44 protein-coding genes are annotated in these 54806 nt (G+C 70.0%); 19 read left to right on the top strand and 25 right to left on the bottom strand.

The genetic code is table 11. The features are described from left to right. Nucleotides 1-146 precede the first annotated feature (146 nt). Genes F3T56_RS37670 through F3T56_RS37650 form a run of 5 tightly spaced genes read right to left on the bottom strand, consistent with a single transcriptional unit; the run spans nt 147 to nt 5766 of the window. Nucleotides 147-1457, bottom strand: a complete 1311-nt coding sequence (locus F3T56_RS37670; RefSeq protein ID WP_149829980.1) for a DUF58 domain-containing protein — start codon at nt 1455-1457, stop codon at nt 147-149. Continuing rightward, the gene (locus tag F3T56_RS37665; RefSeq protein ID WP_149829979.1) at nt 1457-2446 is read right to left on the bottom strand and encodes an AAA family ATPase; all 990 of its coding nucleotides are present in this window, start codon (nt 2444-2446) and stop codon (nt 1457-1459) included. The genes F3T56_RS37670 and F3T56_RS37665 overlap by 1 nt, the downstream gene beginning before the upstream one ends. Continuing rightward, nucleotides 2446-3639, bottom strand: coding sequence for a DUF4350 domain-containing protein (locus F3T56_RS37660; protein WP_149829978.1), 1194 nt, complete (start codon nt 3637-3639; stop codon nt 2446-2448). The genes F3T56_RS37665 and F3T56_RS37660 overlap by 1 nt, the downstream gene beginning before the upstream one ends. After that, on the bottom strand, nt 3636-4367 hold the full coding sequence (locus F3T56_RS37655; RefSeq protein WP_149829977.1) for a DUF4129 domain-containing protein: 732 nt from the start codon (nt 4365-4367) through the stop codon (nt 3636-3638). Before F3T56_RS37655 ends, F3T56_RS37660 begins: the two co-directional genes overlap by 4 nt. A gap of 4 nt (nt 4368-4371) precedes the next feature. Beyond that, on the bottom strand, nt 4372-5766 hold the full coding sequence (locus tag F3T56_RS37650) for a DUF7847 domain-containing protein (RefSeq protein ID WP_149829976.1): 1395 nt from the start codon (nt 5764-5766) through the stop codon (nt 4372-4374). Nucleotides 5767-5906: 140 nt separating this feature from the next. Here F3T56_RS37650 and mtnA point away from each other — a divergent pair, with 140 nt between their 5' ends. From mtnA to F3T56_RS37610, 7 genes are all read left to right on the top strand, one after another. Further along, a complete protein-coding gene (gene mtnA, locus F3T56_RS37645; protein ID WP_149829975.1) occupies nt 5907-7052 on the top strand; it encodes an S-methyl-5-thioribose-1-phosphate isomerase in 1146 nt (381 codons plus the stop codon). An 8-nt stretch (nt 7053-7060) separates the two neighbouring features. Continuing rightward, complete coding sequence (gene mtrA, locus F3T56_RS37640) at nt 7061-7750, top strand: two-component system response regulator MtrA (protein ID WP_189786864.1); 690 nt, start codon at nt 7061-7063, stop codon at nt 7748-7750. Between the two features lies 1 nt (nt 7751). Continuing rightward, a complete protein-coding gene (mtrB, locus tag F3T56_RS37635) occupies nt 7752-9827 on the top strand; it encodes an MtrAB system histidine kinase MtrB (protein WP_149829974.1) in 2076 nt (691 codons plus the stop codon). Beyond that, a complete protein-coding gene (locus F3T56_RS37630) occupies nt 9817-11664 on the top strand; it encodes an LpqB family beta-propeller domain-containing protein (protein WP_425473716.1) in 1848 nt (615 codons plus the stop codon). Before mtrB ends, F3T56_RS37630 begins: the two co-directional genes overlap by 11 nt. A 262-nt stretch (nt 11665-11926) precedes the next feature. Then, nucleotides 11927-12913 carry a ComF family protein gene (locus tag F3T56_RS37625; RefSeq protein ID WP_149829972.1) on the top strand — a complete coding sequence of 329 codons (987 nt, stop codon included), beginning with the start codon at nt 11927-11929 and terminating at the stop codon, nt 12911-12913. Between the two features lie 315 nt (nt 12914-13228). Continuing rightward, on the top strand, nt 13229-13921 hold the full coding sequence (gene hpf, locus F3T56_RS37615; protein ID WP_373313560.1) for a ribosome hibernation-promoting factor, HPF/YfiA family: 693 nt from the start codon (nt 13229-13231) through the stop codon (nt 13919-13921). Between the two features lie 205 nt (nt 13922-14126). Beyond that, nucleotides 14127-14873, top strand: a complete 747-nt coding sequence (locus F3T56_RS37610; protein WP_149829969.1) for a response regulator — start codon at nt 14127-14129, stop codon at nt 14871-14873. 26 nt (nt 14874-14899) lie between these two features. Here the strand turns inward: F3T56_RS37610 and F3T56_RS37605 are convergent, their stop codons facing one another. Continuing rightward, on the bottom strand, nt 14900-16087 hold the full coding sequence (locus tag F3T56_RS37605; RefSeq protein ID WP_149829968.1) for a winged helix-turn-helix domain-containing protein: 1188 nt from the start codon (nt 16085-16087) through the stop codon (nt 14900-14902). A 351-nt stretch (nt 16088-16438) separates the two neighbouring features. Then, entirely contained in the window at nt 16439-17008 is a 570-nt protein-coding gene (locus F3T56_RS37600; RefSeq protein ID WP_149829967.1) for a GNAT family N-acetyltransferase, read from the bottom strand. Nucleotides 17009-17306: 298 nt separating this feature from the next. On the opposite strand from F3T56_RS37600, the gene secA reads away from it, so the two are divergent. Continuing rightward, nucleotides 17307-20156 carry a preprotein translocase subunit SecA gene (gene secA / locus F3T56_RS37595; RefSeq protein WP_149829966.1) on the top strand — a complete coding sequence of 950 codons (2850 nt, stop codon included), beginning with the start codon at nt 17307-17309 and terminating at the stop codon, nt 20154-20156. Nucleotides 20157-20262: 106 nt separating this feature from the next. Here secA and F3T56_RS37590 read toward each other — a convergent pair whose 3' ends face one another. Continuing rightward, nucleotides 20263-20844 carry an Rv3235 family protein gene (locus F3T56_RS37590; RefSeq protein WP_149829964.1) on the bottom strand — a complete coding sequence of 194 codons (582 nt, stop codon included), beginning with the start codon at nt 20842-20844 and terminating at the stop codon, nt 20263-20265. A 376-nt stretch (nt 20845-21220) separates the two neighbouring features. On the opposite strand from F3T56_RS37590, the gene F3T56_RS37585 reads away from it, so the two are divergent. Beyond that, nucleotides 21221-21739: a DUF6912 family protein gene (locus F3T56_RS37585; protein ID WP_149829962.1), complete on the top strand. Its 519-nt coding sequence runs from the start codon at nt 21221-21223 to the stop codon at nt 21737-21739. Nucleotides 21740-21868: 129 nt separating this feature from the next. Further along, nucleotides 21869-22537 (top strand): HAD family hydrolase, encoded by a 669-nt coding sequence (locus F3T56_RS37580; RefSeq protein WP_149829960.1) that lies wholly within the window; start codon nt 21869-21871, stop codon nt 22535-22537. Nucleotides 22538-22557: 20 nt separating this feature from the next. On the opposite strand, the gene F3T56_RS37575 is transcribed toward F3T56_RS37580, so the two are convergent. Continuing rightward, complete coding sequence (locus tag F3T56_RS37575) at nt 22558-23124, bottom strand: DJ-1/PfpI family protein (protein WP_149829958.1); 567 nt, start codon at nt 23122-23124, stop codon at nt 22558-22560. 774 nt (nt 23125-23898) lie between these two features. Here F3T56_RS37575 and F3T56_RS37570 point away from each other — a divergent pair. Next, the gene (locus F3T56_RS37570) at nt 23899-28869 is read left to right on the top strand and encodes an NAD-glutamate dehydrogenase (RefSeq protein ID WP_149829956.1); all 4971 of its coding nucleotides are present in this window, start codon (nt 23899-23901) and stop codon (nt 28867-28869) included. 68 nt (nt 28870-28937) lie between these two features. Here F3T56_RS37570 and F3T56_RS49520 read toward each other — a convergent pair whose 3' ends face one another. Together F3T56_RS49520 and F3T56_RS37560 are read right to left on the bottom strand one after the other, a co-directional pair. Then, nucleotides 28938-30692 carry a serine/threonine protein kinase gene (locus F3T56_RS49520; protein ID WP_281291952.1) on the bottom strand — a complete coding sequence of 585 codons (1755 nt, stop codon included), beginning with the start codon at nt 30690-30692 and terminating at the stop codon, nt 28938-28940. A 277-nt stretch (nt 30693-30969) separates the two neighbouring features. Then, a complete protein-coding gene (locus tag F3T56_RS37560; protein ID WP_149829954.1) occupies nt 30970-32010 on the bottom strand; it encodes a serine/threonine-protein kinase in 1041 nt (346 codons plus the stop codon). Nucleotides 32011-32206: 196 nt separating this feature from the next. Here F3T56_RS37560 and F3T56_RS37555 point away from each other — a divergent pair, with 196 nt between their 5' ends. Beyond that, nucleotides 32207-35083 (top strand): bifunctional glycosyltransferase/CDP-glycerol:glycerophosphate glycerophosphotransferase, encoded by a 2877-nt coding sequence (locus tag F3T56_RS37555; RefSeq protein WP_149829953.1) that lies wholly within the window; start codon nt 32207-32209, stop codon nt 35081-35083. A 59-nt stretch (nt 35084-35142) separates the two neighbouring features. Continuing rightward, entirely contained in the window at nt 35143-36189 is a 1047-nt protein-coding gene (locus tag F3T56_RS37550; protein WP_149829981.1) for a glycosyltransferase, read from the top strand. A gap of 97 nt (nt 36190-36286) precedes the next feature. On the opposite strand, the gene F3T56_RS37545 is transcribed toward F3T56_RS37550, so the two are convergent. Both F3T56_RS37545 and F3T56_RS37540 read right to left on the bottom strand, forming a co-directional pair. After that, entirely contained in the window at nt 36287-37114 is an 828-nt protein-coding gene (locus F3T56_RS37545) for an ABC transporter ATP-binding protein (RefSeq protein WP_149829951.1), read from the bottom strand. Continuing rightward, entirely contained in the window at nt 37107-38036 is a 930-nt protein-coding gene (locus F3T56_RS37540) for an ABC transporter permease (RefSeq protein WP_149829949.1), read from the bottom strand. Before F3T56_RS37540 ends, F3T56_RS37545 begins: the two co-directional genes overlap by 8 nt. Nucleotides 38037-38169: 133 nt before the next feature. Here F3T56_RS37540 and F3T56_RS37535 point away from each other — a divergent pair, with 133 nt between their 5' ends. Continuing rightward, nucleotides 38170-38853: a TetR/AcrR family transcriptional regulator gene (locus F3T56_RS37535; RefSeq protein WP_149829947.1), complete on the top strand. Its 684-nt coding sequence runs from the start codon at nt 38170-38172 to the stop codon at nt 38851-38853. Nucleotides 38854-38878: 25 nt separating this feature from the next. On the opposite strand, the gene F3T56_RS37530 is transcribed toward F3T56_RS37535, so the two are convergent. After that, nucleotides 38879-39838, bottom strand: a complete 960-nt coding sequence (locus F3T56_RS37530) for an alpha/beta hydrolase family protein (protein ID WP_149829945.1) — start codon at nt 39836-39838, stop codon at nt 38879-38881. A 105-nt stretch (nt 39839-39943) separates the two neighbouring features. On the opposite strand from F3T56_RS37530, the gene F3T56_RS37525 reads away from it, so the two are divergent. Next, complete coding sequence (locus tag F3T56_RS37525; protein WP_149829943.1) at nt 39944-40546, top strand: TetR/AcrR family transcriptional regulator; 603 nt, start codon at nt 39944-39946, stop codon at nt 40544-40546. Nucleotides 40547-40660: 114 nt separating this feature from the next. Here the strand turns inward: F3T56_RS37525 and F3T56_RS37520 are convergent, their stop codons facing one another. Genes F3T56_RS37520 through F3T56_RS37510 form a run of 3 tightly spaced genes read right to left on the bottom strand, consistent with a single transcriptional unit; the run spans nt 40661 to nt 42643 of the window. Further along, the gene (locus F3T56_RS37520) at nt 40661-41596 is read right to left on the bottom strand and encodes an ADP-ribosylglycohydrolase family protein (protein WP_149829941.1); all 936 of its coding nucleotides are present in this window, start codon (nt 41594-41596) and stop codon (nt 40661-40663) included. Beyond that, entirely contained in the window at nt 41583-41780 is a 198-nt protein-coding gene (locus F3T56_RS37515) for a DUF397 domain-containing protein (RefSeq protein WP_149829940.1), read from the bottom strand. The genes F3T56_RS37520 and F3T56_RS37515 overlap by 14 nt, the downstream gene beginning before the upstream one ends. A gap of 11 nt (nt 41781-41791) precedes the next feature. Next, nucleotides 41792-42643 (bottom strand): helix-turn-helix domain-containing protein, encoded by an 852-nt coding sequence (locus F3T56_RS37510; protein WP_149829938.1) that lies wholly within the window; start codon nt 42641-42643, stop codon nt 41792-41794. 207 nt (nt 42644-42850) lie between these two features. Here F3T56_RS37510 and F3T56_RS37505 point away from each other — a divergent pair, with 207 nt between their 5' ends. From F3T56_RS37505 to F3T56_RS37495, 3 genes are all read left to right on the top strand, one after another. Further along, nucleotides 42851-43339, top strand: a complete 489-nt coding sequence (locus F3T56_RS37505; RefSeq protein ID WP_149829936.1) for an ATP-binding protein — start codon at nt 42851-42853, stop codon at nt 43337-43339. Nucleotides 43340-43467: 128 nt separating this feature from the next. Continuing rightward, nucleotides 43468-43824, top strand: coding sequence for a DUF6247 family protein (locus tag F3T56_RS37500; protein WP_149829934.1), 357 nt, complete (start codon nt 43468-43470; stop codon nt 43822-43824). Between the two features lie 59 nt (nt 43825-43883). Then, on the top strand, nt 43884-44102 hold the full coding sequence (locus F3T56_RS37495) for a hypothetical protein (RefSeq protein WP_149829932.1): 219 nt from the start codon (nt 43884-43886) through the stop codon (nt 44100-44102). Nucleotides 44103-44218: 116 nt separating this feature from the next. On the opposite strand, the gene F3T56_RS37490 is transcribed toward F3T56_RS37495, so the two are convergent. From F3T56_RS37490 to F3T56_RS37460, 7 genes are all read right to left on the bottom strand, one after another. Continuing rightward, the gene (locus F3T56_RS37490; RefSeq protein WP_425473715.1) at nt 44219-44485 is read right to left on the bottom strand and encodes a hypothetical protein; all 267 of its coding nucleotides are present in this window, start codon (nt 44483-44485) and stop codon (nt 44219-44221) included. 272 nt (nt 44486-44757) lie between these two features. Beyond that, complete coding sequence (locus tag F3T56_RS37485; RefSeq protein ID WP_149829930.1) at nt 44758-45138, bottom strand: toxin-antitoxin system YwqK family antitoxin; 381 nt, start codon at nt 45136-45138, stop codon at nt 44758-44760. Next, entirely contained in the window at nt 45138-47648 is a 2511-nt protein-coding gene (locus tag F3T56_RS37480; protein WP_149829928.1) for a hypothetical protein, read from the bottom strand. Before F3T56_RS37480 ends, F3T56_RS37485 begins: the two co-directional genes overlap by 1 nt. Continuing rightward, entirely contained in the window at nt 47645-48088 is a 444-nt protein-coding gene (locus tag F3T56_RS37475) for a DUF6507 family protein (protein ID WP_149829926.1), read from the bottom strand. Before F3T56_RS37475 ends, F3T56_RS37480 begins: the two co-directional genes overlap by 4 nt. Before the next feature lie 188 nt (nt 48089-48276). After that, entirely contained in the window at nt 48277-49260 is a 984-nt protein-coding gene (gene galE / locus F3T56_RS37470; protein WP_149829924.1) for a UDP-glucose 4-epimerase GalE, read from the bottom strand. A 41-nt stretch (nt 49261-49301) separates the two neighbouring features. Next, entirely contained in the window at nt 49302-50924 is a 1623-nt protein-coding gene (locus F3T56_RS37465) for a glycosyltransferase family 2 protein (RefSeq protein ID WP_149829923.1), read from the bottom strand. 249 nt (nt 50925-51173) lie between these two features. Beyond that, nucleotides 51174-51689: a MarR family winged helix-turn-helix transcriptional regulator gene (locus F3T56_RS37460; RefSeq protein ID WP_149829921.1), complete on the bottom strand. Its 516-nt coding sequence runs from the start codon at nt 51687-51689 to the stop codon at nt 51174-51176. Nucleotides 51690-51826: 137 nt separating this feature from the next. Here F3T56_RS37460 and F3T56_RS37455 point away from each other — a divergent pair, with 137 nt between their 5' ends. Beyond that, on the top strand, nt 51827-52240 hold the full coding sequence (locus F3T56_RS37455; RefSeq protein ID WP_149829920.1) for an organic hydroperoxide resistance protein: 414 nt from the start codon (nt 51827-51829) through the stop codon (nt 52238-52240). Here the strand turns inward: F3T56_RS37455 and F3T56_RS37450 are convergent. Next, on the bottom strand, nt 52230-54509 hold the full coding sequence (locus tag F3T56_RS37450; RefSeq protein ID WP_149829918.1) for a bifunctional glycosyltransferase/CDP-glycerol:glycerophosphate glycerophosphotransferase: 2280 nt from the start codon (nt 54507-54509) through the stop codon (nt 52230-52232). The genes F3T56_RS37455 and F3T56_RS37450 overlap by 11 nt on opposite strands. Nucleotides 54510-54806 lie beyond the last annotated feature (297 nt).

Raw genomic sequence — 54806 nt, 5'->3', positions numbered from 1 at the left:
GTACTGCAGGGGGGACCCTGTGGGAGAGTAGGACACCGCCGAACAAATAGTGCGAAAGGCCCACACCATAAATGGTGTGGGCCTTTTTGCGTTTGGCTTTAGAGGTCTCCCTTTTAAAGGGTTACACCCCCGCCGAACCAGAGGGACTAGAGGCGTCCTGCTGCCTTCAGAGCCAGATAGGCGTCAGCCAAGGCCGGTGCCAAGTCGTCCGGAGTCGCGTCGACGACCGTGACGCCGTGGCGGCGGAGTTGTTCGGCGGTCCGGTGGCGGTCTGTCTGGGCTTGGGCCGCTGCTGCGGCGTCGTAGACGGCCTCTGTGCTGCCTCGGGAGGTTGCCATGCGGGCGATGTGCGGGTCGGCGACGGAGGCCACCAGGACCGTATGGCGTTGTGTGAGGCGGGACAGGACGGGGAGGAGGCCCTGTTCGACGGGGGCTGCGTCGAGGCTGGTGAGGAGGACGATCAGGGTGCGGCGGGAGGCCGTACGAAGTGCGGTGGCTGTGAGGCCTCGGGCGTCCGTTTCGATGAGTTCCGGTTCGAGGGTGGCCATCGCGTTGACCAGGGACGGGAGAACGTCGCCGGCGGAGCGGCCCTGGACGAGGGCTCGGACGCGGCGGTCGTAGGCCAGGAGGTCCACGCGGTCGCCGGCGCGGGAGGCGAGGGCGGCCAGGAGGAGGGCCGCGTCCATGGAGGCGTCGAGGCGGGGGGCGTCGCCGACGCGGCCGGCGGAGGTTCGGCCCGTGTCCAGAACCAGGAGGATGTGGCGGTCGCGTTCGGGGCGCCAGGTGCGTACAGCGACCGATGACTGGCGGGCTGTGGCGCGCCAGTCGATGGAGCGGGTGTCGTCGCCGGGAATGTACTCGCGGAGACTGTCGAACTCCGTGCCCTCGCCCCGGGTCAGGACGCTGGTGCGGCCGTCGAGTTCGCGCAGGCGGGCCAGTTTGGATGGCAGGTGCTTGCGGCTGGTGAACGGGGGGAGGACCCGTACGGTCCAGGGGACTTTGTGGCTGCCCTGACGGGCGAAGAGGCCGAGGGGGCCGTACGAGCGGATCGTGACCTTGTCGGCCTGGCGGTCTCCTCGGCGGGTGGGGCGCAGGCGGGTGGTGACGCGTCGGCGTTCGCCCGGGGGGACCGTGAGGTGGTGGCGGGAGGCGGTGACCTCGCCGCCGGGCAGCCAACTGCTGGGGGGCCAGGCGTCGCGGAGGCGGGCGCGCAGGGGGCGGTTGGAGGGGTTGATGACGGTGAGGGTGACGTCCGCGGTTTCGCCCAGGCGTGTGGAGGTGTCGCCGGAGCGCGTGAGGCGCAGACGGCGCACGGGGGCGGCCAGGGCGTAGTCGCAGGCGCACGCCAGTGCCAGGGGGGCGTTCACGGCGAGGACGCCCGTCCAGCTGGGTTCCCAGATGCCGACGGGGAGGGAGCCGAGGGCCGCGAGTAGTGCGGCGCGTCCGGTGGGAGCCATCAGCGGGGAACGGGGACGTGGGTGAGGATCGCGTTGATGACCGCGTCGGCCGTCACGCCTTCCATCTCGGCTTCCGGGCGGAGCTGGACGCGGTGGCGGAGGGTCGGGAGCGCGAGTGCCTTGACGTCGTCCGGGATGACATAGTCGCGGCCCGTCAGCCAGGCCCAGGCGCGGGAGGCCGCGAGGAGGGCGGTGGCGCCTCGAGGGGAGACACCGAGGGTGAGGGACGGGGATTCGCGGGTGGCGCGGCAGATGTCCACCACGTAGGCGGTGATCTCGGGGGAGATCGTGGTCTTGGCGACGGCGGCGCGGGCGGCTTCGAGGTCGGCGGCGTTCGCGACGGGGCGTACGCCGGCAGCGCGTAGGTCGCGTGGGTTGAAGCCCTCGGCGTGCCGGGTGAGGACGTCGATCTCGTCCTGGCGGGAGGGGAGGGGGACCGTCAGTTTGAGGAGGAAACGGTCCAGCTGGGCCTCGGGAAGCGGGTAGGTGCCCTCGTACTCGACCGGGTTCTGGGTCGCGGCGACCAGGAACGGGTCGGGGAGGGAGCGGGGGGTGCCGTCGACCGTGACCTGGCGTTCCTCCATCGCTTCGAGGAGAGACGACTGGGTCTTCGGGGGCGTGCGGTTGATCTCGTCGGCGAGGAGGAGGTTCGTGAAGACCGGGCCGGGCTGGAAGGAGAACTCTGCGGTGCGGGTGTCGTAGACGAGGGAGCCCGTGACGTCGCTCGGCATGAGGTCCGGGGTGAACTGGACGCGCTTGGTGTCGAGTTCGAGTGCGGCTGCGAGGGCGCGGACGAGCAGCGTCTTGGCGACCCCGGGGACTCCTTCGAGCAGGACGTGCCCGCGGCAGAGGAGGGCGACTACGAGGCCGGTCACGGCGGGGTCCTGGCCGACCACGGCTTTGGCGATCTCGGCGCGCAGGGCTTCCAGGGAGGCTCGGGCGGCGCCCGGATCTCCTGTGGTCCCGGCGTTGTCAGTGGTCGGGTCCATCATGAACGGCGTACCTCTCTTTCGAGGGCGTCGAGTTGGTCGGTGAGGGTGATGAGGGCCGTGTCGTCGCCGGGCGGCGGGCCGAAGAGGAGGGCGTGCAGGGACTGTCCGTTGCCGTGGAGGTGGCTGGACAGGGCGGGGAGCAGGGCCTCGGGCGAGTGCGCCCGGGAGACGGGGACACCTACGAGGGGGGCGAGGCGCGTGCGGGTGGTGGAGCGAAGAGCGGTGGCCGCGCGGTCGCGGGCGTTCGCCTTGCGGTAGAGGCGGGCGCGGCCTTCGACGGTCTCGGAGGCGCGGATCGCGACGGGGAGTTTCTCGGCAACCAGGGGGCCGAGTCGGCGTGCCCGCCAGAGGGCGGCCAGGGCTGCTGCGATGAAGAGCTGCAGGGTGCCCCAGAGCCAGCCGGAGGGGAGCAGGTCGAAGAAGCTGCGGGGCTCTGTGTCAGTTGTCGAGTCGTCGGCGAGTGAGGGGAGGTACCAGACCAGATGGGGGCGCGAGCCGAGGAGTTGGAGGGCGAGGGAGGCGTTGCCCTCGTCGTCGAGGCGGTCGTTGTGGAGGATGTCGGGGGCGCCGAGTACGACGGTGTCGCCGCCTCCTTCGGCGGCCGGGACGCGGACCAGGGTGGGCAGTCCTTCGCTGGGGTAGCAGGTGTCGGCGGTGCGGGCGGTGACCTGGTAGCGGAAGCCGCCGGTGTCGGCGGTGCCCGCGCGGCGGGCGGCGGGCAGGTCGCAGCGGGGCGCGAGCGTGGAGTCGAAGCTCGGGGCGGGGTCGGAGCTTATGCCGGGGGCGAGGGTGCTTACCGACGGGGAGCCGGGGGCGACGAGGACAGTGCGGCCGCCGGAGGTCTCGGTCGTCGCGCGGAGGCGGCTCTGCTGGGAGTCGGTCAGCAGGTCCGGGACGGCGACCAGGACCGTGGTGTCGGGGCCGGCCGCGGCGCTCGCCTCGTCGAGGGTGGTGACCAGGCGGGTGGACACGCCCTGGTCGTCGAGGAGTTCGGCGACGGCACGGCTGCCGTTGGGGTCGGCGGAGCGCGGGTCGAGGCGGCCGTGCTCGGCGCCGGAGCGGATCACGGCGATCACGACGGCGGCCGCCAGGAGGATGACCGCCCCGATGACGACACCGCGCGCGCGGGTCCACACCTGACGGGCGGTGGGCGAGGCCGAGGTGGACGGGAGCGTGGCCTCGGTGGTCATTCGGCGGCCCCCTGGCGGGTGCTGTGGGGTGTGCTCGTCGCGATCTGGGAGCGGCTGCTGCCGACAAGGGCGGGTTTGGCGCGCTCCAGGTCGTCGTCGAGGGCGGCGAGGCGGCGGTACGTTCCTTCGGCTGCGGATCGGCCGCCGTATGTGACGTCGTCGAAGTCCCGGGCGGCGGCACGCAGTCGGTCCGCGTGGGCGGGGAGCACGCCGCCTGCCTCGGAGGCCGCCTCGTCGGCGGTGCGGCCTGGGCGTACGTCGAGCAGGGCGCGCTCCTCCAGAGATCGGACGATGGCACGCATGCGTTCCTGGACGGCCTGGTTCCAGTGGCCCTGGGCGGCCTGTGCCTCGGCGGCGGCGCGGTGTTCGGCGGCGCTGCGGGGGCGGTCGTCGAAGAGTGTGGCGGACGAGGTGGGCGTGCGGCGCGGGGTGCCGAGGCGCCACCACAGGGCACCGATGAGTGCCAGGACGAACAGGACGATGACGGCGAGGCCGAGCGCACCGCCCGGGGTGGCGGCGGAGGCGGCGCCGAACAGCTTGTCGAGCCACTCCCAGAAGGCGTCCATGGCGCGCTCGTACCAACTGGGGTCGTTCTCGTGGTACATCCCCTTGGACAGCTCACGCTCTGCCGCCTCCCGCGCGGGGTCGCGCGGGAGAGTGACCGGCGGCTCGTCCGCCGAGCGCCACGAGGCGGGTACGGCGGTCGGCACTCCCCCCGAGAGTCTCACCGCATCAGCTCCCCAGGGTCGTGCCGCGGGCGTCGGAGCCGTAGTCCTGGATGCCGGCGGCGCGGGCCAGTTCGAGGTCGAGGGCCTCGCGACGGATGCGCTGGTCGACGTAGAGGAGCACCGTGACACCGGCGCTGATCGGGAAGGTGAGCGTGGCTCCGATCACCGCGCCGATGCCGCTGATGACGAGGTACGTCCAGCCCAGGGTCGTGCTGCCGGCGAGGAAGGTGGAGACGCCGTCTCCGTCCACGAGGGCGCCGGCGACGGAGAAGGGGATCACGACGATCGACGCCACGACATTGGCGATGATCATGGCGAGCAGCTGGATGCCGAACACCCGCCACCAGGAGCCCCGCACCAGCTTGACGGAGCGGTTCATCGACTTGAAGACGCCCTGCTTCTCCAGCATCAGTGCGGGCGAGGCGAGCGAGAAGCGGGTCAGCAGCCACAGGGCCACGACGAACGTGCCGAGTCCGCCGATGACGGCGAGCAGCGCGCCCGCGCCGCCACCGCCCCCGGCGACGACCAGGACGCCGGGCAGGATGCCCACGGCGATGAGCATGCTGCCGATCAGGGGCAGCAGCAGGGTCAGGCCGAACAGCCTCAACAGCTGCGGATGGGCATCACGCCAGGCCTCGGCGGTGGTGACCGACTTGCCGAGGACGGCACGGCTGGTCACGGTCGTCAGCAGGGCTGTCGCGACGATCGTGCCCAGCAGGGAGATCAGCACGACCGCGATGGTGCTCAGCAGTGTCTCGCCCAGAGCTTCGGTCAGCTCGCCGGGCGTGGCGGTCGGGTCGTTGAGGACGTCCGAGTTCGCCATGTCGTTGAGGACGAGGCCCTGGAGCAGGATGACGGCGATCTGGGTGACGACCGCGACGGTCAGGGAGATGCCGAGGACGGTGCGCCAGTGCGTGCGCATGGTGGAGACCGCGCCGTCGAGGATCTCGCCGACGCCGAGCGGGCGCAGCGGGATCACACCGGGCTTGGCCGCGGGCGGGGGACCGCCCCAACCGCCGCCGCCCCAGCCGGGGGCGCCGTAGCCGGGAGGGCCGCCGGGAGCTCCGTAGCCGCCAGGGGCGCCGTAACCGCCGGGGCCCGGGTACGGGCCGCCACCGGGGTGTGGTGGTTGGCCTGGGTGGCCGCCCCAGCCCGGGCCGGGTGGGGGTGGCGGGGCCTGACCGGGGCCCTGAGGGCTCGGATTGCCCCACTGGGCGGGCGGGGGCTGCTCCTTGGACCACTGGGACGACGGCTGCGACTGGTCGGCGCCGCTGTGGTCCGACGGCTGCGGCTGGTCCGTGCCACCCTGGTCAGCAGGCTGCGCGGCACCCCGCTGGTCCGGCTTCTCGCCGTCCGAGGGGGCCGATCCGGGCGAGGCCCAGCCCGGAGTGTCCTTCATCGTCGCTCCTTCACGGTGCTCGTCCGCGGTCGCGGCGGCAGGTTGGCGCCCATCGTGCCACGCGGTGTCCGAGAAGTGACCGGGGGCCGTAGGAGCTGCGCACCTTCAATTGTCCGCCGGATAGGGGGCAGACTGACCGCATGGCTGATCAGTACGCGCAAACCGGCGACGACATCCGGCCGACCGAGATACCCGCGATCCGCTGGGACGAGCCACCCGAAGGCCCCGTCCTGGTCCTCATCGACCAGACGAGGCTGCCGGCCGAGGAGGTCGAGCGGGTGTGCACGGACGCGCCCGCGCTCGTGGAGGCGATCCGTTCGCTCGCCGTGCGCGGGGCACCCCTGCTGGGCATCGCGGGGGCGTACGGGATCGCGCTCGCCGCCGCACGAGGCTTCGACGTGGAGGAGGCCGCCGACGCACTCGCGGGCGCCCGCCCCACCGCGGTGAACCTCGCCGTGGGCGTGCGCCGGGCACACGCCGCCTACCGGGCCGAACTCGGCCGCGAAGGCGACCAGAAACAGGCCGCCGAGGCCGCCCTCGCCGCCGCGCGGGCACTGCACCGGGAGGACGCCCAAGCCAGCGAACGCATGGCCGCGCACGGGCTGGCGCTGCTCGACGAGCTGCTCCCGGCCGGTGGGCACCGGGTGCTCACCCACTGCAACACCGGGTCGCTGGTCTCGGGCGGTGAGGGCACGGCGTTCGCGGTGGCCCTCGCGGCGCACCGCGCGGGCCGGCTGCGCAGGCTGTGGGTGGACGAGACGCGGCCACTGCTGCAGGGCGCCCGGCTCACCGCCTATGAGGCGGCGCGCAGCGGAATGGCGTACACCTTGCTCACGGACAACGCCGCGGGCTCACTGTTCGCGGCCGGAGAAGTGGACGCGGTAGTGGTGGGGGCCGACCGGATCGCCGCCGACGGTTCGGTGGCGAACAAGGTGGGCACGTACCCGCTCGCCGTCCTGGCCCGGTACCACCACGTGCCGTTCATCGTGGTGGCGCCGGTGACGACGGTGGATCCGGACACCCCCGACGGGGCGTCCATCGAAGTGGAGCAACGAGCAGGTCATGAGGTGACCGAGATCACCGCACCCCAGGTGCCGGTGGCGGGAGCAGAGGCGGGAGGCGGTATACCGGTGGCGCCCCTGGGGACACAGGCGTACAACCCGGCGTTCGACGTGACGCCGTCCGAGTTGGTGACGGCGATCGTCACCGAGGAAGGGGCCGTGTCGCCCGTGACGGCCGATGCGCTTGCGGAGCTGTGTGACAGGTCACGCCAGGTAACGATTTAGTTAATGGGATGATGGCATTCATGAAGGGACGAGTCCTTGTCGTCGACGACGACACCGCACTGGCCGAGATGCTCGGCATTGTGCTGCGTGGTGAAGGTTTTGAGCCGTCTTTCGTAGCCGACGGCGACAAGGCGCTGGCCGCGTTCCGTGAGGCCAAACCCGATCTTGTGCTGCTCGATCTGATGCTGCCGGGCCGGGACGGTATCGAGGTGTGCCGCCTGATCAGGGCGGAGTCCGGGGTACCGATCGTGATGCTCACGGCGAAGAGCGACACCGTGGATGTGGTGGTCGGCCTCGAGTCGGGCGCGGACGACTACATCGTCAAGCCGTTCAAGCCGAAGGAGCTCGTGGCCCGGATCCGGGCGCGTCTGCGGAGGTCGGAGGAGCCGGCTCCCGAGCAGCTCGCCATAGGCGACCTGGTCATCGACGTGGCCGGGCACTCCGTGAAGCGGGACGGGCAGTCGATCGCTTTGACGCCGCTGGAGTTCGACCTGCTGGTCGCGCTGGCGCGCAAGCCATGGCAGGTGTTCACCCGTGAGGTCCTGCTGGAGCAGGTCTGGGGGTACCGCCACGCGGCGGACACCCGTCTGGTGAACGTTCATGTGCAGCGGCTGCGCTCCAAGGTCGAGAAAGACCCCGAGCGGCCGGAGATCGTGGTGACCGTACGTGGCGTCGGATACAAGGCAGGACCCAGCTGACATGTCCGGGGACAGTGCCGCTTCGGCGCCCGGCCAGCCGGGGACCCGCGCGGAGCGGCCTGTCGGCCGGAAGACGCCGGGTTCCCGCTGGGGGCGTTTCCTCGAGGGCGGGCTGCTGCAGGGCGGAGTCCAGGGCAGCCCGGTCCTGAGGCTGTTCATGCGCTGGGTGCGCCGTCCGCTGCTGCCCGTGATGCGGCTGTGGCGGCGCAACATCCAGCTCAGGATCGTCGTCACCACCCTGCTGATGTCGCTCAGCGTCGTCCTGCTGCTGGGCTTCGTCGTCATCGGCCAGGTCCGCAACGGACTGCTCGACGCCAAGGTCAAAGCCTCCCAGAGCCAGGCCACCGGCGGATTCACTGTCGCCGAACAGCGGGCCGACAGCGCGGCGAGCGCGGGCGGCAACGAGGGCGGCGAACTCAACGGCGACCCCGTGCAGAACGTCGTCGAGTGGATGACCAACCTCGTGGCATCCCTCTCCAGCGGCGGCCAGGGCGCCTTCGACGTCGTCACGCTCAGCCCCGCCTCCGCGGACGGCGACACCGGCGGCCTCGGACCACGCGTCTCCGGAGGCGTGAAATGGGACCTCAGCGTGCCCGTGGAACTGCGCGAACGCATCGACGACGGCACCGGCCCCGTCCAGAGCTACACCCGGATCCACTACGACAACGGCCAGGAATCCCAGCCGGGCCTGATCATCGGCAAACAGGTCAGCGACCCCAACAGCAACCCCTACCAGCTCTACTACCTCTTCCCGCTCACCCAGGAGGAGAAGTCCCTCAGCCTCGTGAAGGGCACCCTCGCGACGGCCGGGCTGTTCGTGGTCGTACTCCTCGGCGCCATCGCCTGGCTCGTCGTACGGCAGGTCGTCACACCCGTACGGATGGCGGCCGGGATCGCCGAGCGGCTGTCCGCCGGGCGCCTGCAGGAACGTATGAAGGTCAGCGGCGAGGACGACATCGCACGGCTCGGCGAGGCCTTCAACAAGATGGCCCAGAACCTGCAGCTGAAGATCCAGCAGCTGGAGGACCTGTCGCGGATGCAGCGCCGGTTCGTCTCCGATGTGTCGCACGAGCTGCGTACGCCGTTGACAACCGTGCGCATGGCGGCGGACGTCATCCATGACGCGCGCGTGGACTTCGATCCGGTGACCGCACGCTCGGCGGAACTGCTCGCCGATCAGCTGGACCGGTTCGAGTCGTTGCTCGCGGACCTGCTGGAGATCAGCCGGTTCGACGCGGGTGCGGCGGCCCTGGAGGCCGAGCCGATAGACCTGCGCGACGTCGTACGGAAGGTCGTCACCGGGGCCGAGCCGCTCGCCGAGCGCAAGGGAACGCAGATACGGGTCCTGGGGGACCAGCAGCCCGTCGTCGCCGAGGCGGACGCCCGGCGTGTCGAGCGGGTGCTGCGGAACCTCGTGGTGAACGCGGTGGAGCACGGCGAGGGCAACGACGTCGTGGTCAAGCTGGCGGCGGCGGGGGGCGCGGTCGCGGTCGCGGTGCGCGACTACGGCGTAGGCCTCAAACCGGGCGAGGCGACGCGCGTGTTCAGCCGCTTCTGGCGGGCCGACCCGGCACGCGCGCGTACCACCGGCGGCACCGGACTCGGGCTGTCGATCGCCCTGGAGGACGCGAGGCTGCACGGTGGCTGGCTGCAGGCCTGGGGTGAGCCGGGCGGGGGTTCGCAGTTCCGGCTCACACTGCCGCGCACCGCGGACGAGCCGCTGCGCGGATCCCCGATACCCCTGGAACCGAAGGACTCCCGGCGTAATCGCGGAGACGGCGCCGGCCTGCCCTCCGGCGGCAGCGGCAAGCTCGCTACGGTCCCCGTTCAGGCCGGTGAGCACGGCGCCGCACGGACGGCCATAGGGCCCAGGCCGGGCGCCGGACACGTCCCCACGGCCGACCCGACGGCACTGCCCGGCAACGGCGCACGCGTCGTGCCCCGGCCCACGGCACCGCCACCTGCACAGCGGGCTGACGACGCGGGGGACACCGAGGAACGGCCGTCCGAGAATGAGAACGGCTCGGCACACTCGGAGCAACAGCACGAGCAGGGGGAGGCATTCCGTGGGCGCTGACCGTGAAAAGCGCGGCCGCGGACGTTCGGTCCGCGGCCGCGCGCGTCCGGTACGGACAACGGCGTACATCGGCCTGGGTGCCGTGCTCCTGGCCGGGTGCGCCTCGATGCCGGACAGCGGGGACATGCGGGACGTCCAGTCGACCCCGCGGCAGGACACACAGGTGCGGGTCTTCGCACTGCCACCCGGGGAGGACGCCCGGCCGCAGGAGATCGTGCAGGGCTTCCTGGAGGCCCTGACCAGCGACGACCGCAACTACGAGACAGCACGCAAGTACCTCACGGGCAACGCGCTGAAAACATGGGACCCGCAGGCGTCCACCATGGTCCTCGACGAGGCGCCCACCCCCTACACCCAGGTCACGGGGAGCCAGCCGGACGGCACCGAGTACCGATACGAGCTGACCGGCGACAAGGTCGCCCGGGTCGACGAGCAGCACGCGTACACACCCGTCGGCGGGGAGTACCGCAAGACCGTGCACCTCACGAAGGTGAAGGACACCCAGCAGTGGCGCATCGACGAGCTGCCGCAGGGCGTGGTCCTCGGCCGGTCGGACTTCGAGCGCAACTACAAGTCCATCAACAAGTACTACTTCACCTCTGCCGCACAGTCCGGTGAGCCCGGCACGGTCGCCGACCCGGTCTACGTGCGCAGCCAGGTCGACCCGGTGACCCAGGTCGTCCGTGACCTGCTGAAGGGCCCCACCCGCTGGCTGAACTGGGTCGCGAGGACGAGCTTCCCCTCGGGTACGGCGCTGAAGAAGGGCACCACGACCCTGACGCCCGACGACCAGAACAAGCTCGTCGTGCCGCTCAACGAGAAGGCCGACCGCGTCTCGGAGAGCAGGTGCGAGGAGATGGCCGCACAGCTCCTCTTCACCCTCCAGGACTACATGCCCACGGGCGTGGACGAGGTCGAACTGCAGGGGTCGACCGGAGCACAGCTGTGCGAACTCAGCGAGGGCCAGGCCGGCATCATCGCCTCGCACGGGTACGGCAAGAGCGCCGAGTACCAGTACTTCATCGACGGCGAGCACAAACTCGTACGCCTGCCCGAGAGGGATGCCGTGTCCACGCCGACGCCGGTGCCCGGCGGGCTCGGCGAGGGCGAGAAGCAGCTGAGGTCGGCCGCCGTGTCACGCGGCGAGGAGCGGGCCGCCGGGGTGTCGGCCGACGGCAGCGAACTGTACGTGGCGCCGCTGACGACGGGCGGGACGATCGGCGACCCGGTGCTGCGCAGCGCGGGCGCCACCGTGAAGGATCGGCTGACGACGCCGAGTTGGGACGGGCGGGGCGACCTGTGGGTGGCCGACCGTGACCCCAAGAACCCCCGGCTGCTGGTGCTGGCGGACGGCATGGGCGAACCGCTGGAGGTCAGGACACCCGGGCTCGACGGGCGCATCGAGGCGGTGCGCGTGGCCGCCGACGGGGTACGGGCCGCGCTGATCGTGGAGAAGGACGGCGAGCGGTCGCTGTTCATCGGCCGGATCGAGCGGGACGCCGACGCGGACGGCACCACCGTCTCCATCGTCGAACTCCGATCCGTGACACAGGATCTGGAGGACGTCTCCGCCATGTCCTGGGCCGGCGACAGCCGACTCGTGGTGGTCGGCCGCGAGCACGGTGGTGTGCAGCAGACCCGGTACGTCCAGGTCGACGGCTCCACCCTGTCCGGCCCGGCACCCTCCCCCCTCACCGGCGTGGAGGAGATCGCCGCCTCCGAGGACGAGAGCCAGCCCCTGGTCGCCCACTCGGCGGACGGGATCGTCCGCCTGTCTCCGGGCTCGCAGTGGCAGACGGTGGTCAAGGAGGGGACGGCGCCGGTTTATCCGGGGTGACGGTCTGGGGTTGTCCGGGGTGGCGGCCTTGGGTTGTCCGGGGTGGCGGCCTCGGGCGTTGGCGATTGGCAGTTCTGTCTCAGCGGGATGCCTCGCTTGTGGGGTGTTGGTGGGACTGAGCTGCCAATTGATGACGTGCGTGGCCTCGTTCGCTCGCGTGTCGCTCGTGCGGGTGACCGCCGAGTGCGGTTGCGATGAGTTGTCCACAGGTGGTTTTCCACAGGGGTGGCACGGCCCCGTCCGCATTGGCACAGTGGTCGGCATGCGGGGGTGGTGGCAGGACCTCACGGATCTGGTGCTGCCGGCCGAGTGCGGAGGCTGCGGCAGACCTCGCGCGGTGCTCTGCCCGGAGTGCCGCGCCGAGCTGACCGGGGCCCCGCCGGGCCGGGTGCGACCGGTGCCGGAGCCTTCGGGGCTGCCCGTGGTGTACGCGGCGGCTCCGTACGAGGACGCGGTACGGGCCACGCTGCTCGCGCACAAGGAACGGGGTGCGCTGGCGCTCGCCGAACCACTGGGTATGGCCTTGGCGGGGGCGGTGCGGGCGGGGCTGGACGAGACGTGGGGTGAGATGCGGTGGGGGAGGGGTGGGGGAGGGGGCGGGGCCCCCGAGGAAGAGCACGTACTGGAGGAAGAGCCCGTACTGCTCGTCCCCGTCCCCTCCGCCCGCCGCGCCATCCGAGCCCGTGGGCACGACCCTGCCCGGCGGATCGCGCTCGCGGCCGCCGGGGTGCTGAGGCGTGCCGGGGTGTCGGCCCGGGTAGCCGGGGTGCTGCGGCAGCGGCGTGCGGTGGCCGATCAGTCGGGGCTGGACTCCCGGCAGCGAGTGGACAATCTCGCGGGTGCTCTGGAGGTGGTGGCCGGGGGCGCTCGGCTGCTGGGCGGTGGTCGGGTCGTGCTCGTGGACGACCTGATGACGACGGGCGCCTCGCTCTCGGAGGCGGCGCGTGCGGTGCGGGCGGCACGGGCCGGGTGCGCGATTTCAGGGGCGTCGGCTGCGGGGCGAGCAGCAAGGGGGCCGGGCGCGCGGCCGGTCGCAGGGGATTCGGCCGTGAGGTCGGCCGTAACGCGGCCGGAGGCGAGGTCGTCGCCGAGGCCGGCGGTAAGGGCGTCGGGCGTGGGGCGAACAGCGGAAGAGGTGGTCCGGACGTTCGGGGTGAGGGGAATGGCCGGTGTGGAGGGTGCCCGGGACGGGATCTGTGCGGCCGTGGTGGCGGCGCCGCCGGATTCTTTCCGGATAAACCGGAACTGACAGTGAACTTGCATCGTTGCAGGTAATGAGAGGGCCTATTCACCTGAACGGAGGTACGTCTCGGTAGAGGGTGACGACATCCGTCCGGGCGAGATATGTTCGGTTGTACGGGAATGGCCCCAGCCGTTCACCACATATCCGAATGCCGTACTGCGGGTTTTCTGCAATCACCCGCTTCGGTGGGGTGGAGATCTTGTCCTCGGGGGAGGAGGAGGTGGAAGTCACCGAGTCCGCGGTTCCGGACCGAACCGGAACCTGGTGCACAAGGGAGATGCTCCGCCAGTGGAGCGGAGCGATCCGGGAACGGAGTTCTGCGTGGACATCGTCGTCAAGGGCCGCAAGACCGAGGTGCCCGAGCGGTTCCGCAAGCACGTGGCCGAGAAGCTGAAGCTGGAGAAGATCCAGAAGCTCGATGGCAAGGTGATCAGCCTCGACGTCGAGGTGTCCAAGGAGCCCAACCCCCGACAGGCCGACCGCAGTGACCGGGTGGAGATCACGCTCCACTCCCGCGGACCGGTGATCCGGGCGGAGGCAGCGGCGAGCGATCCCTATGCGGCGCTCGACCTGGCGGCGGACAAGCTCGAAGCCCGGCTGCGCAAGCAGCACGACAAGCGTTACACGCGCCGAGGCGCGCGCAGGCTCACGGCCGCGGAGGTCGCCGACCACGTTCCGGGCGTGGCGACCCTCAACGGCAACGGATACGTCGCCGACGAGGAGAAGTCGGAGGGCGTGCCCACCAAGAGGATCGGCTCGCTGGAAGTGAAGGGCGAAGGCCCCCTCATCGTCCGTGAGAAGACCCATGTCGCGTCCCCGATGACCCTCGACCAGGCTCTCTACGAGATGGAGCTGGTCGGGCACGACTTCTATCTGTTCGTCGACTCCGAGACCAAGGAACCGAGTGTCGTCTACCGGCGGCACGCCTACGACTACGGCGTCATCCACCTCAGCACGGACCCGATGGTCGCCCAGGCGCATGCGGACGCCGCGGGCGGCACGCTCGGCGGCTGACCGCGCCGGGTGACAGCTGAACCGGTGCCCCTGGAGCGCGCGTGCGCCCCCAGGGGCACCGGTGTGCGGCCCCTTGCGGCTCGCTCTGTCACCGCACTGTCGGCCGGGCATGAAATCATGGCCGAACCGGCCCCAACCGGCGGGCCGTTGCCTTGGGTTGGCGATGGCACAGGAACACAGGCCACGGCCTTCAGGGGGAGGAACGATGGCGGACAGCAGCTTCGGACCGATGCGTGACGAGGATGCCGGCGAAAGCTCCGTCGGCATGGGACCCGCGGGCTCCCCACGCAAGGAGCCCATCCGGGTCCTTGTCGTGGACGACCACGCGCTCTTCCGCCGTGGTCTGGAGATTGTGCTCGCCGCCGAGGAGGACATCCAGGTCGTCGGCGAGGCCGGTGACGGGGCGGAGGCGGTCGACAAGGCCGCGGACCTGCTGCCGGACATCGTGCTGATGGACGTACGGATGCCCAGGCGCGGCGGGATCGAGGCGTGCACCTCCATCAAGGAAGTCGCCCCCAGCGCGAAGATCATCATGCTGACGATCAGCGACGAGGAGGCCGACCTCTACGACGCGATCAAGGCCGGTGCGACCGGGTATCTCCTCAAGGAGATCTCCACGGACGAGGTGGCCACGGCCATTCGCGCGGTCGCCGACGGGCAGTCGCAGATCAGCCCCTCGATGGCGTCGAAACTGCTCACCGAGTTCAAGTCCATGATCCAGCGGACGGACGAGCGGCGGCTGGTGCCCGCGCCGCGGCTGACGGACCGGGAACTCGAAGTGCTCAAGCTCGTGGCGACGGGGATGAACAACCGGGACATCGCCAAGGAGCTGTTCATTTCCGAGAACACCGTGAAGAACCATGTGCGCAACATCCTGGAAAAGCTTCAGCTGCATTCCAGGATGGAGGCCGTGGTGTACGCGATGCGGGAGAAGATCCTCGAGATCCGCTGAGATCCGTCGAGACACGTTGAGAATCGCTAGGCGAGCGCTCTCAGGAGGGGTTCGCGCAGTTCGGGGGCCACGCGTTCCACGCGTACGTCGGTGCAGTCCACCCAGCTCGCTGCCTCCAGCAGGGCTTGGGCCACCGCGGGGATCGCTTTGGGACCGTCCAGAGTGATCTGCTTGGCGACCAGGGTCCGGCCGTCGCGGGCGGGGTCGACACGGCCGACCAGCCGGCCGCCGGCGAGGACCGGCATCGCGAAGTAGCCGTGGACACGCTTCTGTTTGGGGACGTAGGCCTCCAGGCGGTGGGTGAAGCCGAAGATCCGTTCCGTGCGGGCCCGTTCCCAGATCAGGGAGTCGAACGGGGAGAGGAGCGTCGTACGGTGGCGGCCGCGCGGGGCGGTTTCCAGGGCCGCCGGGTCGGCCCAGGCGGGTTTGCCCCAGCCCTGCACCGTCACCGGGATCAGGCCGGAGTCGGCGATCACCTCGTCGAACTGCTCGGCCTTGAGGCGGTGGTAGTCGGCGATGTCCGCGCGTGTGCCGACGCCCAGGGCCTCGCCGGCCTGGCGGATCAGGCGGCGCAGGCACTCCCTGTCGTCCAGTTCGTCGTGGAGCAGCGCGTTCGGGACGGCGCGCTCGGCCAGGTCGTACACCCGTTTCCAGCCACGGCGCTCCACGCAGACCACCTCGCCGTACATCAGGGCGCGTTCGACGGCGACCTTCTCGCCGGACCAGTCCCACCATTCGCTGGTGCGTTTCGCGCCGCCCAACTCCGTTGCGGTGAGGGGGCCCTCGGCGCGGAGTTGTTTGATGACGCGGTCGTAGGCGCCGTCGGGGAGTGGGTGGTTCCAGTGAGGGCGGGCGCGGTAGGAGCGGCGGCGGAAGGCGAAGTGGGGCCATTCCTCGATGGGGAGGATGCAGGCGGCGTGGGACCAGTACTCGAAGGCGTGGGGGCGTGCCGAAAGGGCGCCCGTGGGTGCGGTGGTCCAGTAGGCCTTGTCGACTGTGGTGCGGCCTATGGCGCCGAGGCGGGCGTACGGGATGAGTTCGTGGGAGCGGGCGAGGACCGAGATGGTGTCGAGTTGGACCGCGCCAAGGTGTCGGAGCACGCCGCGGACGCCGGACCTGCGGTCGGGGGCGCCGAGGAAGCCCTGTGCCCGGAGGGCGATTCGGCGGGCCTCGTCTGCGGTGAGTTCTGTGGTGGGGCGCGGGTCGGGTGTCATGGTGCGCAGCGTAGGGGAGGCCACTGACAGGCTGGGGTGAGCTGGGGATTCGGGGCTGGGTTCGGGGTCGGTCGTGCGGCGCCCGGCGCCGGGGCTGGGCGGGGGTTGGGTGCGCTGCTCGGCGCTACGAGGTGCCGCTGCGCCCACCCGTGCCGCCCCAGCGGCATGATCGCCCGCAGCTACGGCAGCTACGGCAGCTACGGCAGCTACGGCAGCTATGACAGGTCGACTTCCCAGTGCCGCTGCGTTGGCGGGCAGCCGCCCGCGCGGCACGATTGCCCGCAGCTATGGCGACGGGGGTGGGTAGTCGCCCCAGCGGCACGATTGCCCGCAGCTGGGAGCGGAAGCGTTCTATGACGGCGCCGGCAGATACGGCGCCGTAGAAGGCAGGCCCAGGTCGGACGGGAGCAAGGAGGCTATCCAGCAGTCGCGGCGGACTCCGTTGTTGTTGAGGGCGGAGCGGAGGGTGCCTTCCAGGGTGAAGCCGGTGTGTTCGGCTACCGCGCGGGAGGCGGTGTTGCCTACTTCGGCGCGCCATTCGAGGCGGTCGATGGCGAGGGCGGTGAAGGCCCAGCGGGCGGCGGCGAGGGTGGCCTCGGTGATGTAGCCGTTGCGGCGGTGTTCCTTGGCGGCCCAGAAGCCGATCTCGGCGGTGCCGAGGGAACGCATGGTGATGCCGAGCATGCCCGCCAGCTCCCCGGAGGGGAGGAAGACGCCGAAGGTGAACATGGAGGCGTTGGTCCAGCCCTCGGGAACCGCCTGCTCGACGAAACCCACGGCGTGCTCGCGCAGGTACGGTGAGGGGATCGTCGTCCAGCGCTGGATGTCCGGGTCCTGTGCGGCCGCGTACACCGTGTCGGTGTCGTGCGCGTCCACGGTGCGCAGGAGCAGGCGCTCGGTGGTCAGGGTGACGGGTTCCATCGGGCGATTCTGCTCGGCGTGGCGGAAGGGCGCCATCTCAATTGCGGCCGTCCTGTGGAGGGTCCCGGGTGGCGGGAGGCACGGGGCGTGCGGACAGGGGCACAATTCGTGCGTTTCGTGGGCGGAACGCGGCACCATCAGTGACGCCCGTCCGTTGTCCTGGTGGCTGTCGCTGACAGACCTCCCGGCACGGTGGGGTCCTCGCTTACGATGGCCGTTGCTCAAGCTGTGATTGAAAACTGCCAAGTGTCATTGAAACCGACCGTCCCAGGCCCGACCGGCAAGGAGACAAACCCCCGTGTCCGTCCTCTCGAAGATCATGCGTGCAGGCGAAGGCAAGATCCTGCGCAAGCTGCACCGCATCGCGGACCAGGTCAACTCCATCGAAGAGGACTTCGTCGACCTCTCCGACGCCGAGCTGCGCGCCCTCACCGATGAGTACAAGCAGCGGTACGCCGACGGTGAGAGCCTGGACGACCTGCTCCCCGAGGCGTTCGCCACCGTGCGCGAGGGCGCCAAGCGCGCGCTCGGCCAGCGTCACTACGACGTGCAGATCATGGGTGGCGCCGCCCTCCACCTCGGTTATGTGGCCGAGATGAAGACCGGTGAGGGCAAGACCCTCGTCGGCACGCTGCCCGCGTATCTGAACGCTCTGTCCGGTGAGGGCGTCCACCTGATCACGGTCAACGACTACCTGGCCGAGCGTGACTCCGAGATGATGGGTCGCGTCCACAAGTTCCTGGGTCTGAGCGTCGGCTGCATCCTCGCCAACATGACGCCGGCCCAGCGTCGCGAGCAGTACTCGTGCGACATCACGTACGGCACGAACAACGAGTTCGGTTTTGACTACCTGCGCGACAACATGGCGTGGTCCAAGGACGAGCTGGTCCAGCGCGGCCACAACTTCGCGATCGTCGACGAGGTCGACTCGATCCTCGTCGACGAGGCCCGTACGCCGCTGATCATCTCCGGTCCGGCCGACCAGGCCACCAAGTGGTACGGCGATTTCGCCAAGCTGGTCACGCGCCTGAAGAAGGGCGAGCCCGGTAACCCCCTGAAGGGCATCGAGGAGACCGGCGACTACGAGGTCGACGAGAAGAAGCGCACCGTCGCCATCCACGAGTCCGGCGTCTCCAAGGTCGAGGACTGGCTGGGCATCGACAACCTCTACGAGTCGGTGAACACCCCTCTGGTGGGCTACCTGAACAACGCCATCAAGGCCAAGGAGCTCTTCAAGAAGGACAAGGACTACGTCGTCATGGACGGCGAAGTCATGATCGTCGACGAGCACACCGGCCGTATCCTCGCCGGCCGCCGCTACAACGAGGGCATGCACCAGGCGATCGAGGCGAAGGAAGGGGTGGACATCAAGGACGAGAACCAGACGCTCGCCACGATCACCCTGCAGAACTTCTTCCGCCTCTACAAGCGCCACGACCACAACGGCAAGGAACGGCCCGGTCTCTGCGGCATGACTGGTACGGCGATGACCGAGGCCGCCGAGTTCCACCAGATCTACAAGCTCGGCGTCGTCCCGATCCCGACCAACCGCCCCATGGTCCGCAAGGACCAGTCGGACCTGATCTACCGCACCGAGGTCGCGAAGTTCGAGGCGGTCGTCGACGACATCGTCGAGAAGCACGAGAAGGGCCAGCCGATCCTCGTCGGTACGACGTCGGTCGAGAAGTCCGAGTACCTCTCGCAGCAGCTCTCCAAGCGTGGTGTCCAGCATGAGGTGCTCAACGCCAAGCAGCACGACCGTGAGGCGATCATCGTCGCCCAGGCCGGCCGCAAGGGCGCCGTCACGGTGGCCACGAACATGGCCGGCCGTGGTACGGACATCAAGCTCGGCGGCAACCCCGAGGACCTCGCCGAGGCGGAGCTGCGCCAGCGCGGCCTCGACCCCGAGGAGCACATCGAGGAGTGGGCCCAGGCCCTGCCCGAGGCCCTCGCGAAGGCCGAGGAGGCGGTCAAGGCCGAGAAGGACGAGGTCGAGTCCCTCGGCGGCCTCTACGTCCTGGGCACCGAGCGGCACGAGTCGCGTCGTATCGACAACCAGCTGCGCGGTCGTTCCGGTCGTCAGGGTGACCCTGGTGAGTCGCGGTTCTACCTGTCCCTCGGCGACGACCTGATGAGGCTCTTCAAGGCCCAGATGGTCGAGCGCGTGATGTCCATGGCCAACGTGCCGGACGACGTCCCGATCGAGAACAAGATGGTCACGCGCGCGATCGCCTCCGCCCAGTCGCAGGTCGAGCAGCAGAACTTCGAGACCCGGAAGAACGTCCTCAAGTACGACGAGGTCCTCAACCGGCAGCGCGAGGTCATCTACGGCGAGCGGCGCCGCGTCCTGGAGGGCGAGGACCTGCACGAGCAGATCCAGCACTTCATGGACGACACGATCGACGCGTACATCGGCGCCGAGACCGCAGAGGGCTTCGCCGAGGAGTGGGACCTGGACCGGCTGTGGGGCGCCTTCAAGCAGCTCTACCCGGTGAAGGTCACCGTCGACGAGCTGGAGGAGGCGGCCGGCGACCGGGCCGGGCTGACCGCCGAGTTCATCGCCGAGTCCATCAAGGACGACATCCACGAGCAGTACGAGGCGCGGGAGGCGCAGCTCGGCTCCGAGATCATGCGTGAGCTGGAGCGCCGGGTCGTCCTGTCGGTGCTGGACCGCAAGTGGCGTGAGCACCTCTACGAGATGGACTACCTCCAGGAGGGCATCGGCCTGCGCGCGATGGCCCAGAAGGACCCGCTGGTCGAGTACCAGCGTGAGGGCTTCGACATGTTCCAGGCCATGATGGAGGGCATCAAGGAGGAGTCCGTCGGCTATCTGTTCAACCTGGAGGTCCAGGTCGAGCAGCAGGTCGAGGAGGTCCCGGTCGAGGACACCAAGCCGTCCCTGGAGAAGGGCGAGGCGGTGCCGGCCCAGGCGGGTGCCTCCCGTCCGGAGATCCGCGCGAAGGGCCTGGAGGCCCCTCAGCGTCGCGACCGGCTGCACTTCTCCGCGCCGACCGTGGACGGCGAGGGCGGCATCGTCGAGGGCGACCTGCCCGACGATGAGCCGGTCCGCTCCGAGGCCGACGGCCTCACGCGCGCGGAGCGCCGCAAGCAGCAGGGCAAGGCGGGCGGGCGTCGCCGCAAGAAGTGAGGGTCGCGACGCTGCGGAGCGAGGTAGTGGCGTAGCGCCGCGGTGCGGCAGCGAGCCTCTGAAGGGCCGGGCATCTTTGGGTGCCCGGCCCTTCACGCGTTCGTGCTCAGTCGCCGTCCGCGTGTGGCAGCCTCGGGCCGCCCAGTTCCACGGCCGTGCAGCGCCAGCGGTGGTCGGGGCCGTGTTCCAGGCGGAAGGCCATGGCGCGGAGTCGGTCGCCCGCACCGATGCGGGCGAAGACCTCCAGGGCGCCCGGGGCGGCGACGTAGTAGCCGATGTCGCGTACGACCGGGTGGACGCCGTGGGTGGTGCGCAGGGGGCCGTGTTCGGCGAGCCGGGCCAGTTCGTCGTAGGCCCGGCCGGCGGTGTGGCGGAGCATGCTGTGCACGGGGCGCCGGCCGCTCAGTACGGCCAGGAGGAGGTCGGCGAAGTGGTCGGTGGGGCGGAGCTGGGGGACGGATCTGGTCGAGGTCGAGGTCGAGGTCGAGGTCGAGGTCGAGGTCGAGGTCGAGGTCGAGGTCGAGGTCGGGGTCTGGGGTTGGGGTCGGCCGGTTGTGGTTCGTGCGGTGGAGGGGCGGTCGTCTCCCGGAGTTGTGCGGGCGGGGGTGCGGCCGGGGCGGCGGGTGTCGTGGCGGACGGGAGGGCGGGTGCCGGTGCTGCGCTTCTTCCTGGTCATGACCTTGTTCATGGGGATCCCTGTTCGTCGGTGCAGGCGCTTGATACCTGTCGGTAACTTCGTGGTGGGGATCTTGTACGAGGCCGGAGGGGGCGTACGCAAGGAAGGGCGGCGTCCGGCGGAGGCCGCGAAATGTTCACCTATCAGGGTGATGTGGAGGGGGTTCGGGCCTGGTGGGGCAAGGGTGGGCCGGGTGAGGCGGTGGGCCTGGGGTGGACGGGTTCGGGGGGTCGGGTGGGACCTCGAAAGGGGACGCCCGCACGTATCCTGAAGCTCCTTCGAGACTCCTCGGAGACCTCGCGGAGACCCCTCGTCGAAGCCTCTCGTCCGAGCCTCTTCGTTGAGGCCTCTTCGGGGTTGGTGAACACGACTACGAAAGCGGCCTGCCATGCGCGTCTACGTCCCCCTGACCCTTCCCGGGCTCGCCGAGGCGTACAAGACGGGTGAGCTGGGGGACGGGCCGTTCATCGCGTACGCCGTCACGCCGGCCCTGCGGGAGTGGTACCTGTCCGACGACATCGAGGAGCTGGAGTACGCCGCGCTCAATCGGGCCGCGCTCGCCTCGTTGCGGTTGTTGGCGGGGGAGCCGGGGGGTGTGCGGCGCCGGGTTGTCGTGGCCGTGGATGTGGCTGACCGGGACGCGGTCGCCGATCCCGATCGGGGGCTCGATCCGGCCGCGCTCGGGGAGGTGCGGGTTGCCGGGCCGGTGCCGTTGGCCAAGGCGGCGGCCGTGCACGTCGACTCCGTGGAGGCGGAGGGTGAGGTGGGGGAGGCCGTGGACGCGTTGGGAGCGGCGGACCAGGGGGACGACGACGCCCAGTTCATCGTGGACGGGGCCGATGACCACGAGTTGCTGTGGTACGCGACGCAGGAGATCCCGAACCTCGTGGGTGGGCTGGGGGGCTGAGTTCCTGCCTGCCTGGTTGCGGGTTTGCCCCGGCGGCACGAGGGCCGCACGACTGGGTTCGGTTCCGTGTTCGGTGGGCGTACTCATGGTCACGGTGCGTTGTCAGTGGTGGGGGGTACGTTCTTGGGCATGGGGAAGCACGGAGCTGGGGCGCACATCGTCTGGGACTGGAATGGGACGTTGTTCCATGACAACGAGGCGATCATCGGGGCGACGAACGCGGCGTTCGCGGAGTTGGGGATCGAGCCGCTCACGATGGAGCGGTACCGGGAGCTTTATTGCGTGCCGGTGCCGAAGTTCTACGAGCGGTTGATCGGGCGGCTGCCGACGGACGAGGAGTGGGAGGTCATGGACGGGATCTTCCACCGGTACTACGCGGAGCATCGGGTCGCGTGCGACCTCACCGAAGGGGTGCCGGCGCTGCTCGCGGACTGGCGGTCGGCGGGGCGCAGTCAGTCGATCCTCAGCATGTATGTGCACGAGGAACTGGTTCCGTTGGTGCGGGGATTCGGGATCGAGTCGCACTTCATACGGGTCGACGGGCGGACCGGGCCGTCCGGGGGCAGCAAGAGTGAGCACATGGTGCGGCATCTGCGTCGGCTCGTGGGGGTGGAGCCGGAGCGTACGGTCGTGATCGGGGACGCGGCCGATGACGCGGTCGCCGCGCGGTATGTGGGGGCGCGGGCCGTGCTCTACACCGGGGGGTCGCACAGTCGGGCCAGCTTGGAGGGGGTCGGGGTGCCGGTGGTGGACACGTTGGAGGAGGCGGTCGCAGAGGCCGAGCGGCTGGCGGCCTAGGGGTTTCGGGTGCGTGCCGCTCAGGTCGCCGGTGCCTTCGCTCGCAGTACCGTCAGGAACTCGCGCATCCAGCGGGAGTGATCCGGCCAGGCGCGGGCGGAGACGAGGGCGCCGTCGACCACGGCCTCGGTGTCCTGGAAGATCGCGCCGGCCGCCTGCATATCGGGTTCCAGGGCGGGGTACGCGGTGACGCGGCGCCCGTGGAGGGCGTCCACGGCGGCGGTCAGCAACGGGCCGTGGCAGATCTGGGCGACCGGTTTGTCGGTGTCGAAGAAGGACTTGAGGATCTTGCGGAGTTCGGGGTCGTTGCGGAGGTACTCGGGGGCTCGGCCGCCGGGGATGACGAGGGCGGCGTACTGGCCGGGGTCGACCTCGGAGAAGGCCAGGTCCGCGGGCCAGGTGTAGCCGGGCTTCTCCGTGTAGGTGTCGAAGCCGGGTTCGAAGTCGTGGACGACGAAGCGGAGGGTTTTGCGGCTGGGGGCGGCGATGTGGACGTCGTAGCCCTCTTCGCGTAGGCGTTGGTAGGGGTACAGGACCTCCAGGGACTCCGCCGCGTCGCCGGTGATGATCAGGATCTTGGCTGTCATGGTGGGGCTCTCCTCGGCTGTGCGGTGGACTTCGTCGGGCTGGGTCGGATTTCCTTCGTCAACGTGCCTCCGGGGTGGGGGTTTGCCAAGTGGCTGGGCGGGTTCGGGGCGGGCGCGGGGGTTTGTCGGGGTCCGGCTCGGTTGTCTCGCCCCCGCCGCCCCCTACCCTTCCCATCCTGGGGCTCCGCCCCAGACCCCGCTCCTCAAACGCCGGAGGGGCTGGATAGAACCGGCGCTCCCCGAGCGCTTCACCCCTCCCCCCCCGCTAAGCTCGCCTGCGCGGCGCATAGCTCAAACGTGCGCGGTTGGTACTGTGCGGAGTGTCAAAGTTGGAGCCTTGGTTTTGTACACATACGGCTCATGACGGGGCCCCCGTCCGGAGCGATAGCCTTGGTGGCGTGATCAGCGCGATAGTTCGCGGGGGCTTTGTTGTCCCTGCTTCGCGCCCGGTGAGCACGGAGGACATCCGTGGCCGGGCGGCGGTCGCTGGTCCTTGCGGGTGGGAGGGAGTCGCTGTGGCGGCTCCCGGGGTACCGCATCGGGCTTTCAAAACGCCCCCTGCATCCCCTGCATCCCGTGGACAGGCGGCGGCGCCGAGAGCAGCGTCACACCCCTGTCGCGTATCGAGAATGGCCGATTACCCCCCGCTCATCTCACCCCGCGTCATAGCGTCGAAGCAGACCGGACACCCCGTGTCGTGGTGGCGCGTCGGAGGGGACGAGACCGTACTTCCTTCTACGTCACGCAACGGCGCGCGACAGGAGCCAGAGGACAATGCAGACCAAGCTGGACGAAGCCAAGGCCGAGCTGCTCGAGAGGGCCGCCCGGGTAGCTGAGAACAGCCCGGTCGGGGGGCAGCTACCGACTGGGACGACGAGCGAGAGCAAGTCCGGCGCCCCGGACCACGACACCGTGCTCGCGTTCCTCCAGCGCTACTACCTGCACACCGCCCCGGAGGACCTGGGCGACCGCGACCCGGTCGACGTCTTCGGAGCCGCCTTCTCCCACTACCGGCTGGCCGAGAACCGCCCCCAGGGCACGGCCAATGTGCGGGTCCATACGCCCACGGTGGAGGAGAACGGCTGGACGTGCAGCCACTCCGTCGTCGAGGTCGTCACGGACGACATGCCCTTCCTCGTCGACTCCGTGACCAATGAGCTGTCACGGCAGGGGCGCGGGATCCACGTCGTCGTCCATCCGCAGGTCGTGGTGCGGCGGGATGTGACTGGGAAGCTCGTCGAGCTGGTCACCGAACCGACGGCCGTCGGCGCGGCTGTCGCCTCGGTCGCCGCGGGCGAGACGCTGCCGCACGACGCGCACATCGAGTCCTGGATCCACGTCGAGATCGACCGTGAGACCGACCGGTCCGATCTGAAGCAGATCACCAATGATCTGCTGCGGGTTCTGTCCGACGTCCGTGAGGCCGTCGAGGACTGGGAGAAGATGCGGGACGCGGCGATCCGTATCGCCGAGGGGCTGACCAGTGAGTACACGGCCGACGACCTGCGCGAGCAGGAGGTGGGGGAGGCCCGCGAGCTGCTGCGCTGGCTCGCCGACGACCACTTCACCTTCCTGGGGTACCGGGAGTACGAGCTGCGCGAGGACGACTCGCTGGCGGCCGTCGCCGGGACCGGGCTCGGCATCCTGCGCGCCGATCCGCACCACTCCGGGCGCGACCAGCACCCCGTCAGCTCCTCCTTCGAGCGGCTGCCCGCCGACGCCCGCGCCAAGGCCCGCGAGCACAGGCTGCTCGTCCTGACGAAGGCCAACAGCCGTGCCACCGTGCACCGGCCCTCCTACCTCGACTACGTGGGCGTGAAGAAGTTCGACGCCGACGGGAATGTCGTCGGTGAGCGGCGGTTCCTCGGGCTGTTCTCCTCGGCCGCCTACACCGAGTCCGTACGCCGGGTGCCCGTCATCCGGCGCAAGGTGGACGAGGTGCTGCGGGGCGCAGGGTTCTCGCCCAACAGCCACGACGGGCGCGACTTGCTGCAGATCCTGGAGACCTACCCGCGCGACGAACTGTTCCAGACCCCGCCCGACGAGCTGCGGTCCATCGTCACCTCCGTGCTCTATCTGCAGGAGCGCAGGCGGCTGCGGCTGTACCTCCGCCAGGACGAGTACGGGCGCTACTACTCCGCCCTCGTCTACCTGCCGCGCGACCGCTACACCACCGGCGTACGCCTGAGGATCATCGACATCCTCAAGGAGGAACTCGGCGGCATCAGCGTCGACTTCACCGCCTGGAACACCGAGTCGATCCTCTCCCGGCTGCACTTCGTGGTCCGCGTCCCGCAGGGCACCGAGCTGCCGCAGCTGACCGACGCCGACAAGGAGCGCGTCGAGGCTCGGCTGGTGGAGGCCGCCCGCTCCTGGGCCGACGGCTTCGCCGAGGCGCTCAACGCCGAACTCGGCGAGGAGCACGCCGCCGAGCTGCTGCGCCGCTACAACAACGCCTTCCCCGAGGGCTACAAGGCCGACCACAACCCCCGCGCCGCCGTCGCCGACCTCGTCCGCCTCGAACAGCTCGAACAGGACGAGGACTTCGAGCTCAGCCTGTACGAGCCCGTGGGCGCCGCGCCCGACGAGCGCCGGTTCAAGATCTACCGCAAGGGCGCGTCCGTCTCCCTCTCCGCCGTGCTCCCCGTCCTCAGCAGGCTCGGCGTCGAGGTCATCGACGAGCGGCCGTACGAGCTGCGCTGCGCGGACCGTACGACGGCGTGGATCTACGACTTCGGGCTGCGCATGCCCAAGTCGAAGACCGGCGGGGACTTCCATGGGGACGACGCGCGGGAGCGGGTGCAGGAGGCCTTCGCGGCGACCTGGACCGGGCAGGCCGAGAACGACGGGTTCAACGCGCTCGTGCTGAGCGCCGGGCTCACCTGGCGGCAGGCCATGGTGCTGCGCGCGTACGCCAAGTACCTGCGGCAGGCCGGGTCCACGTTCAGCCAGGACTACATGGAGGACACCCTCCGCAACAACGTCCACACCACCCGGCTGCTCGTGTCGCTGTTCGAGGCGCGGATGTCGCCGGACCGGCAGCGGGCCGGACGGGAGATCGTCGACGCGCTCCTCGAAGAGGTCGACGCGGCCCTCGACCAGGTGGCGAGTCTGGATGAGGACCGGATTCTTCGGTCCTTCCTCACCGTCATCAAGGCGACGCTGCGGACGAACTTCTTCCAGGAGGCGGCCGGCGGCAGGCCGCACGACTACGTCTCCATGAAGTTCGACCCGCAGGCCATGCCCGACCTGCCGGCGCCGCGCCCGGCGTTCGAGATCTGGGTGTACTCGCCGCGCGTCGAGGGCGTGCACCTCAGGTTCGGCAAGGTCGCCCGCGGGGGTCTGCGCTGGTCCGACCGGCGGGAGGACTTCCGGACCGAGATCCTCGGCCTGGTCAAGGCGCAGATGGTGAAGAACACCGTCATCGTGCCCGTCGGCGCCAAGGGCGGCTTCGTCGCCAAGCAGCTGCCGGACCCGTCCGTGGACCGGGACGCCTGGCTCGCCGAGGGCATCCGCAGCTACAAGACGTTCATCTCCGCGCTGCTCGACATCACCGACAACATGGTCGCGGGCGAGGTCACGCCGCCCGCCGACGTCGTACGGCACGACGAGGACGACACCTACCTCGTCGTCGCCGCCGACAAGGGCACCGCGACCTTCTCCGACATCGCCAACGAGGTCGCCCAGAGCTACAACTTCTGGCTCGGGGACGCCTTCGCCTCCGGCGGCAGCGCCGGCTACGACCACAAGGGCATGGGCATCACCGCCCGCGGCGCCTGGGAGTCCGTCAGGCGGCACTTCCGGGAGTTGGGCGTTGACACCCAGACCCAGGACTTCACGGTCGTCGGCATCGGTGACATGTCCGGTGACGTGTTCGGCAACGGCATGCTCCTCAGCGAGCACATCCGCCTCGTCGCCGCCTTCGACCACCGGCACATCTTCATCGACCCCCACCCGGACGCGGCCACCTCCTACGCCGAGCGCCGCCGCGTCTTCGAACTCCCGCGCAGCTCCTGGGAGGACTACAGCACCGAGCTGATCTCGACCGGCGGCGGCGTCTTCCCGCGCACCGCCAAGGCGATCCCGGTCAACAGCCACATCCGGGAGGCCCTCGGCATCGAGGGGAAGATCTCCAAGATGACGCCGGCCGACCTGATGAAGGCGATCCTCAAGGCGCCGGTCGACCTGCTGTGGAACGGCGGCATCGGCACGTACGTCAAGGCCTCGACCGAGTCGCACGCCGACGTCGGCGACAAGGCCAACGACGCCATCCGCGTCGACGGCGCCGACCTGCGCGTCCAGGTCGTCGGCGAGGGCGGCAACCTCGGACTCACCCAGCTGGGCCGGATCGAGTTCGCGCAGAACGGCGGCCGCGTCAACACCGACGCCATCGACAACAGCGCCGGCGTGGACACCTCCGACCACGAGGTGAACATCAAGATCCTCCTCAACGGCCTCGTCGCGGACGGCGACATGACCGTCAAGCAGCGCAACAAGCTGCTCGCCGAGATGACCGACGAGGTCGGCCACCTCGTCCTGCGCAACAACTACGCGCAGAACACGGCCATCGCCAACGCCCTCGCCCAGTCCAAGGACATGCTCCACGCCCAGCAGCGCTTCATGCGCCACCTGGTCAGGGAGGGCCACCTCGACCGCGCGCTCGAATTCCTGCCCACCGAACGGCAGATCCGCGAGCGCCTGAGCACCGGCCACGGCCTCACCGGCCCCGAGACGGCCGTCCTCCTCGCCTACACGAAGATCACCGTCGCCGAGGAGCTGCTGCACACCTCACTGCCCGACGACGCCTATCTGCGGCGCCTGCTGCACGCGTACTTCCCGACGGCGCTGAGCGAGCAGTTCCCCGAGCACATCGACAGCCACCCGCTGAGCCGTGAGATCGTCACGACCCTGCTGGTCAACGACACGGTCAACACGGGCGGTACGAGCTTCCTGCACCGGCTGCGGGAGGAGACCGGGGCCTCGCTGGAGGAGATCGTCCGGGCGCAGACCGCGTCCCGTGCGATCTTCGGGTCGGGCGCGGTGTGGGACGGCGTCGAGGCGCTGGACAACAAGGTCGCCGCCGACGTCCAGACCCGGATCCGGCTGCACTCCCGCCGCCTCGTAGAGCGCGGTACGCGCTGGCTGCTCAACAACCGGCCGCAGCCGCTGCAGCTCACCGAGACCATCGCGTTCTTCTCCGAGGGCGTGAACCAGGTCTGGGGCGAGCTGCCCAAGCTGCTGCGCGGCGCGGACCTGGAGTGGTACCAGAAGATCTACGACGAGCTGACGGCCGCCGGCGTCCCCGACGAGCTGGCGACACGTGTCTCCGGGTTCTCCTCCGCCTTCCCGGCGCTCGACGTGGTCTCGGTCGCCGACCGCATGGACAAGGAGCCCCTGGCCGTCGCCGAGGTCTACTACGACCTCGCCGACCGACTGCGCATCAGCCGGCTCATGGACCGCATCATCGAACTGCCGCGCGCCGACCGCTGGCAGTCCATGGCCCGCGCCGCGATCCGCGAGGACCTGTACGCCGCCCACTCGGCCCTCACCGCCGACGTCCTTGCCGCCGGGAACGGCACGTCCACGCCCGAACAGCGCTTCAAGCTGTGGGAGCAGAAGAACTCCGCGATCCTCGGCCGGGCGAAGATCACCCTGGAGGACATCCAGAGCTCCGACGCGTTCGACCTGGCGAACCTGTCGGTGGCGATGCGGACGATGCGGACGCTGCTGCGCAGCCACTCGTAGGGGTACGGGGTACGGCAACGGGGGCGCCCCAAGGTTTTGGGGCGCCCCCGTTCGCGTGCGTCGCCGGGTTACTCGGTGACCTTCCAGAGTGTCACCTTGCCCTCGACCGTGGGCACTTCCCAGCTGTACTCGCCCGGGGTCAGCGCGGTGATCTCGTACATGGCGAGGTTGCCGGACTTGGTGAACGTGCAGAGCCTGTCGCCCTTGTCGATCTCCGTCTCCGCGCCGAAGTACTCGGAGTCCAGGGTCTCGGGCAGGGCGTCCGTCCCCGTGCCTTCGGCGCACTCCTGGGGGGTGGCGCCCCCGCTTTTGCCCACCGTGTTCTCGAAGTACCAGTGGCTGTTGTCGAGGTACATGTCCCGCACGTTGTCGAGCATTTCGGCCTTGATGTCGACCTCCGGCTTGTCGAGGTCGACATAGACGTAGTCCGAGCCGGTGGGGGTGCGGAGGGTGAAGGACTTGTTCTCGAAGACCGCCGTGTACGTCGCGTTCTCGGGCACGGTGGGGGAGTCGCTCGGGTCTGTCCCCTCACTCTCGCCGCCCAGCCCGCCGGAGCCGGAGCCGGAGCCGGAGCCGGACTCGGTGGGGGTCGGGCTCGGTGTCGAGGACGCTTTGCCGCCGCTCGTGGTGTCGCTGCTGTCGCCGTCGTTCTTCTTGCCCAGCACCCACACCGCGGCCGCCGCGCCCGAGCCGGCCACGAGGACCAGGACGAGGGCGATGAGGGCCGCCTTCAGGCCGCGGCGGCTCTTCTTGGGGGCGGCCGGGGCGGGGGCGGGGGACTGGGGGGTGAGGTTGTAGGTGTGGGGTGCGGGGGGCGGGTAGCCGTAGCCCGGGGCCGCCGGGCCCTGGGGGGCCGGGCCGAAACCGGTGGGCGGGGGTGCCTGAGGTACGCCCTGGGTGGTGCCCGGAGCCGGGTCCTGCGGGGGCATCGTCGGGGGCGGCGCGGTCGGCATTTGGGGTGCCGTGGGCTGGGGCGGGGCTTGGGCGGATTGTTCGCGGCGGGCGATGTCGGCGGTGAGCGGGGCCGGGAGCCAGCCGTTGAAGTCGCTGAGGCCCCGGCCCGCCGACTCCTGGCAGAGCGCGGCCAGTTCCTCCGTGCCGATGCGCCCGGCCGGGTCGGCGGTCAGGCAACGCTCCAGCAGGGGGCGCAACGTGTCGTCGTAGCCGTCCAGTTTCGGCGGGCGCTGGGCCGTGTTGGCGATCTGCGCGGCGATCGTGATGGCGCCGCCGTCGCCGTACGGGTGGCGTCCGGTGGCCGCGACCGCCGCGATCAGGCCGAGCGAGAAGACGTCGGTCGCCGGGGTGACCGTCTCACCGAGGGCGTGCTCCGGCGACATGTACTGCGGGGTGCCGATCAGGCCGCCGGACTGGGTGAGTTGGGTGGCGTCGGCGGCGCGGGCGATGCCGAAGTCGATGACGTACGGGCCCTGGGAGCCCAGCAGGATGTTGCTGGGCTTGAGGTCGCGATGGATGACGCCGGCCGCGTGGATCGACGTCAGGGCGCGGGCCGCGCAGCCGACCAGCTGGAACACGGCGGGCAGGGGGAGCGGGCCGAAGGCGACGAGCGCGTCGTGCAGGGGGATGCCCGCGATGAACGCCGAGGCCAGCCAGGGGAGTTCGCCGGTGGTGTCGTGGTCGACGACCGGGACGATGTGGTAGCCCTGCACCCGGCGGGCCGCCTGGACCTCCTGCTCGAAACGGCGCCGGAAGTCCGGGTCCTGGCCGTACTCACGGCGGATCACCTTCAGCGCGACCGGCTGGCCGCCGCGGGTGTGGGACAGGTAGACCGTGCCCATGCCGCCTTCGCCGATGCGGGCGGTCAACTGGTAGCCGGCGGTTTCTCGCGGATCCTGTGGCCCCAGAGGGCTCAGGATGTCGCCAGTGCTGGTGCTAATGGAAGCCTCCCCCAAGGTGCAAGTCCCGTGATTTTATACGCCGCTTATGACAGTTGGGGGTGGTGTTGTGGTTCCCCGAGGGGGTGCTTGCGGTGCGCTTGTATGTGCGGGTGGGTGGGGGCTTGACGCGGGGAACTGCGCGAGCAACCACGAATCACCCGCAGTCGCCACGGAACCCGGACCGACCGAGCTCTGTCGCGCACGGCTACGGCTCCCGCCGTACCCTCCGCTGCCACTCCTCATCCCGCACCGTGATCGGCGCCGTCGCCGGAACCCTCCGCACCGTCGGAGCCTCCGCCAAGTGGGCCGGGGCTGTCGGGGCCTCCGACAAAGACAGCGTGCGGAAGGCCGTCTCGATGATGGCGACGCTGGTCGCCACGGGACCCGGCAGCCACGCGGTGAAGTCGCGGACGTCCCGGCGGGCCGCCCCCGCGCAGTGTTCGGCGATGGCGGCGGCCGTGGGGCGGGCGGCCGGGTCGGGGGTGAGGCAGCGGCGGATGACGTCGAGGAGGGGGCGGTCGATGCCATCGAGGGTGGGCGGGGTGACATCGGTCGCCGCGATACGCGTGGCGATGGCGAGGGGGTTGCCCCTGCCGTACGGGTGGCGTCCGGTGGCGGCGACCGCCGCGATCAGGCCGAGCGCGAAGACGTCGGATGCCGAGGTGACCCGGCGGCCGAGGGCGTGCTCGGGGGACATGTAGCGCGGGGTGCCGATCAGGCGCCCGGCCGTGGTGAGCGTGGCGGAGCCGGCCGCGCGGGCGATGCCGAAGTCGAGCAGCCAGGGCCCGTCGGCGGCGAGCAGGAGGTTGGCGGGCTTGACGTCGCGATGGATCACCCCGGCGGTGTGTACGGCGTCGAGCGCGTACGCGGCGCAGGCCAGCAGGTGGAGGACGGCGGGCATGGGGAGGGGCCCGTGGGTCTGAAGGACCTGGTCGAGGGGGACGCCGGGGATGTAGCGGGTGGCCAGCCAAGGGCGCTCCGCCTCCGCGTCGTGGTCGACGATCGGCACCAGGTGGTAGCCGGAGACCCGGCGCCCGGCCGCGACCTCGCGGGCGAAGCGCTCACGGAAGGCCGGGCTGTCGGCGTACTCGGCACGGACCAGCTTCAGCGCGACCGGCTGACCGCCCCGGCTGCGGGAGAGGTAGACCGTGCCCATGCCGCCCTCGCCGATGCGGGCGTACAACGGGTACCCGGCGATCTCCCGCGGATCCTCCGCCCGCAGTGCCTCAGGTACGACCCCGCGCATCCACCGGCCCCCTCCACTCACAGTCGTATCCGGAGCGTATCGCGGCGCGTTGGGCCCGTGGATCCCCTCGGGGCCACCGAAGGAACCCGTGCACGGCAAAGGAAGCCAGGAGCGTCCAAGGAACCCGCACGCGCCCACGGACATCTAGCAAAGTAGACCCCAAGCCCCTCACGGCTTATAGAGGGGTGAAGCACGGATGAACAGAACTAATGGGGTGAATGTCGGCGTGGACCAGCGACCCGCCATGTCCGTCGTCGTGATCGTCTACAACGACGAGGCCAGGCTGCCCACCGCCGTACGGTCGGTGCTGGAGCAGACGCTGCGGAGCGTCGAGGTCGTGATCGTCGACGACCACAGCACGGACGGCTCGTACGAGACGGCCCGGCGCCTCGCCGCCGAGCACCCCGACCGCGTACGGGCGTACCGGCTCCCCGAGAACAGCGGCGGCTGCGGCGCGCCCCGCAACCACGGCATCCGCGAGACCCGGGGCGAGTACGTCCTCTTCCTCGACAGCGACGACGTCCTGGAGCGCAACGCCTGCCGGAACATGCTGGAGGCGGCCGAGACCACCGGCGCCGACCTCGTCTCCGGCCTCTGCGTCCGCGTCCACGTGGACACGCGCACGCGCAAGGAGGTCAAGTGGTACCCGTGGCTGTACGCCCGCACCCGTACCCTCGACTCGATCTCCGAACTCCCCGACCTGCTGGTCTACGACACTCTGTCGACCAACAAGTGCTACCGCCGGGACTTCCTCGTCGAGGGCGGCCTGGAATTCCCCGTCGGCATCCACTACGAGGACCTCTTCTTCTCCGCCCAGGCGTACGCGGCCGCCCGCCGGATCACCCTCATCCCGAACCGCGTCTACGACTGGAATGTCACAGAGTCGGCCGCCGCCAAGTCGATCAGCAACCGCCGTGCCGAGATCGCCAACTTCGCGCACCGCATGGAGATCCACCGCAGGGTCGACCGGCTGCTCGCCGACCGGGACATGGGGGCGCTGAAGTTCCACAAGGACGTCAAGTTCCTCAAGCACGACCTGGTGCTGCACCTGCGTGATCTGCCCTTCCGGGATGCCGCCTACCGCCAGGAGTTCGCCGCGCTCGCCCGCGCCTATCTGACGTCGATCGACCCGGCCGCGTACGACGAGGTCGAGCCCATCCACGCGATCTGCGCGTATCTCCTGCGCGAGAGCGACTGGGCCAACCTGCTGCCCGCCGTGGACACGCTCACCAACCGCGACAAGGTCTCCGCCCCGCTCGTCGAGCGCGACGGACGGATCTACTGGTGCGACGCCGGGCACCTGACGGATCCCTTCGCCCGCCGCATCCTCGACGTCACCGAACTCGGCTACCACTCCCGCTCCGTCGAGAAGCTGTTCCTCCGCAACGAGCTCACCGAGTACCGGCAGGAGGACGGCGGCGGCGTCGTCCGCCTCGCCGGCCGCGTCACCAACCCCCTCGGCGTCATCCCGCCCGCCGCCCGGCTCACCGCCGAGCTGGAGTTCTACGCCCGCCGCCCGGGCGTACGCTTTCGGACCTTCCGCGTCCCGGTGCCGGAGGTGCGCCACGGGGGCGCGTACGTGAACTGGCAGGCCACGGCGAACGTGTCGAAGACCCTCCGCCCGCTCGGCATCGTGGATGCCGTGTGGGACGTACGCCTCCACCTCGACGTCGACGGAAAGCGCACCACCAGCCGTCTCACCGCCGCCGAACCGGACCTGGCCACCGGCGAGTTGCCGGTCCGCCCCCGTCTCACCCGCCTGGTCGCCGACCGCGTCGCACCGCAGATCTCCGCCCGCGGCCACCTCGCCTTTCGCCTCGTCCCCGACAAGAAGGCGAACGTCCTCGTCACCCGAGGCCTCCGGGGCACCCCCGGTCGGCTCGCCAAGTCCGGCTACCGCAAGGCGAAGGCGCTGCGCAAGAGGGCCACCTCCGGGGACACCAAAATCCGCCTTTATCACGAGGTTTTCCTGCGGATGCCGGTGCACAAGCGCCTGGTGGTCTTCGAGAGCCACCTCGGCCGGCAGTACAGCGACAGCCCTCGGGCGATCTACGAGGAGATGCGCCGCCAGGGCCTCGACTTCGAAGCGGTGTGGTCGTACTCGGGCAAGCCCGACGGCTTCCCCTCCGACGCCACGCTCGTACGCCGCTGGTCCCTGCCCTACCTACGGGCGCTGGCCCGCGCCGAGTTCTGGATCGACAACCAGAGCTACCCGCTGAAGCTGACCAAGCGCCCCGGCACGGCCTACCTCCAGACCTGGCACGGCTCCGCGCTCAAGCGGATGGGCTTCGACGAGCCCGGCTGGAAACTCAAGTCCCGCGCCGAGCAGGCGGAACAGCAGCGCACCCTGGACCGCTTCGACCACTTCCTGATCCGCTCGGAGCACGACGTCCACACCCTGGCGAAGGCATTCCGGCTGAGCGAGAAGACGCTGCTACGGGTGGGCTACCCGCGCAACGACGAGCTGGTGCAGGCACGAGGGGCGACTGAACGCCCGCCGCTGGCGGCCGAGTTGGGCATCCCGGCGAACAAGAAGATCCTCCTGTACGCCCCCACCTTCCGCCATCACGGCCAACGCCGTTTCTCCCTCCCCTTCGACGTGGAGCGCTTCGCGGAGACGTTCGGCGACGAGTACGTCCTCCTCGTCCGCGCCCACTACCTCAACCACGTCGTGCTCCCGCCGTCGGTCAGAGGCCGGGTCATCGACGTATCGGCACACCACGACGTGACCCCCGTCCTGGCCCTCGCCGACGCCCTGATCACGGACTACTCGTCGGTGATGTTCGACTACGCCCTGCTGGACCGCCCGATGCTCTTCTTCACGTACGACTACGAGGAGTACGTGCACGAGGGCCGAGGCACGTACTTCGACCTCTTGGAACGGGCCCCGGGCCCGGTCGTACGCACGGAGGACGAACTGCACGCCCTGCTGACGGCGTCGACGCTGGAGGAGCAGTCGGTCAAGTACGCGTCCGCCCGCGAGCGCTTCGTCGCGGACTTCGGCGAGTACGACAAGGGCACGGCGGCGCGGCGGATCGTGGACGAGTTCTTCTCCGAGTGGAGGCGCAAGTGACCGGCGGGCAGAGGGACATCCAGCGGGACATCTTCCTGGTCTCCAACAGCGTGGACGAGATGGGCGGTGTGACCAGCTGGTCGCACCATATGGCCCGGCTCTTCACCGAGCGCGGCCACCGCGTCCACGTCATCGGCATCACCACCCCCGAGGACCCGCACGACCTCGGCGAACTCCCGTACCCCACGGCGAGGTTGTACGACGGCCAGCCGCCGGCCCCCGGCCGGGCGCGGGACGCGAGCATGCGCGACCGGGCGACCCGACTGACCCGGCTCTTCGCCGCCGCGCGCCCCGGCGGGGTGGTCATCGTGACCCAGGTGTGGGCGATGGAGTGGGTGAGGCTTGCCGACACGACCGGCCTGACCGTCATCGGCATGAGCCACGAGTCCTACGAGACGTCCAAGGCGAGCTCCCGCTTCCGGCGCGTCCTCAAGCACTACCGTGACGTCGACCGCATGCTCGTCCTCACCCGCGAGGACGCCGACCGCTGGATCACCGAGGGCCTCGACAACACCTCGTTCATCCCGAACGCCGTCCCCTGGCTCCCCGACACCCCCTCCCCCCGCACCGAGAAGTCCGTCATCAGCATCGGCCGCCTCAGCGACGAGAAGGGCGTCGACATGCTCCTCGACACCTGGTCCGAGCTGGCCCCCCGCCACCCCGACTGGACCCTCAAGATCTACGGCTCGGGCGAGGACGAGGAGCTGCTGCGGAAGCAGTGCACAGCCCTGGGCCTCGACGCCTCGGTGAGGTGGATGGGCCGCACGAGCGATGTACCGGGCGCGTTGCGGGGCGGCTCGGTCTTCGCCCTGTCATCGAGGGGCGAGGGCTTCCCCCTCGCCCTCATGGAAGCCATGGCCATGGCAGTCCCCTGCGCGGCCTTCGACTGCGCCCCCGGCGTCCACGAGATCATCGCCGACGGCGAGAACGGCCTCTTGGCCCGCCCGGGCAACACGGGGGAACTGGCGTGCAAGCTGGACCAGTTGATGTCGGACAAGGGCCTACGGGACAGGATGGGCGAGACGGCGAGGGAGAACATCCGACGGTACGGGGCGGAGGAGATCGTAGACAGGTGGGAGGCCTTGTTCACCTTCCTGGAGAGGTGAACCCCTGCTTTTAAGGGGCGCGGGGAACTGCGCGACAAGCCACAACCAACCCGCAGTCGCGACACAACAGTTCCCCCCGAGCTATAAGGCGCGCGCCCTACTTCTTCCCCCCGGTGAACTTCTCGTACTCCTTAAGCACATCCTCCGTAGCCCCATCCATCCGCAACTCCCCCCTCTCCAACCACAACACCCGATCACACGTATCCCGGATCGACTTGTTGTTGTGGCTCACAAGAAACACGGTCCCCGCGTTCTTCCGCAGCTCCCGAATCCGCGCCTCCGACCGCTTCCGGAATGAGGCGTCACCCGTAGCCAACGCCTCGTCGATCAGCAGCACATCGTGATCCTTGGCCGCGGCGATGGAGAACCGCAGCCGCGCCGCCATCCCGGAGGAGTACGTCCGCATGGGCAACGTGATGAAGTCCCCCTTCTCGTTGATCCCGGAGAAGTCGACGATCTCCTGATACCGCTCCCTGACCTGCTCCCGGGACATCCCCATCGCGAGCCCCCCGAGATGGACGTTGCGCTCACCGGTGAGGTCGTTCATCAGCGCGGCGTTGACGCCGAGGAGGGACGGCTGACCGTCCGTGTAGATGCGCCCGTTCTCGACCGGAAGGAGCCCGGCGACGGCCTTGAGCAGTGTGGACTTGCCGGACCCGTTCGTGCCGATGAGGCCGATGGCCTCGCCCCGGTACGCGGTGAAGGAGACGTTCCGCACGGCGTGCACCTTGCGCACACCGGCCGCCTTCTCGGTCTTCTTCCGCCGCAGGATGCGGTTGAGCGCGGCGGTGGCGCTGCCGCGTCCGGCCCCCGTGCCGTTGACGCGGTAGACGATGTCGACACCGTCGACGACGACGGTGGGGACGCGCTCGGTAGCGGTGGTGTCGGTGGCCCGCGAGTGCGGGCCGGTGATGGTGTCAGCCACGGCCGTACGTCTCCTCAGCCTTCCAGAAGTAGATGAACCCGCCGATGCCCGCGAGGAGCGCCCAGCCGAGGGCCGCGGCCCACACGTGCGGCGGAAGCTGGTGCGCCTCGAAGCTGTCGATGAGCGCGAACCGCATGAGGTCGATGTAGAGGACCGCCGGGTTGTACTCCAGCAGAACGTGCGCGAATTGCGGCAGATCACGGTCGGCGAGGATCTTGTCCATGCTGAACATCACGCCCGACGCGTACATCCACGTCCGCAGTACGAACGGCATCAGCTGCGCGATGTCGGGGGTCTTGGCGCCGACGCGCGCCATGACCATCGCGACCCCGGCGTTGAACATGAACTGCAGCGTCAGCGCGGGCAGGATCAGCAGCCAGGACGCGGCGACCGGCACCCCGAACGCGAGCAGGATCACGACCAGCGCGGCCATGGAGAACAGCAGCTGCTGAAGCTGTTGCAGGCAGTACGACAGGGGGAGCGAGGCCCGGGGGAAGTGCAGGGCGCGGACCAGGCCGAGGCTGCCGGATATGGCCCGGGTGCCGGCCATGATCGAGCTCTGCGTGAACGTCCACACGAACACACCGGTGACCAGGAACGGTACGTAGTCCGGCACGCCGTGCTTGGTGCCCATGAGGACGCCGAAGATGAGGTAGTAGACCGCCGCGTTGAGCAGCGGGTTCACGATCTGCCAGACCTGGCCGAGCTTCGCCTGGCTGTACTGCGCGGTCAGCTTCGCCGTGGCGAAGGCGGTGATGAAGTGCCGCCGGGCCCACAACCGCCGTACGTACTCGCGCAGGGTGGGGCGGGCCCCGCTGACGCTGAGGCCGTACCGCGCGGCGAGCTGCGCGGGGGACTCGGCGGGCGTCGCGGCGGGGCCGGTCTTCGTGGTCGGTGGCGGTGTGTGGAGGACCTGACTCACATCCGCTGCTTTCGGTAGTGGGGGGTGGTCCCGTACTCGGCCTCGTTCTTACGTCGGGACGGGACCGTATCGTCGCAACGTGAGCGTAAGCCGATGCGACGTCGGAACGCAACCGTTTCGTCGTTACGCCCCTATGCTGTTGCGCATGACGACTAACGCCGACGCCGGTAAGGGGGCCGAGGCGGGAGCCGGGGCCGGGGCGGGAGCCGAGCGCACTCCGCCGCGCCGCCGCCGGGCGCCCGCCGGGGCGGCCGTGCTGCGCGAGGATGTGACGGAGGCGATCCGCGCGGCGGTCTTCGAGGAACTGGCCGCCGTCGGCTACGCACGGGTGTCCATCGAGGGCATCGCTCGGCGGGCGGGCGTCGGCAAGACGGCGGTGTACCGCCGCTGGCGCTCCAAGCTCCACCTGGTCCTCGACCTGGTCTCGGCGGTGGCGGTGCAGGGCCTCCCGCTGCCGGACACGGGCTCGTTGGAGGGGGATCTGCGGCTGCTGTACGAGGTCACGTCCCGCGCCCTGCGCCACCCCGTCGCCGGCCAGATCATCCCCGACCTCCAGGCCGAGGCCGCCCGCAACCCCGAGATCGCCGAGGCCATGCAGAAGGCGCTGCGGGAGGGGCAGCAGAGTGTGGCCACGGGGATCGTGGCGGCGGCCGTCGCGCGCGGCGAGGTCCGAGAGGGCGTCGACGAGGACCTGGCGCTGGACCTGATCTCCGGCCCGCTGTACTGGCGGTCGGTGGTCGTACGGGCACCGAAGCTGCCGAAGGGCTACCTGGAGAGCCTGACCCGGGCCACGGCGGCGGGGTTGCGGGCGCTGTAGTCCGGGTCGGGGAGAGTGTTGGGGCCTACTTGGACTCGACCTTTCCGAGCGGGTCGGGGCCGGCCGTCAGCGCCTCACTCGCCGCCTGCCAGGCAGGGTCCCCGGGGTACAGCTCCGAGCGGAAGTAGGCCCACGTGAGGCGCTGGACCACGGACACCCGCGCAAGGCTCTCGTCCGTCGTCTCGGCGACGTCGTACCCGGAGACTCCGCCGAGGCCGTGCTCCGCGTCGAACAGAGTGAGCAGGGACTTGTGGCCGGGGGAGAGGACGTAAGGATCGGTGAACCAGACCGGACCCCGAACCGTCAAGTGGGTGGAGGCGTCCTTGTCGCCGACGACCACGAGCGTGGGCGTCGTCATCTTGGAGAAGTCCATGGTCGAGAGGAACGGAAAACCCTCGGCCGCGGACTCGGTGAGGGCGGCGCCACCACTGCCGGGCGCGGCGAGCAGCACACCCGCCTTGATCCGGGGCTCGGCCAGGTCCACTTCCGTACCGTCGTCCGGATCGATCAGCCGAGCGCCGAGCAGCAGGCTCGCGGTGTGCCCGCCCATCGAGTGCCCGGCCACAGCGACCTTGCCGTGGTCCAGGCGTCCGGCGAGCTGCGGGACGGCGGCCTCGATCGCGTCGAGCCGGTCGAGGACGAACGACATGTCCTCGGCCCGCGACCGCCAGAACATCGGCGCTCCGGGGGTGTCGGGGTCCAGGCTCAGCGACCTCGAACTCAGATGGGTGGGCTGGAGGACGACGAAGCCGTGCGCCGCCCAGAAGTTGGCGAGGGGGGCGTAGCCGTTCAGGGAGGAGAGGTGGTTCGAGTGGCCCTGGCCGTGCGAGAGGAGGATGACTGGCAGGTCGCCCCCGGTCACGGGCGCGGACACCCGCACCTCCAGGTCCACGGCCCGGTCGGGAGCCGGCAGCACGACGGGACTGACCGAGAGGACGGGAACGGACGAGCCTAAGGTGGCGGCAGGGTGAACCGATTCGCGCATGATGAGTTGCCCTTCAAAGCGGAGCGCTGTTCCGCTAAACCTACGGAACGTCGTTCCGCTTAGTCAACGGTCGCCGGATCGCTGAATCGTCGGAGGAAGTACGCAGTGCCCACAAAAGGCCAGTCAGGCCAGTCCGAGTCCGAGGAGAAGCCCACCCGAGGCAAACGGGCCGACGCGGTACGCAACCGGCGGACGCTGCTCGCCGCCGCCGCCGAGGTGTTCGTCACCTCGGGCGTCGACGCGCCCATCCGTGAGATCGCGTGCCAGGCGGGCGTCGGGGTGGGGACGATCTACCGCCACTTCCCCACCCGGGCGGATCTCGTCGTCGCCGTCTACCGCCACCAGGTCGAGGCCTGCGCCGAAGCCGGCCCCACCCTGCTGGCAAGCGCCGACTCCCCGCTCGCGGCACTCCGCCAATGGGTCGACCTCTTCGTCGACTTCCTCGTCACGAAGCACGGCCTGGCGGGCGCCCTGCAATCCGACAGCAGCGGCTTCGAAGCGCTCCACGCCTACTTCCTGGACCGCCTGGTCCCCGTCTGCGCCCAGTTGCTCGACGCCGCGGTCGCCGCCGACGAGATCCCTCCCGGCACCCAGCCCTACGAACTGATGCGCGCCATCGGCAACCTCTGCATCGGCCACGACCCCCGCTACGACCCCCGCCGCATGGTCGAGCTGCTACTCCGGGGCCTGCAACACCCGCGTCCGTAGGGGCGGGACTCCTGTGGGCGGTGGCGGCGGTAATTGGCGGATCTGTCCCGCTCGCGGCCTCGGGGAAACCTTTCTTCGGCCGCCCGAGCTGGGACAGATTTACCAATCCCCCACCTACACAGCCAACCTCCGGGCCAGATCGGTGAGTTCGGGCGCCCGCAGGACCCGGTCACCGAACCCCGGCAGGGGTACGTGCAACGGCTCCAGCCACCGCTCCGGGATCCCGTCGACGCCGTACACCGCCCCCGCGAGCCCACCGGTCACGGCGGCGACGGTGTCCGTGTCGCCGCCGAGGTCGACGGCGGCCCGTACGGCGTCCTCGTACGAGTCGGTCGTACGCAGGGCCCACACGGCGGAGCCGAGGCAGGGCCAGACGGCGCCGTTGAACTCCGTTGCGTCGTCGGGGTGCCAGGTGGGGGAGAGGACGGTGGCGTACCGGGGCCGGTGGCCGAGGGGTACGGCCTCCAGGATGTCGGGCAGGGCGGCGATCGGGTCGCCGCCGCCGAGTGCGATCCGTACGAGTTCGTGGAAGACCGCCGTACCCTCCCAGGCCGCCGGGTCCCCGTGCGTGAGCGCGGAAAGCCTCCGGCCGGCGTCCATGGTGGCGTCCCTGCCCTGTGGCGCGAAGTACACCGCCGAGGTCGCCGCCCGCATCAACGCGCCGTTGCCCGCGGCACGTTGGTTGACCTGGAAGTGGAGGGCTGCGGCCAGGTCCCAGGGGTCGCCGCTCCCGAGTACGTCCTCGGTCTGGATGCCGATGTCCTTGGGGTCGGCCGCCGCCCAGCGCTGGAACCGCCGGAAGACGTCGGGCAGTTCGAGCCCGCCGCAGTCGACGAGTGACTCCCCGACGAGCACGGCCATCTGTGTGTCGTCGGTCGCCTCACCGGGGTCCCAGCCGCCGCCCCCGCACATCTCCCCGCCGTGGCCGGGCTTCGGGAAACGCGCGGAGAACGCCCCTTCGGGGCTGAACTCGAAGGGGGCGCCGAGGGCGTCGCCCACGGCGGAGCCGAGCACGGTGCCGAGGGCCCGCTGCGGATCAATGACGGCCAAGAGTGCCTGCTTTGAGGGTGGTGAGGAGGGCGTGGAGGGGGGTGGGGGTGGTGGTGAGGTGGGTGGTGGGGGTGTCGCTCTCGCGTATTCGTATGGAGGTGGGGGTGGGAGCGAGTTCGACGCAGTCGTCGCCGGAATCCGTGCCGGAGAAGGACGACTTCTGCCAGTTGAAGGGGCCGCGCATGCCGGTTCCTTTCACAGATCGCGGGCGATGCGGGTGATGAGGTCACGCGACTCCGTGGGCGGGAGAGCTGTGGCCAACACTCGCTCATAGCGCCGTTGATACTGCATCAGGTGTGATTCGGCATTGAAGAACTCGCCGCGGTGGGCTGTGTCGATCTGCACGGTGTCGAGCTGAGGGACCGGGCCGTGCAGATAGAGCATGGAGTACGCGTTACCGGCGAACTCCTCAGTGTCGAAGGGCAGAACGCGTACGGTCACGTTGGCCCGTTCGGAGCGTTCAAGGACTTGCTCCAGTTGTCGCAGAGCAGTACGGCGGCCGCCGACCCGCATACGGAGAGCCGCCTCGTGGATGACAGCTTCGTACGGCTTACCAGGCGATCCGCCGATGGTCTGCTGCCGCTGCAAGCGGAAGGCCACAAAGGTGTCCACGTCCTCCTTCGTCACGTCTGGTGACGCGTAATTGAACATGGCCCGCATATGGTCCTCGGTCTGCAGCAAGCCCGGAACATGGATGACTTGGAAGGTGCGGATGCGAGTGGCGTGATGCTCACACTCCGCCAGGTCGCGCCCTTGCGGGGCGATTCCACCCCGGTACTCCTGCCACCACCCCTTGCCCCGTTCGCTCGCCATGTCCACCAAGGCCTCGACGTACGCCGTGTCGTTGCATGAGCAGTGGGCTGCCAGACGGCGGATGCGCTCACCGCTTATGCCGGCGCGGCCGGTTTCCACATGGCTCTGGTGCATGGGGCTTGAACCGAGGAACGCGGCGGCTGCTCGGGCGGTGATACCAGCCCGTTCACGCAACTTGCGCACCTCGGCGCCCAGGCGCTGCTGTCGGGCCGTCGGGTTGCTCCTTAGCGGCATCCGCCCCTTCTCCCTGGTCGTCCCGCTGAACGAGTCTGCCGGGCAAGCATGGCACGGGTCACACGGTCGAGTGCCAATCTGTGTGTATGGGTTGCTCCGTCAATACATTGCGCCCTACCTTCGGTGACGTGCCCGGCACTCCGAGTGCACCCTGCCTCGCCGTGCCTCAACTCGCCCATGCCCCAAGCAAGTTGGAGTTGACGAGCCATGCCCAAATACCAACTCAACTGCCCCCTCCTCCCCACCACTCCCCGCGTCGCCCGAGACTTCGTCACCACCGTCCTCCGTGCCCTCGAACTCGACGCCCTCGTGGACGACGCCGTGCTCTGCACCTCCGAGCTGGTCACCAACTCCTGCGTACACGCGAAGGGTTCGGGCGGCGCCCTGTTACTGCTGGACACGGACGACTACGACAGCGCCGTACGCGTCACCGTCTACGACCGGGACCGCACACCCCCGTCCCTCCACGAGGGTTACGACGCCGAATCGGGCCGGGGCCTGTGGATCGTGGACACCGTCACGGGGGGCCGCTGGGGCACCGAGCATTTGGGGGCAGCGGGGAAGGGGGTCTGGTTCGAACTGGGCGGCGGCCTCGCTACCGAGGGTGTGATCCCTCCGCGTACCGGCAACGGGTCTGCTCGCCGCGATCATCCCGCTCAAGTTCTGCGAGCGGGCGGTGACCGTCCTTGGTCGTGATCCGGCTCGCGTTCCCGGGCCGGAAAACGTGCTCGCGCGCCGCTGCTCTGGCAAGTGATGAGTTCGGGCAGAACGATGCCGATCGGCGGCAGAGCGAGGAGCGAGGAGCGAGGAGCGAGGAGCGAGGGATGAGCGCACAGGCCGTGCATCACGACGGGCCGATCATCCCGATGCCCCCGTTGACAAGGGACGCGTTGCGGGAGGCAGCGAAGCGGCTGAGCCTTGTCGACCTCCCGCAGTTCGATCTGGAAGCCGGACGGGCATTCGACCAGGCCGGCCAGACCGGGAGCACGGCCCCGCTCCGGCTCTTCCTCAAACGCTGGGGGGTCTTCGTGGCGATCGAGCGGGACCCGGTCCGGGCGGCCCGCCTGCACGAGGCCGAGCGGATCTCGCAGGACGGCGCCGCCGGCGAACCGGAGTTCCGCGCTGCCATGACGGAGATCAACAGGATTCTGCGCGAAGCCGAACAGGAGATCGCGGATTGAACGACCAGGTGCCGCCGGATCCTGAGTGGGCTTAGGAATACGGGGCAGAGCCGGACTGGGTGGTCGGCGATCTTCCTGTTGAGGCGCGTACGGCAGCCGAGGAGGTCGAACGGGAACTCGTCGTGCTCGCGTCATTGGGCCAGGATCCGGGCGACGGGGCCACCGTCACGAATCCACAGGGCCTGCGAGTGATCGCCATGGGGCCGCTCATGGTGTGGTACCAGATCATCGACTACCGGAAGCGCGTGTACATCCAGCGAGTGACTTGGGTCGGCTGAGCACAGATCCCATCACTGGATGGGGTGGCTCCGGTGTCGGCCCGCCCACGATCCCGACGCGCGGTGGTCCCGCGTCGACGTGCGGGGTGCCGCCAGGCAAGGCCAGTACCCGGATGTCAGGGCAGGTCCGTCAGGTCCGGTCCCCGGCCGTCTATCACCTCCGGGATCTTGACGCCGTGTCCCTCGGCGCTGCCGAAGTACGTGGGATCGCCGGGCTCGGCGGAGACGCCCAGAAGTGCGTCGAGTGACTGGAGGGCCGCCGCGAGGCGTGGGGCGTTCTGCTTTTCCACGTCCGGATGGGGCAGGCCCCGGAAGTCGAAGGGCCCCCAGATGTCGTGGAACACGGCCAGTTCCGCCCAGACTCCGGGAGCGTCCGGTGCCACCGTCAATTCGACCAGCCGGAAGGTGCTGGCCCTTGAACAGGAGGTTCCTCGGATTCCCCGACTCGGGCACCTTGAGGCGCACTTCGGGTTCGCCGAGCGCGAGGCGGTGGGAGACCAGCGCCGCATACGCGGCCAGCAGATCACGCAGGCACAGCAGGAGAGCGTCGGCAGCCCCGTCGTCACGTCCCCAGGCCCACCGGGCGACGGGAGTGCCGACGATCATCATGTTCCCTCCACCGTCGGCCCTCTGCTTTCCGTCCTCCGCGAAGCTGTTATCCCTGCCTGGTTCCCTCGGGGGCTTGCCAAGCCCGGATCTGTTCGCCGTTCTCGTTCCACTCGAATTCCGCGAGTGGGCGATGGCCGTCCTCGGTCGTGATGCGCTTGGCCGCGAGGGTTCCGTTGGGATGCCATCTCTTTGCCTCCCCGACCGGAAAGCCCATGCGCATGTTTCCTTCGGCTCGCAGGTTCCCGTTCTCGAACCATTGCTTGACGGGGCCGTCCACAATTCCGTCGCGGTAGGTCTCCAGGCTGACCAGCGCGCTGCCTTGGTATTCGACGACTTCCCCGGTGAACAGCTCCCCCTGGTAGAAGAGGCGCTCTCCGTCGTCGAAATCCACCTCGGGATCGTCGATGTCGATACGCGGAAGAGTCATCAGGGAATCCAGTTCTCGGGGCCTGCGGGGTCCTTGAGGTAACGGCCGTGGCTGCTCGGTACCCCTTCCAGCATATGGTTGCAGTTGCCGCAGAACGGCGCGCCCCGGGGATAGGTGCCGGTCGCTTTGTCGGCCAGGTAAGGGAATTGGACCGAGGCGCGCATCTCCGCCAGCGCCGCCGGGCCGTCCGGCAGGCCTGCCTGCGTGCGGGCCCAGAGGAGCTGGTTCGCGGCCTTCACCTCAGCATGGCTGAGGATGTCCCCGTGGTGCGGTGGGTTGTCGACGATCTGGTCGTAGCGCGCCCGCAGTGTCGGGTGCAACTCGGAGAGCGGAATCGGATGGGCGGGCCGGGGGCCGTTGATGCCCTCGACGACGTGCCCGGTGCGGAGATCCATGACCGAACCGGCGCACGCTCCGGTCTGTGCCCGTGGCCAGGTCTTGGCTTCCTTGGCCTGCAGATAGGCGTCGGCACGCTCACGGGACAGGTCGTCCAGGTAGTTGGCGACCGGACGGCCGTTCACCTCGGTGATGAGGTCGCCGGAACGCGTCACCTGGCTCTCGTCCAGCTGCGCGAGGAGCTTCTCACCCGCACCGGGCGGCGGCACCACGCCGTCTCCGCCCGGCAGATCGGTGATGTCGTTGACCGGAGGTGTCGCCGGGGGTTCCGCTTGGTTGTCCCTGCCGGATTCCGGGTGCTGCCCGGTAGTGTCGCCCTGGCCCGAGGCGGAGCCCTCGCCGTGACTGCCGGAGGGGGTCTCGCCATGGCCCCCTGAGGGGGTTTCCGAGTGCCCTGCACCTGATGTCTCCACGTGCCCACCCGAAGTCGTCTCACCGTGGCCGTGCCCGCCACCGGTGGGACCCTCACCGCCGCGTGAGCCCCCGCCGCCGGTCGGTGTCTCACGGCTCCCGGACGGCCCTCGGCCCAGGTCATCGGCGCGGCCACCGGGCAGGTTGTCCGCGCGACCACCCGGCAGGCCGTTGTCCCCGGTCCGCCCTGTGGCACCCAGGTCGTCGCTGACCCGACCGGTCCCGCCCAGGTCGTCCCCGACCCGGCCCACAACCGTCGTGCCGTCGCCCACCCTGGCGCCCGCGCCCACCAGCTCCGGCTGCCTGGTGTCGACGTCGGCGGCGCGCTCGGCCGCCGTGCCCTCGCGGGCGATGTCGTCCAGGGACTCGCGTACCGTGCCGTCGGCGTTGTGCATGACCAGGGTGTCGGTGTTGAGGTAGACGACCTCGCCCTGGGGGGTTTCCATGCGGACGCTGTTCTCGGGGGTGAGGCCGGTCGGGACGTCGTCCGTGATGTTCGTCGGGAGGTCGTCCGCGAGGTTCGGGGTGTCGGCGATCTGGTACGTGCCCTCGCCGAGCCTGATGTGGGTGCCGTCGGTGATGCCGCGCAGGCCCGCCATCACGTCGCTGATCTTGACGGCGGTCGCGCCGACGCCCTTCGTGATGTACGTCATCGGGTCGACGATCCTGCCCGCCCGGCCCGCGAAGGACAGGGCCTTGGCGATGGCGCCCGCCTTGCCGGCGCCCGCCACGGCGCCGCCCGCGCCGCCGGTGAAGACCGTCGTCAGGACGTTGAACGTGACCGCTCCGGCCGCGCGAGACGGGTTCTTGCCCCACTCGTCGTAGGCGATGAGCGCCTTCCCGGTCTCCACGACCGCCGTACGGGAGTCGCGCAGCCAGGAGGGGAGTTTGTCGGCCGGGGTCAGCCAGTAGGCGGCTCCCAGCGGTGTCGCCGTAATGAGGATGCCGGTCGCGAGTTTGCCGAGGCCGACCCAGGCCTGGCCCGCCGCGTCCCAGCCGTTGACGCCCACCAGCGTGCCGAGGCCCTTGATGGTGCCCCACACGCCGTCGACGAAGAAGCCGACGGTGAAGTCCCAGGCGTGCTCGTGGATGTAGTACCAGGGGTTGGACTCCTCGACGGGGTCGCCCCAGGGCAGACCGCCGGCGTTGTCGAGGTCCTCGCCCCGGAAGCCGTACATGTTCTCTTTGCTGGAGCCGTCGTTGATGATGAGCGGCTCGCCGCCGATGAGGGCGATGATCTTGTTGTAGCAGTCGCGTTCGGCGGCCTGGAAGGCGGCGTACGCGGCGTTGATGTCGGAGCGGCGGTTGTTGTTCTCCTCGACGAGGTCACCGTCCGCGCGCCACTCGTCGTCGTCCGCGATGCGGTTGCGGAAGCCGATCGCGTCCTGGCGGAGCTGCTCGAACCGCGCCTTCAGCGGCCCGACCGCCGCGGCGTAGTCGTCGAGGGCCGAGGCCACGGTCTCCAGCTCCGTGGAGAACTCGCCGCCCTTCGTTGCCACCGGCGCGGTCGTCGCGAAGAGCTGCTCCGCCTCCGGGGCCTTGTAGTACGCGGAGAGGCCGCCGAAGCGGGTGTGGATGTCCGAGGCCGAGTCCTTCAGGGACGTACCGGCCGAACGGATCCCCGCGATGTTCTCGTCCAGCTGCTCCAGGTTGCCGGTGAACTCGGGGACTTCCTCCGGGATGACGGGGATGTCGTCGCTCACTGCGGCCCCCGCCCGTTGCCGTTGCCGTTGCCGTCGACGCCCGGCGGCGGGGGCACCACCGTCGCCTTCAGCGCGTTGGTCTGATGCTGCTCGGCCATGTCCAGGTCGCCGATGACGTACGCGTTGGTGGCGCCCGCCGCGCCCTGTACGGAGTCGATGGTCCGCTGCGCCATGAACGCCAGCTTCTGCTGCCGGTCCGACATGTACTGGCTCAGCGCCGCCGCCACCGGGCCGACCGGCACACGCGGGGTGCCGGCGACCACCGGACCGATCATGGGCCCGCTGAACTGGCCGCCCGGCACCGCCGTACCGGCCGACTCCGCCGCGCCCGCCATGTTCGTCACCAGCGAGTTGGCGGCCTTCTCCAGACCGCCCGCCGCCTCACCGGTCGAGTTCAGCGTGGTCTGCACGTTGTTCGGATCGATGTCCCAGACCGGCATCGTCGCTACCCCCGTAACGCCCCTGTCGGATACGTCGTTCGCTTTCGTTCGCTTCCCTCATTACACACGAACAACCGTCACCGTTCAGTTCCCGCGCGACGTCAATCTCGCCACATACCGTGCTGCTTCACCGTGCTTCACAGGGAATTTCGCAGGGGCATGCAGGGGCATGCAGGGGCGTACAGGGGTTATTTCGCCGGGTGGTTCAGGGTCCAGCCCGCCCACGCCGACGCGATCATGTCGTCGACGCCGTGGCGTGCCTTCCAGCCCAGTTCCGCGGCGATCCGGTCGGCGGACGCGACGACGCGCGCGGGGTCGCCGGGGCGGCGGTCCACGACCACCGGCTCGGTGTCGTGGCCGGTGAGCGCGTTGATCCGGTCGATCATCTCGCGCACCGAAACACCTTCCCCGCGCCCGATGTTGAGCGTGAGGTCCGTGCCCGGAGTCTCGCGCAGCCGTCGCGCGGTCGCGACATGGGCCTCGGCGAGGTCCACGACGTGGATGTAGTCGCGGACACAAGTTCCGTCGGGGGTCGGGTAGTCGGCGCCGAAGATCCTGGGCGGGGCGTCCTCGGAGAGCTTCTCGAAGACCATGGGGACGAGGTTGAAGACGCCGGTGTCCGCCAGTTCGGGGGCGGCCGCGCCCGCCACGTTGAAGTAGCGCAGCGAGGCCGTGGACAGGCCCGTGGCCCGGCCCGTCGCCCGTACCAGCCACTCGCCGACCAGCTTGGTCTCGCCGTACGGGCTCATCGGCGCGCACGGGGTCTCCTCGGTGACGAGGGCCTCATCTCGCGCGGCGGACGGCATGCCGTAGACGGCGGCGGAGGAGGAGAAGACGAAGGAGGCGACCCCGGCGTCGGTGACGGCGAAGAGCAGGGTGCGCAGGCCCTCGACGTTCTCCCGGTAGTAGTGCAGCGGCAGGTCTACCGACTCGCCGACCTGCTTCTTCGCCGCGAGATGGACGACGCCGGTGATGCCCCGGTCCCGGATCACGTTCGCCAGGCGCTCCGCGTCGAGGGTGGAGCCGACCTCCAACGGCACGCCCTCGGGCACCCGTTCGGCGATCCCCGTGGACAGGTCGTCGTAGACGACGGCCTGTTCGCCCGCGTCGAGCATCGCGCGCACGACGTGCGCCCCGATGTAGCCGGCGCCGCCGGTGATCAGCCAGGTCATGGACGACCGTCCCCTCGTAGGTGATGAGCAGGTGATGAGTGTCAGTGAAGCAGGCGTTTGAGGCGGCGGCGGAGCACTTCGGTCAATCCGCGCCAACCGGGCGCGAGTCGGACCGCGAGCGCCCCCGCGTGGGTCGCGTACGGCTGGACCAGGAGTACACCGTGGCGTGCGCTAGGCAGTGCGCGCCGGCGCAGCAGCCCTGCGCCCGCGAGCGCGTGGGCGGTGGTGTTCCGGTGGGTGCCGTCCTTGAAGCGCACCCGCACCCGGAGGTCCCAGGTGCCGCTGCCCAGCGCCTCCAGGTCCAGGGGGACCTCGGCCGACCAGTGGCCGGACTCGGACGCGGACGCGGACTCCGGGTGGGCCGTGAGGGGTGTCGTACCGGTGAAGCCCACCCGCCCGTCGTCCCGTTCGGTGATCTCCACCTCCATGGTCTCCGGGCTCGCGTCGGCCATCCGCCCGTACAGCTCGTGCAACCGCAGCCGGAGCACGGTCCCACGCGCGCGTGGCCGCAGTTCCGCGTCGACGGCGGCGGGCAGCAGGTGCACGGGGCGGATCAGGAGGTGGTCCAGCTCGACCTGGGGCAGGTCCGCCGACCAGACGGGGGAGCCGTCGCCCGCGCGCGCGTACGGCGGGTTCAGCCGGGGCGGGCGGGCCGCCATCTCCTTCAGCCGGCCCAGGTCGCGCGGCTCCTCGGCGGCGAGTATCACCCGGGCGACGACCCGGCCGGGCGCGGGCGCCGGGTGGAAGTCGCGCTCGTCGAAGGAGGACAGGTACGCGCGCGTGAGGGTCCACCACTCACGCCGGTACTCCGCGCCGCGCAGGTCCAGTTCGCGCGCGTACATCCGCAGCGAGTGGTCGAGGAAGCGGGCCCGGGTCGCCCGCGCCAGCCGCTTCTCCCCGGCGCCCAGCAGGATGTCGTACGACAGTTGGTCGGCGTCGACGCGGGCCCGCCAGTTGGCGATGCCCGAGCGGTCCAGGGAGATGGACAGCCGGGCCGCCGAGCGGCGCACGTTCCAGACGTACACCGGGTCGGGGACGAGCGCGACGCGTGGGCCGGCGGCCAGGACGCGCGCGACGAACACGAAGTCCTCGTACGGGAAGCGTCCTTCGGGGAAGTGGATGCCTCGCTCGCGCAGGAAAGCCGTGCGATAGAGCTTGTTGACGCAGAGGGTGTCGTGCACCAGGCGTACGCGCCGCGCGGGGTGCGCGACCAGCGTGCGCCGGGTGTACAGCTCGGGCTGCCAGGGGGTTTCGCGCCCCGACGGCAGCTCCTTGCGCAGACACAGGCCGGCCGCGACGGGCGCGTCGTGCCGCACGGCCGCGTCCAGCAGCGCGTCCACGGCACCCAGCGGCAGTACGTCGTCGCTGTCCAGGAACATCACGTACGGGGAGGTCGCGGCCCGTAGGCCCTCGTTGCGGGGGGTGCCGCAGCCGCCGCTGTTCGTCGGGCGCCGGATGACTTTCAGGCGTGGTTCGTCGGCGGCCAGCCGCTCCAGCAACTCCCCGCTGCCGTCGGTCGAACAGTCGTCGACCGCGATCACCTCGCCCACGGCCGGGCCCTGCGCGAGGGCCGAGCGCACGGCGTCCGTGACGTGGGGGGCGTCGTCGTATCCGATGACCACGACGGTGACCTGCGGATGCGCATGCGCTTGCTGAACAGTCATGTGTGCCCCGGACCCGAGAGAGGTGTGCGTAACTTTCCGTTCAGGGCGGTTTTGCTGCCCGGTGGGGAAGATGACTCGGGAGAGCGTGGGGTTCCGCTTTGGGGTGGGTGACTCTGGTGGCGGGGAGTTGACGCGGTTGGGTTGGGGCGCCTGAGAGCTCGGTTTGATCGGCGGGGGCGCGACTGCGGGTGGGTGGGGGCTTGTCGCGCCCACGCGGCGGAGCCGCATGTCGATACAGCCCCGCGCCCCTTACGGGGCGGGGGTCTCCAGGGCTGCTTCGTCCAGGGCTGTCGTCAAGCGGTTCAGGCGGTCTCGTAGGTCTCGTATCTCCTCGATGTCCAACGCCGTCGCGGCGACGATGCGGCGTGGTACGGCCAGGGCGCGTTCGCGCAGGGCGGTGCCTTCATCGGTCAGGCGTACCTCTACCGAGCGTTCGTCGCGGGGGCTGCGTTCGCGTCGTACGAGGCCGGCCGCCTCCAGGCGCTTCAGGAGCGGGGAGAGCGTTCCGGAGTCGAGCCGCAGGTGCTCGCCCAGCTTCTTCACGGGCAGCTCGCCCTGCTCCCACAGCACCAGCATCACCAGGTACTGGGGATAGGTGATCCTCAGGTCCTTCAGGGCCACGCGGTAGACGCTGTTGAAGGCGCGCGAGGCGGCGTGCAGGGAGAAGCAGATCTGCCGGTCGAGGCGGAGGAAGTCCTCCTCGGAGATCTCCTGAGAAGTCGTGTGCGAGATCTCCTCGGGCAAGGGGGCGGCGCTCGTGGTCATGGGGCCAGGATACCGCGCCGCCCATCATTTAGTTGTAGACAATTGAATTGTGTGCTCTACTTGAGTCCGTGAACGGCGGCCGGACCGGATCGCCGGACGTGATGCGAACTGTGAACTGTGAAAGGGACGGATCTCCCATGGACGCGCTCTACACCGCTGTCGCCACCGCCACCCACGGCCGTGAGGGCCGCGCCGTCACCAACGACGGCAAGATCGACCTCGCGCTGAGCATGCCGGTGGAGCTGGGCGGTAACGGCCAGGGCACCAACCCGGAGCAGCTGTTCGCCGCCGGGTACGCCGCGTGCTTCGGCAGCGCCCTCGGCCTGGTCGGCCGCGCCGCGAAGGTCGACGTCAGCGACGCGGCCGTGACCGCCGAGGTCGGCATAGGCAAGCAGGGTGACGGCTTCGCCCTCGCCGTCACCCTCCGCGTCGAGCTGCCCGACACGGTCGACGAGGCCACCGGCCGCAAGCTCGTCGAGCAGGCCCACCAGGTCTGCCCCTACTCCAACGCGACCCGCAACAACATCCCGGTCGAGCTCGTCATCGAGTAATCGAGTAGCCGAGCGGCTCGTTTCGACGCCTGACCCGCGCCCCTGGATCTCCAGGGGCGCGGAGTCGTTGCGGTGCCTGGAAAGGTTCCCTCAGCATCAGCGTCCGTACCACCCGCTCGGCCGCCCGCCCGTCGTCGAACTCGCAGTACCGCTCCCTGAAGCCCGCCCGCAGGCGCGTCGACTCGGCGTCCCGCCACTGCCCGGAGTCGAACAGCGAGGTCAACTCCCGGTAGGAGTAGGAAACATGGCCGGGAGGGTCGGTGGTGATGTCGACGTACGCACCCCGGATGGCTGTGAAGGCGCCCCAGTCGTCGGCGTGGATGACGATCGGGCGGTCGAGGTTGGCGTAGTCGAACATCAGGGGCGAGTAGTCGGTGACGAGGACGTCGGAGGCGAGCATCACCTCTTCGACGTGCGGCTCGTCGGTCGCGTCGACCAGGACCCCCCGCCGGTGCAGTTCGGCGAGCCCGAAGCCGCGTGCCGGGCCGTCCGCGAGGGACGGGTGCAGCCGTACGACGAGGGTGTGGGCCTCGCCGAGGCTGCGGCGCAGGTCCTCGGCGAACCGGGCGAGGTCGAAGCGCTCGACGTGCCCGCCGCGCCGGTGGTCGCGGGGCGAGGGCGCGTACAGGATGACCGTGTGCCCGGCAGGGATGCCGAGCCGCGCACGCACCTCCGCGCCGCTGTCCGGCCCCGCGTTCACGAGGACATCGTTGCGCGGGCTCCCGGTGCGCAGCGAGGTGAAGCCGCACGGGTACGCCCTGCTCCACACCAGCTCCGAGTGGCGGTTGGCGATCAGGCTGTAGTCCCAGGGGGCGGCCCGGCGGTCGGCCCGGCGCAGCATCCGCGGCACGTCCGGGGCGAGCCGGGCGCCAGGCTCGTACAGCGGGTCGGCGGCCATGAACTTGAGGGGCGTGCCCCGGTGGGTGTGGATGTGCACGCTGCCCGGGCGTCTGGTGAGGATGCAGAGCGGCAGAGTGACGTTGTCGACGACGTACGTCGCCCGCGCGGTCAGTCGCAGATGCTCGGGCGAGCCCGGCGTCACGTACTCGACGTCCGCCGGCAGCGCCGCCACCTGCTCCGGCCGTACCACCCACACCCCGCGGACGTGCGGCGCCAGTTCACGGGCGGCCCGGTACACGGCCGCCGGATCGCCGAGCACGCCGCGGTGCGAGAACGCCGAGTACACCGCCAGATCCGGGTCCAGCGGCAGCCGTTCGTGCACCAGGGACCAGCTCCGCCGTAGCTGCTCGGCCCCCGCCGCGCGCACCACTTCGCCGCCCGCGCCGAGTGCGTCGCGCACCCGCCGGGCCTGCCGCTGGGCCCGGTAACCGGCCCAACCGCCTTCCAGTACCCGGAACTCGGGGGCCACGGTCTCGCCGTGCGAGCCGTCCGGCCCGTACTTCCGGAACAGTTCCGCCGTCCGTCGGAAGAACTCCCCCTTGTCCTTGGCCGGTACCCGGTCCGGTCGGTCGAGGATGTCCAGGCAGTGCTCCGCCATCCTGCGCCGCAGATACGGTCGCCAGCGCACCGCCACCTGCTCCGGCCGGGAGTCCAGGAAGGTGAAGACCCGCTCGTACTGGTCGTGGACGTCGAAGTGCGCCCGGCCGGTGGTGGACAGGAGGTTGCCCTGCCGCCGCTGCCGGTACGCCACGCAGATCCGGTCCAGCGTGGCGATCCGGCCGGCGGTGAGCAGTACCGGGTACGTCCAGGGCGTGTCCTCGTAGGGGCCGGGCGGGAAACGGAATCCGTGCTCCGCCACGAACTCCCGCCGGTACGCCTTGTTCCACGCGACCGGGAGCAGATCGAGGATCTCCGGGTGCTCCGCGACCGTGAACGTGCCGTCCCCGACCGCCTTCAGGATGTGCGCGAGGGGGTTCCGGCTGGTTCCGCCCCACCAGTACGTGCGGGTGTGGTCGAAGACCAGCACGTCGGGGTCGTCGGCCTCGTCCAGGCGGTCGGCCAGTGCGCGCAGGGCGCCCGGGGTGAGGGTGTCGTCGCTGTCCAGGAAGAGGAGGTAGTCGCCGGTGGCGTGCGGTAGGCCGGCGTTGCGGGCTCGGCCGGGGCCTACGTTCGTGGGCAGGTGCAGTACGTGTACGCGGGGGTCGCGGGCGGCGTAGGCGTCGAGGATCTCGGCGCTGCCGTCTGTTGAGCAGTCGTCGACGGCGATCACCTCCAGGTCGCGGTACGACTGCTCCAGCAGGGAGTCGAGGCACTCACGTACGAAGTCCCGGATCTTGAAGACCGGGACGATGACACTGAAGCGGGGCATTCTGTCCTTTCGGGTTCGCGTCTGCTGGGAGGGGGTTCCTGCCGGCTTTTTCTCGCCCCCGCCGCCCCTACCCATTCCCATCCCCAGGGGCTGCGCCCCTTCGGCCCCCGCGGGAGAGCTCGGTCCAGTCGGTGTGTTGGCGGGTGCGGGTGGGTGGGGGCTTGTCGCGCAGTTCCCCGCGCCCCTGAAAAGACGGGGCTGCGCCCCAGTCTTTTCAGCGGCCCGCAGGGCCGTGCCTTTAGGGGCGCGGGGAACTGCGCGAGCAACCAACGACAACCCGCACCCGCCATACAAACC

The sequence above is a fragment of the Streptomyces tailanensis genome, from assembly GCF_008386495.1.
Taxonomy (GTDB): Bacteria; Actinomycetota; Actinomycetes; order Streptomycetales; family Streptomycetaceae; genus Streptomyces; species Streptomyces tailanensis.
This window is presented reverse-complemented; position numbering and strand designations above follow the sequence as displayed.

Coding starts and splice junctions, on each gene's coding strand:
- F3T56_RS37510 (WP_149829938.1), bottom strand. CDS start 42,643: ATGCCGCTAAGGAGCAACCCGACGGCCCGACAGCAGCGCCTGGGCGCC.
- F3T56_RS37555 (WP_149829953.1), top strand. CDS start 32,207: ATGAACAGAACTAATGGGGTGAATGTCGGCGTGGACCAGCGACCCGCC.
- F3T56_RS37580 (WP_149829960.1), top strand. CDS start 21,869: ATGGGGAAGCACGGAGCTGGGGCGCACATCGTCTGGGACTGGAATGGG.
- F3T56_RS37485 (WP_149829930.1), bottom strand. CDS start 45,138: ATGACTCTTCCGCGTATCGACATCGACGATCCCGAGGTGGATTTCGAC.
- F3T56_RS37605 (WP_149829968.1), bottom strand. CDS start 16,087: ATGACACCCGACCCGCGCCCCACCACAGAACTCACCGCAGACGAGGCC.
- F3T56_RS37575 (WP_149829958.1), bottom strand. CDS start 23,124: ATGACAGCCAAGATCCTGATCATCACCGGCGACGCGGCGGAGTCCCTG.
- F3T56_RS37665 (WP_149829979.1), bottom strand. CDS start 2,446: ATGGACCCGACCACTGACAACGCCGGGACCACAGGAGATCCGGGCGCC.
- F3T56_RS37600 (WP_149829967.1), bottom strand. CDS start 17,008: ATGGAACCCGTCACCCTGACCACCGAGCGCCTGCTCCTGCGCACCGTG.
- F3T56_RS37535 (WP_149829947.1), top strand. CDS start 38,170: ATGCTGTTGCGCATGACGACTAACGCCGACGCCGGTAAGGGGGCCGAG.
- F3T56_RS37590 (WP_149829964.1), bottom strand. CDS start 20,844: ATGAACAAGGTCATGACCAGGAAGAAGCGCAGCACCGGCACCCGCCCT.
- mtrB (WP_149829974.1), top strand. CDS start 7,752: ATGTCCGGGGACAGTGCCGCTTCGGCGCCCGGCCAGCCGGGGACCCGC.
- F3T56_RS37560 (WP_149829954.1), bottom strand. CDS start 32,010: ATGCGCGGGGTCGTACCTGAGGCACTGCGGGCGGAGGATCCGCGGGAG.
- galE (WP_149829924.1), bottom strand. CDS start 49,260: ATGACCTGGCTGATCACCGGCGGCGCCGGCTACATCGGGGCGCACGTC.
- F3T56_RS37585 (WP_149829962.1), top strand. CDS start 21,221: ATGCGCGTCTACGTCCCCCTGACCCTTCCCGGGCTCGCCGAGGCGTAC.
- F3T56_RS37550 (WP_149829981.1), top strand. CDS start 35,143: ATGGGCGGTGTGACCAGCTGGTCGCACCATATGGCCCGGCTCTTCACC.
- F3T56_RS37660 (WP_149829978.1), bottom strand. CDS start 3,639: ATGACCACCGAGGCCACGCTCCCGTCCACCTCGGCCTCGCCCACCGCC.
- F3T56_RS37650 (WP_149829976.1), bottom strand. CDS start 5,766: ATGAAGGACACTCCGGGCTGGGCCTCGCCCGGATCGGCCCCCTCGGAC.
- mtnA (WP_149829975.1), top strand. CDS start 5,907: ATGGCTGATCAGTACGCGCAAACCGGCGACGACATCCGGCCGACCGAG.
- F3T56_RS37465 (WP_149829923.1), bottom strand. CDS start 50,924: ATGACTGTTCAGCAAGCGCATGCGCATCCGCAGGTCACCGTCGTGGTC.
- F3T56_RS37670 (WP_149829980.1), bottom strand. CDS start 1,457: ATGGCTCCCACCGGACGCGCCGCACTACTCGCGGCCCTCGGCTCCCTC.
- F3T56_RS37455 (WP_149829920.1), top strand. CDS start 51,827: ATGGACGCGCTCTACACCGCTGTCGCCACCGCCACCCACGGCCGTGAG.
- F3T56_RS37610 (WP_149829969.1), top strand. CDS start 14,127: ATGGCGGACAGCAGCTTCGGACCGATGCGTGACGAGGATGCCGGCGAA.
- F3T56_RS37475 (WP_149829926.1), bottom strand. CDS start 48,088: ATGCCGGTCTGGGACATCGATCCGAACAACGTGCAGACCACGCTGAAC.
- F3T56_RS37505 (WP_149829936.1), top strand. CDS start 42,851: ATGCCCAAATACCAACTCAACTGCCCCCTCCTCCCCACCACTCCCCGC.
- F3T56_RS37460 (WP_149829921.1), bottom strand. CDS start 51,689: ATGACCACGAGCGCCGCCCCCTTGCCCGAGGAGATCTCGCACACGACT.
- F3T56_RS37500 (WP_149829934.1), top strand. CDS start 43,468: ATGAGCGCACAGGCCGTGCATCACGACGGGCCGATCATCCCGATGCCC.
- mtrA (WP_189786864.1), top strand. CDS start 7,061: ATGATGGCATTCATGAAGGGACGAGTCCTTGTCGTCGACGACGACACC.
- F3T56_RS37450 (WP_149829918.1), bottom strand. CDS start 54,509: ATGCCCCGCTTCAGTGTCATCGTCCCGGTCTTCAAGATCCGGGACTTC.
- F3T56_RS37530 (WP_149829945.1), bottom strand. CDS start 39,838: ATGCGCGAATCGGTTCACCCTGCCGCCACCTTAGGCTCGTCCGTTCCC.
- F3T56_RS37570 (WP_149829956.1), top strand. CDS start 23,899: ATGCAGACCAAGCTGGACGAAGCCAAGGCCGAGCTGCTCGAGAGGGCC.
- F3T56_RS37515 (WP_149829940.1), bottom strand. CDS start 41,780: ATGCGCGGCCCCTTCAACTGGCAGAAGTCGTCCTTCTCCGGCACGGAT.
- F3T56_RS37625 (WP_149829972.1), top strand. CDS start 11,927: ATGCGGGGGTGGTGGCAGGACCTCACGGATCTGGTGCTGCCGGCCGAG.